Here is a 56,927-nt window from a genome sequence, read left to right on the forward strand (position 1 = left end):
GTATGCTCGCACTTGGTGCAGACTGTACGCTTCTTGGCCGTTCATTTGTGTACGCATTGGCAGCACAAGGCGGAGCAGGCGTTGAAAATCTACTGGATCTGTACGATAAAGAAATGCGTGTAGCAATGACGCTGACTGGCGCTAAGTCTATCGCGGATCTTTCACACGATTCGCTAGTGAAAATCCCATAATCTTTGCAATCGAGCAAAACAGAAACGAAAAAACGAGCCAACAGTGGCTCGTTTTTTATTGCTCTTCAACCCGATAATTTGACGAGCAAGCTAGCTAACTTGGTGAACGTACTCGATCACGACTTGGTTTCCGTCGATAAACACGTTACTGATATCACCATCCACCGTCACACGATTTTGTAAATAAACGGTACCAGATGCAGATAGATCACGCTCCGTCAAAGACGGAATCACCTGACCAGGACGTACATGTAGCTGCTCGCATAGCTGTTTTACAAAACCTAGCGTCAGTGGAGAATTACCACGTAACAAGCCAGAAAACTCGTGTAGACTCAAACCAAGGCGCTTCGCCATTTCCATTTGAGTGATGTGCATTTTGGCTTTTTGTGACATCCAGATGTCGTAGAGCGCGTTTCGATCCAGCTCTGTAAATTCCATATCTGCCTCCGCTAATTCAAGAGCCAATACACTCTCACACTTACTTAAGATAAATGTTAGCGATAAGTCAGAGAAGTTATAATTGATCGTCCAAATATCAACCCTCAATCATTGTTAGCATACCTCTGAACATGCATGAAGCGGTCGCTCAACAGAACATTGAGGTAACTCTCTTGTCATCGGAAGGAAAAGTCCATCTCGGACGGTTTAGACATAAGTAAATGATTTAAAGGAAATCACTGGGGTGAAGGAGTAATATCTGCTACCTTTCCTTCCATGGTTCACTAGAAATAAGTTACATATGCCACAGTGGTTTACCGAATTACAAAGCTACATTGAAACGTCTCATCAAAATTGGAGTGGAAGCGTCCTTTTCATTACGCTCGCTAGCTTTATAGCTTGGATAGCTTGGCGGCTGATCCGCTCTCGCCTCGCTGCGCTCGTAGAGAAAACGCCCTTCCACTGGGATGACATGTTGCTTGATGCGCTAAAAGCGCCAGTCAGTACACTCATTTGGTGTTGGCCAGCAACCGTCTCTATCGGCATCATATTAGAGAGCGAGCTCAACGATAAAATAAACTGGTTAAGTACGCTGAAACTGATTTTAATCATCAGCATCTTCGTATGGACCGTTATGCGGCTCATTACCAATGTTGAAGAGCATGTTCTCGAACAAAAGAACCGAGATGAAACAACAGTACAAGCGATAGCTAAGGTCGCGCGCCTGTTCTTTATTACCGTCGGAATTCTAACCGTAATGCAGGCATTTGGTCTGTCACTATCGGGCCTACTTACCTTCGGTGGTGTTGGTGGTTTGATCGTCGGTTTAGCGGCGAAGGATTTGCTGTCTAACTTTTTTGGAGGTCTTATGATCTACTTCGATCGTCCATTTAAAGTTGGCGATTGGATCCGTTCTCCAGACCGACAAATAGAGGGGACGGTAGAACGCATTGGCTGGCGTATGACCATTATCCGAACTTTCGATAAGCGTCCACTGTATGTGCCAAACTCAGTGTTTAGCAGCATTGTCGTAGAAAACCCATCTCGCATGCTGAACCGACGCATCTACGAAAAAATTGGACTTCGTTACGACGATGCAGAAAAAATGCCGCAAATTATCACCGCGGTAAAAGAAATGCTGAAAAATCACAAAGACATTGATGCACGCCAAACACTTATCGTCAACTTCGATACATTCGGTCCATCATCGTTGCACTTCTTTATCTATACCTTTACTAAAACCGTGAATTGGGTGAGATACCATGAGGTTAAGCAGGACATACTGCTTAAGGTAATCAACATCATTAAAGAACACGATGCAGATATCGCGTTCCCTACTCAGACGCTTAAGCTTGATCCTATACAAATGGTAAAAGCGGAAGAGCAAGAAGATCACGGCTTCTAGTTCTCACCAATACCCAAATAATCAAGCCCGCTGTGTTTAAGCGGGCTTTTTATTTTTCTTCGCATGAAGTGGTTATTGTTGCGTTAACACCATACGTGCATTCAGCGGTTGGATTGGGCGATTGTTTTTCCCCATGACTTCCGAAAAAGATTTTATCTGCTCAGGAGAAATAGTTTGTGCTTCTTTCATCACCAACCAACGCACACCTTCAGAGCATGGTGGTGTCGTTAGTGAGCCGTTAAAGCGGTAGTAGTCTTTATCACTTGGGATAAGGGCATCCGCATCAAATGGAACCTTGATGGTAACATCTTGATCTTTAGTTGGAATGTTAGCTAGCATCTTAGCTAGATCTGGGTTCGCGCCACCCAGTTTAAAGAACACCGCGACAACAGCTAGATGACCTACTTTGTCGGCATGCACAAAGTGTACTTCTAGTGGGTATTCTTTACCATCCACATGGTTTTCAGATGGCGTATGGAAGTGGAACTGTTTCAACATAAACTCTTTACCATCAATGGTGAGTGTGTTTTTGCCTTCTAAACCAATCTGTAAAGTGTGACCGTTGTTCAGCAGTGAAATTGCCTTACCTTCGTAGTCGAAATTCAATTTTTCTAGCTTCGCTTCGGTCGCCGATTCAATGTTGATTGGGCTCTGGTTTTGACCTTTCGCGCACTCAGATGCAAACTCACCCCAATGAGCTGGCCCATGGTTTCCCTCGTAGCCCCAGCTTGCTGCATAAGCTGTTCCTGTAAATACCAGTGCCAAACCTAATGTTGTTAGTGACTTCTTCATCATTTTCCTTATTTCTGAAAGTTAAATTCCGTGAGAATAAAGCCATACTAATCTCACAAAATTAAGCAGTGACAGAGTGAAAACTATGATTACAAAAGATTTTTGGAATAGAAGCCTCTAATGATGTAATTGACATGATGCTCAAAATTGAACGTCAACGATTATTGAGTCGGTGTAAGTACCAGCAGGAGGGGTCGTTTGGCTGGTTAGTATCTGCGCGCGATAATTATAATTCTGTGGAGTGATACCATCAGGAATAGAGCCGCCAGTATCGACGTCACTGTGTTCACGACGTTCAGAACTGGTGCCTCCCCAGCGCTCCATCGTTGATGACTTATAGATTTCATACTCCAAATAGTGACCACTAGATATCATTCGCCGCTGACCGCCGGACGCATTTAGGCCGTCATTCAAGCCAATGGAGAAGGAACTATTTTTGGTACAAGTTAACGATATAACCTGACTGACTGGCTCAAAACCGGCCACTAATGGGGACGAACCAAAATCAATATCTGGCGCCGCGATCATACAATCAGGGGTCACTTCCAACTCAACCGTAATCACGCTTTGAGCGCTGCCATTGGCGCGGCCAATGCATACCCCTAGAACCCCGATACCCTTACAGTAATCCCAAATCCAGGATACGGTGATTTGGTCTTTATAAGTCCCAGCGGAAAGATTACTACCCACTCCCGTCCGAGCATAAAGCGGAAACTCAGCTTGAGTGCCAAACAACCCGAGTAAATCGAGTAACCCGATTTCAAAAAAATTGTAAGTTTGGCCGAATACATACTCTTGTGAAAGACCTGGATCGCCAAAAATCTGATAGCTGAGCTCCGAACTCGGATCATCCTCATTTAATAGCAAACCATTATTTATGCTGTTAAACGTTGCTGATACGTAGTCGCCACTTAACAAAGACACAAGTGTAGAAAAGTCACACGTAATCCCCGCATGAGGCTGAGCTGAGCTTTGCTGCTGAGAGCTTGAAACAGTAAACGAAGAAACATTGCCAAACAAGATTAAAGGTGTTGCCGCCGTGAGCTGACAAGCCATTGTCGAGAACGAGAAAAAGAGAAGTAGGCTAGCAAGCCAGCGGCGCAAAATCATAGTGCGCCCTCTTCTTCGGCTTTGATACAAACCTGCTCAGGCAATGTTTGTATTTTTTGACTCTCACGCTGATACAACCCCTCAATAAACACTTTACATGGCGGCTGTCCTTGAGGATAAAACTGAATGTAGCGGCCTGGGTCAACGCCTTCAAAGTAGGTAAAACCATCCCAACCAATTTGGCTTGTTAAGCCCGTTTCTGAGCGGCCATATGTACCAATCGGAAGGAACAAATGATTTTCGTCTACCACCGTCATGCTCAGTGCAATTTGTAGCTCTATTGGGAACTCTAACAGGTAGCCGTAGCCCGAATGTATCGAGGCAAACTGCTCTGTTGCAGAAAACGCAGCATTGGCTGGTAAATTAAGTGGATCGATTTCATATTTGGCGGTGTAATACGCCGTAGCCCAAGGAACAAGTAGGTAACCTTCATCGTCTGTCACTCCGACAATTTGATTCTCATATTTAACCGGAATACCTTCAAAACCACTGGTGCTCACTACCGCAAAGCTGTCATACACTTCATTCGCTGGGAATATTTCTCCATCCAACGTAGAGACTGAACCTGCCATTTCCGCAAAATAATCATAGTCGCCACTGGTGCCATTTAACCCCGCTCTGAACTGCGCCCATGACGCAAGGTAGGTCAAATCGGCCTGTTTACGGTTTTCTGGGTGTTCGTTAATATCATGCGCTAAATTGACGCCCCACCCACCTCGTATTGGCGCAAGGCGGCTGTAACCCACTCGCCCTCGCACATCGCCATCGTCCTCTCTTTTCAGCGTTAGCCCCGAACTTCCCCCCAAAGAACTGAAAGGTAGAGAGAATTGCGCCAGCGTAACACTCTGACCACCAATACTATGGTTGTAAGAAAGGGACATATTGATATTAAAAGGCAGAGCGTAGCTATAAGTAAGATTTAGGGTACGTGAATCTGAGTCGGATTGTTGAATATCAAAGTACCCACCAGAAAGTGAGCCCCAATCTCCCAAACGGACTCCCATATTGATTTGTGATAGATGGCGCGACGCGAGTGAAGCGTCCTTGCCTTCATCGAGCATTTCGTGATTTGGTAAATGAGATAAGGTATAAAAGTCGGCTTGTTCTACTTGAGTTCGAGCAGCGAAGCTAAACAGCCGAGACTGATAACTATAACCTAGCGCATATGAGGTAGATTGATCCTGAAAATTACTCACACGAAACGAGGCATCCACCGTACCCAAGTTGAAAGCATTGGTGACAAAGCCCAGCCCCGCAACGATCAGGTCATCTTTTGCTTCAGCTTGAGCTTCTAGTGTTAACCAATCAGTCATGCCATGACGCAGAGCGGTAACCACGCCACCGTCTCCATAGTCGTTAGATGCATTACCGAAATTTTCTCTGATCGCACCAATACTCGCACTGTAAGATGTAAATCCGGTCTTGAGTAGATCGGAAGAGAGAAAAAATGGGCTGGTCATGACCGTTTGCTTACCTTGAGCATCCGTTGCAATTACCGTTGCTTCCCCAGCACCAGAGAGCATTGGAATATCGTTAATAATGAAAGGACCGGGCCCAACATTCATTGAGTCAGTTTTAAAGCCATTGATAAACAAATCTAACGTAGTGGGCGCTGTGACCTCACCGTAAAATGCAGGTAACGGCGTCGTCACGACATCCGGACGCATAGAGAAATCATGCGACAACTGAATACCCGCCAGTCTTACTGGTTGGCTCCAAGATAAAGGGCGAACAATATAGTCCCCTACCTCTATACGAATTCGCTTCTCTTGATTGACGTACTCGTAACTCGTATCAAAACGAGTGTACTGGCTGCTTTGCTGGGACTGAACATCGCGATGAAAGTTAGATTTAAATATCCCGGTAGTAGAAAAAACGCCAAACTCAGAAAAGGCTCTGACTTCATGATTGATAGAAACCTCCTTTTGTCGGCTTTCGTTCTCGTACACACCAAATACGTTGTAGTTAAGCAGGCCACCACGCCCAAACTGAGCCGGGGAAAATCGCCCCATATCCTGCGCTGATAAGTTCTGCATCGGTAACCAATTAGGCGGTACGTCAATTGCAAGTTGCAATGACGATTGCAAGTAACGCACGTTAACACCTGGGATAGACGTAACCTCAAGTCTCTCTTCGGTTCCAGGCAACGACTTGGCGGTAACCCCAACTGAAATGAGGTCCTCCCGGAGCAAAAAGAACTGATCGCCAACTCGCTCAACTTTCGCAACAAGCCCTGTTGCTCTTTGATTGATCACCAACTCCAGATTGAGGCTGATATTCTCAAACTTTTCTAAAGAGAAATTTTCAGGACTCGGTAGCTCAGAGAAGTGGTTTGCTGAATTTGCACAAAGACCAATACTGCTCCACGTTACGCTAAGTAATACCAACCAAAAGAAAGCATTCATTGTATTAAATCTATTCATTATTGCTTCAATGGTATTTGGTAACGTTTACCTCCAATATTCGCGCTCAAACTCATAGGTCTGACATTACTATGGGGAATAGACCAAACCTTATACTGTTCAGGAAGAATATAGCCAGCTAGTCCATCGGAAATAACGACAGGATCTTTATTTGGTAGGTTCAATTGTAAATTCACTAAGCGAACATGGTGTTTTCCTGAATTTTTAATGTGAACAAAACGCTGATTATTTTTCTTAATAAACTGTGCCTGTAAATCATCCCATAATTCACTGTCACGGTTTGGTTTTTGAGTATCAGTCAGCCCTTTCCCGTAAATAAACAAAGGTATCGAGTAACGCATTCGGACTTTTACAGCGAGTTCATTTTCCGTCAATTCTGTTTGAGGGTTTTGAGTTGGCGGTAATTCATCTATGATCACTCGGTATGCATACTCCTTACCCGCAGAGGCTTCATCTTGGTTGATGATGCGGATTAACTGCTTTTCACCTGGTTCAATTTTGACAAACGGAGGGGTTGCAATTAACTGGCTTTGACTTGAATAGCTATCTTCTCCTTCGTTTTGTTCCCACTTAAAAATTCTCACCTGTAAATAAGAATCAACACTGCCTTTATTTACCATCCAAAGTGATGTTGCATTGCTCTCCTCTGATATTTTGGGGTAAATCGGCCAAATTAATAATGAGTTAGCGTTGGCATTTGAGAAAAAAACAAAAAGGAAGGCTATTAATAATAGTTTTTTGAGTATGAATTCCATTTCACCCCTCCAAAGTTCACTTACCACTCTAATGTCAGCGTAAGCGTATCCATATAAATTCCAGCCATTTCATTCCCATTTATTGTCGCCTTTGCCCAGATAGGAAACTGAATATTATCTGGGTCTTGGTCAGTATCGACGGAATATTGCGTGTCAATATCAAGCACCTGCGTGTAATTTAGATCCTGGAACAAAAAGTAATCTACCGTTGTCGCTTCTTCACTGTGCTTTAGCTTACGTACACCATCCGATGCATTCATCCCGCCATTTACGGAAACATTCATCGTAATACCCGGAGTACAGCTTAATGTGAGTGATGAACTGTAAGTGATGCTGCCTTGTACTTCCGTCGCGTAAACTGAAGAATGCTCACCAAAATCTAACGTGCCTATTTGCCCGGCTTGGGTTGCGCTTTCTTCTTGTACTACGCCGTTAATCAAACAACCTGTATCTACGGTGGCAGACACCTGAAAAGTTTGTGTCGCATCAGCCAGCACAGTTAAAGAGCACAAACTCATCGCGACAAGTGAAAAGCCCCTAAAAACCAGCGTCACGTTTTACCAGCTTAGCGTCACACTGATGGTATCGGAGTATGTACCGGCAATGCTGCTCGTACCGTAAGCTTTCGCAAAAAGCTCAATAGTTTGCGATGTTGCACTAGTAAATTCAGACAGAGCTACCGTCCCGCCTTGTATAATTTGTGTGCTTCGGTCTGAGTCGGTAAACAACGTATAATCAATAAATTGCGCGCCATTTGACATCGCATAGGTACCAACGGTCGCACTTGCATCATACAATCCGGTGCCCAATGTAAACGTCGGTGTCACACCGTTACTACAAAGCACTTCAATACCCGTCGCACTACCACCATTTACCACACCATCTTGTTCACTGAAGATTGCAGGCACGTCTCCAAAGGCGAGTGAGCCAAAGCCAACGCCAGAAGCTGCATCTACCGCATTATTTCCATTAATCACACAACCTTGTACAAGGTTAATTGAAACATCAATCGTACCGCTAACTGACGCTCCACTCGCTTGCCAACTAAATGAGGTTAAGAGCAGAGGCATCATCAGATAAAATCTTTTCATATAAAGCTCCATTTTTACATTCCACTGTATATCGATAACCTTTTTATTAGTTATAGCTCAATTATGACAAACCAAATGCATATAAAATGTAAAACAATAAAAAGAAGCAGGATAAGGATAAAGACGAACAGCAAATAAAAATATTAAACTTAAAAGTGACGATTTTTAAGCATGTAATGCTAAATAATAACCACCAAAAACAAATGGTTATTATCTTGTTCCAAATATAGAATCGACAATGAGTTAGAAGGTAGGGTGAAGTTGAGTGGAAAAAATCTAAAAAAGTAGCAGAACGATACGAGAAGTTTAGAAAAGATTGGCGACCATTTCTTCCCGAAACAAAAATCTTCATGAAACAAAAATGCGCCCCAAAAGGAGCGCATTTCTTACTTGAATAAGTTATTCCCAATCAAGAATAACTTTGCCTGACATACCGCTGCGCATTACATCGAAGCCTTCTTGGAAGTCATCAATCTTGTAGTGGTGCGTGATGATTGGCGATAGATCCAGACCAGATTGGATCAGTGAAGCCATCTTGTACCACGTTTCGAACATTTCGCGACCGTAGATACCTTTGATCACCAAGCCTTTGAAGATAACTTGGTTCCAGTCGATACCCATGTCTGACGGTGGAATACCGAGTAGTGCAATGCGACCACCGTGGTTCATTGTGGTTAGCATTGAGTTGAATGCTGCTGGGTTACCAGACATTTCTAGACCAACGTCGAAGCCTTCTGTCATGCCTAGCTCAGCCATTACGTCTTCTAGCTTCTCTTCAGCCACGTTTACTGCGCGTGTTACACCCATCTTACGAGCAAGTTCTAGACGGTATTCGTTCACGTCTGTGATCACTACGTGGCGAGCACCAACGTGCTTTGCTACTGCCGCTGCCATGATACCGATTGGGCCAGCACCTGTGATAAGCACGTCTTCGCCTACTAGGTCGAAAGAAAGTGCTGTGTGTACTGCGTTACCAAACGGGTCAAAGATAGACGCTAGGTCGTCAGAGATCTCGTCTGGGATCTTGAACGCGTTGAACGCTGGGATAACCAGGTATTCTGCAAATGCGCCTTCGCGGTTAACGCCCACACCAATCGTGTTACGACATAGGTGAGTACGGCCGCCACGACAGTTACGACAATGACCACACGTGATGTGACCTTCGCCAGATACGCGGTCACCGATTTCAAAGCCACGAACTTCCTGACCAATCGCAACCACTTCACCCACGTATTCGTGACCGACAACCATAGGCACTGGAATTGTCTTTTGTGACCATTCGTCCCAATTGTAGATGTGTACGTCTGTACCACAGATAGCGGTTTTCTTAATTTTGATCAGAATGTCGTTATGGCCAACTTCAGGTTTATCAACCTCAGTCATCCAGATGCCTTCTTCAGGCTTTAGCTTTGATAATGCTTTAATTTTCATAATGTAACCTTAATTAAAGGCCCTATTGTCTAAGGCCTAGAATCTTAAATAAGACCCATGTCCTTACCAACTTGGATGAACGCGTCGATTGCACGGTCTAGTTGCTCGCGAGAGTGCGCCGCAGACATTTGAGTACGGATACGTGCTTGACCTTTTGGTACTACAGGGAATGAGAAGCCGATTACGTAGATGCCTTTCTCCAGCGCACGCTCTGCAAATTCTGCTGCTACTTTTGCGTCGCCAAGCATGATTGGGATGATTGCGTGGTCAGCACCACCCATTGTGAAACCAGCGTCTTCCATACGAGTACGGAAGTGTGCTGCGTTTTCCCATAGACGATCACGTAGGTCACCGCTCTCTTCTAGTAGATCTAGAACGCGGATAGAAGCGCTTACGATTGCTGGTGCAACAGAGTTAGAGAATAGGTATGGACGAGAACGCTGACGTAGCCAGTCAATCACTTCCGCTTTACCAGATGTGTAACCGCCTGAAGCGCCGCCCATTGCTTTGCCTAGCGTACCAGTGATGATGTCGATACGGTCAACCACGTTGTGGTGCTCGTGCGTACCTGCACCTGTTTTGCCCATGAAGCCAACAGCGTGAGAGTCATCAACCATAGTCAACGCGCCGTACTTCTCTGCTAGGTCACAGATAGCCGGAAGGTTTGCTACTACGCCGTCCATTGAGAACACACCGTCCGTTACGATAAGAATGTGGCGAGCACCTGCTTCTTTCGCAGCGATCAGTTGTTGCTCTAACTCTTCCATGTTGTTGTTTGAGTAGCGGAAACGCATCGCTTTACATAGACGAACACCATCGATGATTGACGCGTGGTTTAAAGCGTCAGAGATGATTGCGTCTTCTTTGCCTAGAATAGTTTCAAATAGGCCCGCGTTTGCGTCGAAACATGATGTGTAAAGAATCGTATCTTCTTTACCTAGGAACTTAGAAAGCTTCTGCTCAAGCTCTTTGTGGATGTCTTGCGTACCACAGATAAAACGTACTGAAGCCATACCAAAGCCGTGCTCGTCCATGCCTGCTTTACCCGCTTCGATAAGTGCCGGGTGGTTAGCAAGACCAAGGTAGTTGTTCGCACAGAAGTTTAGTACTTCTTCACCTGTAGAGATTTTAACAGCCGCTTGCTGTTGAGACGTAATGACACGCTCTGATTTGTAAAGGCCTTCCGCCTTTACTTCTTCGATTTGCTGCTGAATCTGTTGGTAGAATGCAGAAGACATTTGAAATTCCTTCCTAGTTATTTTGGCGAGTATTTACTCGTTTAGAATTAGGTTGAGCCTTTATGTGACGGGCGTCACGGGCTATCACTCATCAATTAATTGTAGTGTAATTCAAGGAAGGAGGAAGGATTATACCTTAAGGTGGAAAAGCATTAATGAATCCTAGGCACAAATTCAATTAATGCTTTTCTATAAGGTTGTTATAAAAGGAATTATAGCCAGGTAGGCTTAGCCAAAAGTGCTTCAAAGTCCTTAGCAGGTAATGGTCGACTATAGTGGAAACCTTGTCCGAACTCACAGTTTAGGTTTTTCAGGTAATCCACATGACGCTGTTCTTCGATGCCTTCTGCGACGATCTTAAGATCCAGCGCTTTTGCCATTGCTATGATTACGTTCACAAGCTCGCGGTCTGAGTCGTTCTCGAACATATTTTGCATAAAGCTACGATCAATTTTTAAGCGGTCGAACGGAAACTTCTGCAAGTAACTCAGCGCAGAATAACCAGTACCAAAATCATCAATAGTAAGTTTGGTGCCTAACGCTCGTAAGTTATTAAGCATGTCTAATAGCTCAGAATCGTGATTGAAGAGGAGACTTTCTGTCACTTCAATATCGAACTTATCTGACGGAAGACCAGACTCCTCAAGGCTGTGTTTAATAAACGTAAGTAAGCGCTCGCAGTACCTAAATTGAACACTAGAAAAGTTTACAGAAACAAACAACGGAGTCAGACTCTGCCATTGTGCCGCTTGTCGACACGCTTGTTGAATAGCAAACTCACCAATTTGATGAATTAAACCATTTTTCTCTGCAATAGAGATAAACTCTTCAGGGTTTACGAATCCGTACTTGTCATCATTCCAACGCATTAGCGCTTCTGCCCCTACGATTTTACCACTACTCAGCTCAATAATTGGCTGATAACACAGCTCTAACAACTGATTGGAGATCGCACTTCTCAGACGATTTTCCAGATCTAAGTAGCGTTGCAAGTCTTGGTTCATATTATGGTTATAAAAACAAAAGCCATCACGCCCATCTTGTTTCGCCCGATACATTGCCATATCAGCACATGCAAGGAGCTGCTCAGCGTTGTCTCCGTCATCCGGGAACACAGACATTCCAACGCTGCTACTCAAGAAGAATTCATGGTTGTTCCAAACAAACGGATCGTTAAACGCCGAAAGCACACTTGAAGCAACTCGCTTTGCAGTATCATTATCAGGCAAGTCTGGGATGACGAGTAAAAACTCATCCCCACCAATTCTCGCCAATAAGTCTGTTTTTCTTGCGACTTGATACAGTCGCTGAGCACTGAGTTTAAGGATTTCATCCCCAACAAAGTGTCCCATTGAATCGTTAATCTGCTTAAAGTGGTCTAAGTCGATGAACATCACCAAAACTTTAGACCCACTACGCGATGCCCTAATTAACTCCAAAGCCAATCGCTCGGAACCATAACTACGATTAGGTAAATTGGTTAATGTGTCATATTTAGCTTGGAAGGCGAGTTCTTTTTCAGACGCTTTTCGACGTTCAATTTCGTTCGTTAATTTTTTATTCTGTTGAGAAAGAATATCTTTACGCTTTTTTTCTTCCTCAAGCTTAATTTTCAATTCAATCCTATTATTGTTCGTGATGAATGCATAACATAAAGCAATGACGATCATAACGGCCAGAATACTCAAACCAATAATAAAGAGCCGTGATGTAAATATATCTCGTTCACTCAAAGGCTCGAACCACGCCATCAATTTGAAGTGATGTTTATCCACAGGAACTTCAAAGTAAATTTTTCCGTCTACAGCCTCAGAAACGAAATAATTCTCATCCTTATTGTGAGAAGGTGTTTTATTTATGGTATCCCATACAACCATTTCCACGTCTTTTATTTTTAGCACCATTCGGCTATAACTATCTTCGTGTTCTTGGTTAGTAAGTTGGTCAATAACAATATTCTTATTAAGATCGGCAATTAAAAAGGCAACAGGCTTTCCGGAGAACTTAACTTGCTTAATGACTTGAATGCGAACGTCATCATTGTATCGCGTCGCACAAACCTCTTCGGGATGCCCGTGTTGAGTCATTAAGGTCTGTATGTCCATTTTGTGCTCGGCAAGGTTTTCAGATCCAGTGGTGACAATGGTGACTCCATCACTGCCTACTAGCGTGAGCTTCTTATAGATTTGGCTGCTATTAATTAGCTTACTGTCTATCTTCTCATCGAAGCGACGCTTTAAATTAATTAGACTGGCACCTAATCCATACTCCATTGACATGCCAGAAGCTAAATTACCAAAGAATGTTTGTATTGTTTTATCTGTAGCTAGATTATCAACATCTTCACTCGCTATGGTAAATAAATTATCGAGTGTGCTTGCATAACTTTTTACTTTTAAATCTAGTTCTCTGTATTGAGATTCTTTTAATTTATTTTGACCTACGCTAGTCACAGTAATAAGCATAGCTAAGTAAATTGAAACTAATATTGCGCTTATTGTAATAAATCTTTTACTGGAAAATTTTTTAACGGCCTTATTCATCGGACTTTCTTTTTATCTTCTATAAAGTAATCGTTATAAAAGTAGTAAATAGATGGATAGTATTTTTTTACTAGTTTTTCGTATGAACCGTCTTTTTTTATCGAGTCTAAATAACGATCAAATGCTTTGCGTAATTCAGGGGAATTTTTACGGAATGCAACAGCCATTTTTTGATTTTCAGATATAGGGCCAATGACTTTTATTTCGCCCGGCCATTTTTCGAGGGCAATTAGCGTATCCGCAACATCTAATAATGTGCTTTCCGCATCATTTTTCATTATCGCTGGAACCATCTCATTAAGGAGACGCGCCCCATCAGGTAATATAACTTTTGCACCTGTGTCATATAAGTCATAAAGGTTAGGATCCAAGCAAGAATGTTCTAAAGCTAACACTTCGCGACCATCGATCAGCTGCTTGACGTTTTTAACATCTTCATCGACCGACCCACTTGGTTTAATCGGGCTCAGACTAGAGTCGGATCTGGAAACCAACCATACACCTGAAGGAAAATAATCTTGTGAAAAATCGACAACCTCAGAGCGCCAATCAAGAATAGTAACGCCATTTGCGATCAAATCGCCTTCAATTGGAACACTTTCTCCGACAACAGCCTGCTTGTTGTGATATTGCACATTTTGCCCTGTCAACTTACCAACCACGTCGCTCCACTGTGCTGGAACATACTGGTACTGAACACCTAACGACTTGGCAAAACCTTTTATTATCTCTACATCCAAGCCAGTCAAAGTTTCCACTTCACCTTGTTCAATATAGGAGACAAAGTTAGCGTACGGGACACCAATGTGACGCAGTACACCGCGTTCACGGATTTGTTGTAAATCGTCTGACCAAGCGGCGGACGACGCAACAGAGGTAACCATGAGCGCCACCGTCGCTAAAGTTCTTTTGAATGTTATGACTGACATAATAATATCCTTACCTTTCACAAAGCGCCCAATAATGGGCGCTTGAGTGATAAACAACGATGTTAGAACGACGAGTAATACAAATTCGTCATCGCCACTACGAGCCCTTCCACATCTTGTTCGTCATGGAACAAATGCGTAGAGATACGCAGCGCGTAAGTATCAAAGTCATCATCCTTATGCAGCTTAAAGCTAGTCGTACGGATGATGTAACCATACTCTTCACGTAAACGATCTCGGAATTCCGTCAGTATCTCTTCATTAGTTACATCGGAGAACGGGTTAACCGTCGTTAAGCCACTGGTTAAGCCTTCCACGTTTGGTGAATACATTTTGGCTTGTGGTAAGTACTCTTGAAGCAAGGTTTTACATAAACTACCAAGGCTTACAACTCGCTCTTCGATACGGTCTCGACCAATCTCATCCCACATTTTGCAACTATCAACTAGTGCTTGTTTCGCAGGATAGTTATCGTTACCAATGTATTGCATTTGCAGCTGTTTACCCAGGTAATCAGCATGAGAAAGTGAGGAGTTGATCAACCATAACGGGTTCTCTCGGTCACTCCAATACTCATTCAAACGGTTACCGTTATCACGAACATACAGAATACCTGTCGCGCCCGGACCACACTGCCACTTATGACCAGATCCTGCATAGAAATCACAATCCATATCGTGGAAATCAAGGTCAAACATACCGACCGTATGCGCGCCATCAACAAGAGTAGGTACACCATACTCTTTTGCTAAAGCACAAATGGCTTTTGCTGGTAGCGCGGTTCCTGTTTTGTATGTGATATGAGAGAAAACAATTAGGCGAACGTTTTGATTCGCATCAAGCGCGTCTCGGAACGCTTGAATGTAATCTTGCTCAGAAACGTTTTCAGTACCAGTAAATACTGGTAGTTGAATTTCTACCACATCCACACCAAAACGATGTTTCGCTACGTTCATAGGTGATGTTGCAGCAATATGTTCATGGTGTGTCGTTAGAATCACATCACCTGGTTCAAAGTGTAAGCCATTAATGATCGAACATAAGCCATCAGTAGTGTTGCGGCTGAGAATGATCTCTTCTGGGTTAGCACCAAAACCTGGTGCGACGTCTTTAACCATCTCTGAAACATAAGGCCAAGAGCCAAATTTGCCTTTCATATCCCAAGGGTATTTAGCCACCAGCTTGTTGTTATGCTCGTAATCTTCAAGAACATGTTTTGGCATTGAACCTGTTGTACCAATGTTCATGTAAGTGGTTCGTTTATCCAAAACGAACTGTCTTCGCACTTTACGCCAGAAGCGCTTATCGTGTTTTCTACCTAGCCCGCGGCTGCTCCAATCAATTTTCTGTTCTCGTGCTTGAGCTACGCCTGAGAAAGCGGAAGCACTCACACCAGCAACAACAGCTCCTGTTGCGCCTTTCAGAAAATTACGGCGGCTGCTATTAGTCTGAATAGATTCCTTGTCTTTCATCTTTTTCAATCCTTGTCGGAAATTAGCCATATTATTAATTTTAAGTGCGTAACTATCTGTTACTAAAACATTATTACCCATTACAATCAGAGTTTAATTTTTTCCTCTGCCATTAAGTGACTTTAGTTCCAATTTTTTATCTTATTTGATGATATAAGCAACAGTTTGACCACAAATCTATAAACAACAATGTTCACATTAATATATTCGTTAATTTGACTATTCTTTATTGCGGACAATTCCACCAAATTCTTTATAAAACAATTATGAGCTTTGTTATAAAGTCATTAAAAATTTAACTTTGCGTTAATTTAAAAATATTCAGGCTATTTTAAGATTGGCGTCTATTCTTTTTATATCTTAACGATCTCAACATGTTAAGACTAAATAAAAGAAAGCTGATTTCGGGTCGAGATATCAGTTTAAGACCATAAAGTGATACACATCACTCTATGACATAAACTCACCGCTCAACAGGCATAAGTAAAACAGGTTTTCACTAATATGTGCTTGAGCGTACACCATAAAAGAAGGAGGTCCCATGTTAAAAGGATTGCTATGCATTTCAGTTGCATCCGCTCTTGTCGCCGCCCCTAACGCGCTAGCAAAAACGGTAGAAATGACTGCTCTCAACACCAATGAGAGCGCTGGTACCATTGAGATTTCACAAAGTGATTATGGCGTTGTTTTTACGCCTCAATTATCAGGTTTGTCAGCAGGTGTGCACGGTTTCCATGTTCACACTAATCCATCTTGCGATAGCATAGAAAAAGATGACAAAACCGTATTAGGCGGCGCAGCAGGTGGCCATTATGATCCTAACAACACAGGGAAGCATGGCTATCCTTGGACCGATGACAATCATTTAGGCGACTTGCCTCCACTCTATGTGGACATGGACGGCAATGCCAATCAGCCCGTTGTCGCGCCTCGCCTAAAATTATCGGATTTAAAAGGTCGAGCGTTAATGATCCATGCAGGTGGTGACAATCACTCCGATCACCCAAGTAAGCTAGGTGGTGGCGGCGCTCGCGTCGTATGTGGTGTTATTGAATAAACATTAACTTATGTCTCACACTTCTCTTTAGATTGCGAGAAGTGTGAACTTCTGTTGATACTGAGAGGAGGTTGCATTGGTCTCAAGGTAGCTGTGGTGAAGCATTAAGATCGATTGGACAATCTTCGTCCCGATCCCCAAAGAACCGCCCTCCGCTTCTTTCTCGATGTGATTGACGAAGGTAAAATGGATACGCGACTTATCCTCACTCAAATGCGCTTGGCAATGCACTTCTGAACCGATTGGGCTGTGGCGCAATGCATTTTCAAGCAGGTTCAATACCAATCGCTCCAATAGCCCCTTGTCACCCACGGTTTGGATTTCGCTATCGATATCCACTTTCAATACCACTTCTTTACGAGAAAACTGGCTCTGCATCGTTTCAGCACATTCTGCCATCAAAGCGCCCAGATCTACGGGGCGGTACTCGTAATTTGGCATTGGAGCTTCTTTGCGTGCGGCGTCTAATAAAGAATGCAGTTGAGTTGAGAGCTTCTCACAATTTCGGAAAGCAACGTCAATCAAAGGATCGGATTCCGGATGTTGCAAACGCCACGTTTCCAAATAGCCCAGCACGCTCGATAACGGCGTTTTTAAATCATGACTAAGCTGCAACAAGCTTTGACGACGATGAGACGATTGATACTCCAACTGTAAAAACTGTTGCTGAATGTGCTTCGCCATCATCTGATAAGAGTGCGCAATCGGCACGAGCTCCGGCACTTGGTGAGTAAAATCAGGTTGCAGGCGGAAATCATGTTCGGCTTGCTGTTGAAGTTGCTTGGTCACACGCTCAATCGGGTTCAATAGGCTACGTTTCACCAGCACATAAGCCCCAAGAGCAAAGCCTAAAATGGAGACTAAGACCAATCCTGCCAGCGCGATATAAGGAGTATCGACTTGAGCATTGGCAATGGCGTCATGTCGGGTACTGCCAATCACCACGTAGAGATAACCGACCGTAGAGCCTAATTCCTCTATCGCGGCGACAGAAAAGACTTTGTGTTCACCACGATTACGTGGGTCTTCACCCAAAATAGGAAAAGGCTGGTCATTTAAGAATTGCTTAATGGGATTGAGATCCACCTTCCCCATGATCTCCGCCCCTTCCGGTGCTGCATGAGTGGTGATATTGCCTTGGCTATCGAGGAAGTAGATTTCAAAATCAGGGCCGATCAGCATGAGCGTGTGAAAAATCGACTTGAGCGCTTTAGGGTTGTAATCCGTTCCGATCATCAGCGGATTATCATCACGCATGTGGCTGGCTAGCTCTTTATGCAGGCTTTGCTTGGTGCGTAACTCAATGGTTTCTTTTTGCCAATTGTAAGTCAGTGCAATCACCACCGCCGCGAGACAGAACCACAAGCTAGTAAATACCACTAAGCGAGATTTGAAGCTCATCCTATCGCCTCCTTAAACAGCGGTGTTTTTGCAACACCCGTGATGATTGAAAAATGATGGTGAAAACAACTGCCGACTTACTGTCTTGGCTTGATGTTTTGACTTACTTTCTTGCATTAGTGTCTTGGTTGAAACTTATATCCAACACCCCACACGGTTTGGATGAAGTGATGATCAGAATCAGACAACGACAACTTGCTGCGTAAACGATTTATGGTGCTACACACCGTGTGGTGATAACCAGAATGACTGGTGTTCCAAACGTGATCGAGCAATTCATCTTTACTGTAGACTCTGCCCGGACGAGTCGCGAGAAACTGCAGCAAAGTAAACTCTGTCGCGGTGAGCGTGACATCCTTGTCGTTTAAGGATACTTGGTGCAACTCCGGAATGATTCTCAGCGGGCCAAAATCCATCGCATCATCGAGGACTTCATCTGCCACCTTTGCTTCAGCGGTTTGGCTGACTCTGCGCAGCACGTTTCGCACTCGTGCTTGAAATTCTAATACGCTAAATGGCTTAGTGATGTAGTCATCAACGCCTGCTTCTAAACCGTCAACCTTATCCATTTCACCGTCTCTGGCTGTCAGCATAAGCACTGGGCTCCAATCTTGTTGCTGACGCAAATAATGGCAGATGTCTAGACCATCACCATCTGGCAAACCTCGGTCAAGGATCAATAAATCAAAGGGTTGTTGCTGGTATTGCGTTTTAGCATCGGCGACATTTGTGGCTCGCGACACTTGGTGTCCCTGAAACTTAAGATGCATCTGAACCAGTTCTGCCAAATCATCGTCATCTTCCACCAACAAGATGTTCGCGACTAAATTGATTGCCTGTTGTTCCATGGTCCTTTCCTTGCCTTCGAGTATCCTCACTTTGCACATGACCGGAACAAATTAGAAATTCTTTCAAAAAAGGTTCCGATGACGCCATGAGGGATAAAGCGCTCGGCTACAAGCGCTTTGGAAAGGAGACGTCATCGGAGCCTGTGTTACTCGACTCGAGTGATGGTGACTTTCGCACCTGGGTTCAAGAAACGATGGTTCGCAGAAAGTGCTGAGTTTGCTAATCCGTCATCTTGGCTAACAACACCCGCATGGAATGCAACAACGTCAATACTGTCATTACGAGCGGCATTGAAACCCTCACCGCCACCTGCTGGGCCCGGAATGGTTGCAGCAAGTTCATCGTTCAGCTCTGTGCCGGAATCCCAAACGTTCATGCTCATTTCGTAGCTTTCACCCACTGCGAGCGATTTGAGCGATAGCCCCGTTTCGCCAACAAAGGCATCATTGGTATTCACGAACATAGACGCCACAGACAAGTAACCGTAACGACTAGGGTCAACCGTAATGGTGACTTCGTCCGATGCACCCGGCAACACCAATCCATTACCCGAAATACCTTGGTAAACACTGTCATTGCTGTTCATCAATTCAATCAGCTCGGCGTTACTACCGCCTTCAGCAAGATGCTCAAGTTCAACAGATGCGGCTTGTCCAATTTCAAACAATTGGTAGTCAGCATTGTGAGTGAGTACCGCGAGCGGAGACATAGGTTGATTCGCAGTCAAGTTCGCCACGTTGACGGTGTAGCGGTACGATTTCACTACGTCGTTATCATCATCGCTTGGACAACCGGCGAGCAAGCCGACTGAAGCTGCTACTAGTAAGATTCTGTATTTCATACATCCCCCTTACTTCACAACGATTGTGATGGTTGCAACTGGGTTTAACCAACGATGGCTGCTGCTGTCTAAGTCACTGATACCACCGGTTGGATCGCTATCACCAAGGTTACCCGGATGCACGTGGACTTTGTCGTTAGTTACCGTTGCTTCAACGCCTGTGCCGCCAGCACCAAAGGTAATGAAAGGTGGGTTTGGCATGCTAGACGCAAGTTCATCGTTCGCTTCTGTACCGGCATCGTAACTTCTTAGCGTTGCTCGGTATGTACCCGCTTCCGTTGGAATCTTCCAGCTATCTAGACCGACGAAGCCATCATTGGTTGGCAGCAACATCGCGCTCAGAGAAAGATAACCGTGGTCGCCACTGTCCAAGGTGAAGGTGGTTGCAACACCCGGATTCAAAATGCCACCAGCAGGGTTCTCAACCACCGCACCACCAGCGTTACCAATCACACTAGCAAGACCAGAGATATCACCGCCTTCTGCCATTGCTTCTAGTTCTGGCGTTGCTGCTTGACCCGTTCTGAACATTTGAAGGTCAGAGCCATGTGCAGCAACAATAAGTGGCGTAAAGTAGATGCCTTTGGTTGCGTTTGTCACGGTGATTTCCAATTCCGCCGCATTCACTGATGCAGAGCCTAATGCCATTGCGACTGAAGTCATGACGAGTCCGAGTTGGGTACGTTTTTTCATTGTGATTCCATCCTTTAATGAGGGTTGAACTACCCAAGCCCATGTGTACGGCTTTACTTCATTGTTCGTGACTTGAGTAGGTTAAGCATTACGTTTCGAACGTTTTGCGTTCTTGCCTCTAAGAATGACGAGCAAATCTATCAGCAACTTCATCGAATTCTCATAAAATTCTCACAAGTTCTGTTCGAATTCTGTCAGCAGCACTTTTTTACTCTTAATCAGCTATTTACACTTCGCGCTTTCCCCTCCTACAATGCGGTATTCCCTGTTTAAATCACGATTCTCACCATGATTCATAACGTTCTGTCTGCCTACTATGGCGAAATCTACGGCATCGCTTTTTTCAACCACTACTTGAGCCATTACGCCCAAAGTGAACAACAAACACTGTGGCAAACCTTGATTGAAGTGGAAGAACTCACCGCAGAAAAGCTCAAACCTGTACTGCAGACAAATGGCATGGATATCGAAAGTCGATACCAAGAGATGTTAGATAAAGGCTTGGCAGATGCAACCAAGTGGATTGGTTTACCATGGCAAGAGTTGGTGGCGACTCTTCTGAAGTGGGTAGAACCTTATGAGGCCAAATATCGAGAGTGGCATGAAGAAGTGAACGCTTCACAGCAGCATTCAATCGCTGAGCGAGAAGCTATCGAGTTGATTGCAGACCACGAAACGGCCATTTATCACTGTTGGCAGCAATACCATACTAGTGAATCTGGCTTGCCTGCACTCAATGCATTTTTGGCAAAATATCGTTAAAGCGAGACGGTGACACTTGAACCTCGTGAAACCGTACCAGACAATGTCGTTATTCCGCTGCGCAGAACTGAACAATTATGGTTAATCCAAAACTCATTGCCCTACTTCCTGATCTTGCTTCGTTTATCTTAGTGGTAAACGAAGGCAGTTTTACCGCTGCAGCCAAACAACTCGGCGTGACGCCATCGGCTTTAAGTAAGTTGATCACACGATTAGAGCAAGCCCTCTCGGTCAAACTGTTTGAGCGCACGACTCGTAAGTTGATCATCACTCAAGCAGGGCAAAAGGTTTACGACCAAAGCATCGCAATGGTGAATGCCGCACAGCAAGCCGTTGAGCTATCTGCGGAAGATCATGCCGAGCCAACAGGCGCACTCACAGTAGCAGCCCCTGAAGCATTTCTTAATTCGGTGCTTCAACCGTTTGTGTTGCCATTCCTAGAACGTTATCCAAATATACAGCTTAAGCTGCGTGCAGCAGATGGTGAGATCGATCTGTTCCGCCAAGGAATTGATGTCGCATTTAAGCTCACCGACAAACCCGATGAGAATCTGGTCCTCAAAGAGATCAGCAAGACCAACCTTGTTTTGTGTGCCTCTCCAGATTACCTAGCCAAACACGGTATGCCTGAGCACCCAACCGAGCTTGAGCAGCACGACTGTATTTACCTTGCCGAGAACGACAAAGACAACATCTGGTCGTTCTTTAAAGAGGAAGCGTTCCACTCGATTGCAGTAAGTGGACGCTACGCCGTCAACCATTCTCAAATGCGCTTGAACGGGGTTAAGTCTGGCTTGGGAATTGGGATCTTCCATGACTTCGTGATCAAAGACGCTTTAGAGCAAGGAGAAGTGGTGGAGGTTCTGCCGGATTGGATGATCAAGAGTAACTATCATGGCGCTATCGCGATGCAGTATGCGCAAACCAAATACATGCCCGCTCGTCTGCGTGTGTTTATCGACTTCGTTAAGGAGCATTTAGTCTCCGAGGATACTAACCATGCTTGAAGAGGCTAACCATGTTTAATGCCATTCATCACGTCGCGATCATTTGCAGCGATTACCCAAAGTCAAAACGCTTTTACACTGAAGTGTTAGGACTGAAAGTCATTGCCGAGAACTATCGTGAAGCCAGAGACTCCTACAAGCTTGACCTCGCTTTACCTGACGGCAGTCAAGTTGAACTGTTTAGCTTTCCGGGCGTCCCTGAGAGACCGAGCTTTCCCGAAGCGCAAGGCCTGCGACATCTCGCTTTTTTGGTTGATGATGTTGAGCAAGTGAAAGTCTACCTAGAATCGAATGACGTTGAAGTTGAGCCAATTCGTATTGACGAATTTACAGGCAAAGCCTTTACCTTCTTCCAAGACCCAGATGGCTTGCCACTGGAGATTTACCAGAAATAAAAAGAGCCAGCACTTCGACTTCGCAGGCTCTTTTATTATTCCATTCTTTGTCTGTTACTAATTCAACGCCGTTTTCAGTTTCTCAACGCGGTTGAACAACAGCCAATCCAGTGCGAGAACCGTAACAATTGCCAAACCGCCCATCGGGAACGCGAGACACAATATCACTAACGTTACTAAGCCAAGCTTCCAAATACTGTCTTGTTGAAACTTAGGTGGCGCGCCCAATGCGGCACTGCGACTTGGTCTACGAATCCACCACATCACCACACCTGTGATTGAGATTAAGATGAACGCCAAACAGAACACTACGTTGAGTACTTTGTTCAATATACTCACATCACCTTGATGCAATGACACACCTGCCGCCATGAACTTGGCAAATAGGCTGTAATCTTGCCACGTTACATCCACCAACAAGCGACCGGAATACTGGTCAAAGTGGCTGGTGCGATCTTGTCTTGGGTCGGAGATATCGCCACCCATGGAGTTAGCTGCAACGGTGTAAACGCCCGTCTCAGAGCGTGGCAAAAACAGCTTATAGCCAGTGAAGCCCATCATTTCAGCTTTGAGGACAATATCATCAATAGAGAGCGCATCATGGTTGCCTGCGTATGCCATATCTTCTTTCATATTGGCATGATCATGAGCGGGTTTGTCTTTCGATTCAGGCACAGCAGCAAGCTCTAAGTTCCATGGCATCTCTTCTGATGCACCATGATTCAGGTCTTTGTGTGTCAGTGTGGATTCCGGTTTCTCACCCCATGTGTAATAGGTTGGGAAGGTATTCCAAGCTTGTACCATTTTCGCACCCCAGATCCCTGCCCAAGATAAACCTGAAATCAAAAAGAACAACAGAACAATCGACAGCACACCACCTAAATTCGCATGCAGGTCACGCATCAAAATCCGAGGGCCATTGTTAAAGCGAATTTTCAAAAAGCCGGCGCGGCTGGCGTTGTCTCTCGGTAACCAAAGGTACAAACCAGACACCAACAGCAAAATCCCCAGACTTGCGGCGATTTCAATTAAACGGTCGCCTAGGTCGCCGATGAGCAAGGTGCCGTGAATGCTGTTCATCAGTTCATAGATGCTATCACCACGATTAATGGTGCCCTGTATGTCTCCTGTATAAGGATTTACTGCAACAATCAGCGAGCTGCCTTCTTGGTTTTGAATCGAGAATCGGTTGGCAATATCGGCCGTTTTAGCAGGTACAAATTGAGTGACATTAAAATCGGGATACGTCTGCTTTACGGTTTCTAATTGTGCAGAGACAGGAATCATGTGCTCTTGTGGTGAAACTTGTAATGTCGCTTCGTATCGAGCCAGTTCGATTTCGTCATCAAACAACATCACCAATCCCGTGAGGGAAAGCATCAGCATAAATGGAATGACGAACAAACCTGCGTAGAAGTGCCATCGCCACGTCATAAAGTAGATGGATTTTGCGCGTGAGGCTTCCTTGAGTTGAGGCTTTGCCGAGTTTCTCAACATGTGTATTTTCCTTTTTTCATTGTTGAACACCCAAATTCAGTCAAACGCATCCTACACATACGCATTCGTATGCGGCGTTATTTGACTTAGATTTGGGAGTACCACTGCTCGAAGTGGCAGTGTTGCTGACTATATACCCAAGTGACTTCAAGATGCTGGATTCAGAGCGTTGTCATTGATTCGAGTGCAAAGAAAACAACGCTGTGTAATAGACAACTCTTTCCAAGTTGTTTGAAGCAGCAATCGGAGCAATGACACGCTCCCGAAGGGCGAGTTGCCTTGGCTTGTATACTTTGTTGTCGATATCTTGATTTAGACCCACTAGACCTTTAAATCGCCGCCGCGTCTACAAACCGAGTCATTCTCGCTGAACCAAGCATCTCGAGGTTACTTGGGTATCGTGTAATTGTTTTTGTTATGAGAAAAGGGAAACTGGCGGCGCTCTAGGAACTGGTGTTTCAAATCGCACACTTAGAGCCAAATAAGCGTAGCTGTCAGAAGTCACCAAGCTCTGTCTTGAAAGTATCGGTGTCGTTGGAAGTGTATCGTGATGAAAAGTCGAGAAGTGGCTAAACGGACAAGGCTTGCCTTTGTGGCTGACCGAATTGTCGCCCTCTTCTATTTGGACCAACTCAAATCCGTTAAGCGTACATAGCGTCGCCCACACGCCCATGCTGTTACCATGAGCATTGATAACAGGCATCAGCGTCACTAGCACCCAACTGAGAGCACTAGCAAATAACATCGAGCGGTAAAAAGGAATTAATCTACGCATAACGGTGACTTAACAAATTTCACACAGCGTAACCAATTTTGAGTGATAGCTCAAAAAACAGTATCAATAAGTGGTTGCTACCTCACAGGTTTTCTTGAATGCATCGATTGACAGGCGCAAAAAAGCCCGCCGAAATGGCAGGCTGATAATGTGTTCATTCATTACTTAGAGATAACACGTAATCCACTGCCACGAGCAAATGCTCCGCTCGGTAGATAATTAGCCGAACAACTTGCTCCAAATGCTTGGATTGCGCTTGTCGTGGTACTCTTCACGAAGACTATCGATTTCACGCAGTTGGTCTTTCGCTTCTTGTAGCTTGCCCGCATCAAGATCCGCTTCAATCTTATCTAGCGTTACCGTCAGCTTGTTAAAGCCTTCTAAGTAAGTATCAAACTTCTCTGGTGGGTAATTACCACGCTTAGATTGTTCAACAATAGCTTGCAAGCTATCAATCGCAGATTTCATGGTTTCGACATCAGATGCTTCTGCCGCCTGTTTGAATTCCATCTTCATCTGTTTCATGTTTTGTTTTAAATCAACCGCTTCTGCCATTGCGTATGTTGAGCCAAACGCAATCGCACACCCTAGGACTAAAGGACGTAACATTTTTCACTTCTCCATTTATAGTGCCGAATTCTGTGTCGGCTTTATTCACCCAAATAACCTACGCCATAAGAGGCGAAAAACTAGCTTAGTTGAGTATTTCCGGGTCGCAGTGTAAAGCAATCTGGCGTCGGGTGCATACCTTAAATGTAATCAAGTTTATGCGTTGAGAATGCTGTCATATTCTGCAATTGGTTTACGGCCTCTCAAAGCTAAGAAAGACAAAAACTGCTGAGCGGTGTGAGTAATCACTTTCTTGCTATCAATACCCACTTTGTCCATTAACTCTCCAACCAAATCCAGATTACCAACATCGTGACAGAAATGCGCGTCACTGCCCGTGGTGAAGAAAACACCGAGATCTTTCCCGATTTGTGCAATCTCGTGGCAACGGTCTACGCTGCCTACTCGGCTATTGCCCTTCAGAGTGGTGTTGTTAATTTCAATCGCGACATTGTGCTCTTTCGCGCACGCTAAAACGGTCTGAAAATCAAAGTCGAAATTTGGATTACCAAGATGACCGAGCGCATCAATACGGCCACTCTGAATGACATTAACAAGTGCTTCCGTGTGAGTTTGCTTGTTTGCAGGACGAAAAACGGGTTCATGAAAACTCGCGATCACCCAATCTAAGTTGCGGTCCACACTCAGTGGAATATCAATGTCGCCTTCGGTATTCATAATGTTAGATTCAACGCCGCGAATAATCGCAACGCCTTCAAGAAAGCGAGGCAGAATTTTCTGGTTAGAGAAGAACCAGTAATGAGGCGCACCCGGCATTGATTCTGCGTGATCGGTCGTGCAGAACATATCCAGCCCGTTCTCTTTTGCCAACTTTGCATTTTCAATCAAGGTACTGTACGCGTGACCACTTGCGTACGTATGTGTATGGGTATCAACTTTAAATTCCATCATCCACTCTCTAAGGTGCGCTATCTTGCGTGCTATTGTATACCTTCAGGCAACGCATCGTCAGCCCAAGATAGGCAAGAACCCTAAGCTTGCTCTTCACTAATGGCTTTTATCAAGGGTAAGGCTTTTTCCCATCCGTGATTAAACATGGAAACAAAGTCATTGTGAGTATGAATGGTAACATTGAGTAGTAAACGATCGTTGTTGGTATCGATCTGGTAGATCTCTCGCGATCCGATCCACCTAGATGCTAGGTCAGCATCGAGTTGTTGACGATTATCCGGATTAAAAATGGCAACATGATGAAATTCAAGTTTTTGAAGCGGTAGCACCGTATCTATGATCGCCCTTGTCCCGCCCATATCTGGATCAAAAAAAGTGATGCCACCTCCTTCTTCCCAAGCTCCTTCAAATTGAGACTGCGGTGAAAAGGCTTGCGCCCAACGTTTATACAACTCAACATCGGTTAGCACTTCCCACACTCGTTGCGGTGTCGCCGAAATTTCGACGTAATAATTTAGCGTAAGCATGATTTCTCTCCCTGAACCTTTCTTGACGCTAGCCCATACTCAGGAAAAATCAAACCACACGACCAATTTATCTACCTGCCCCCTTCATTTTCCGACAGACTAAGAAGTTCTCGCTTGTAAACCGCCACTGCGATGCGCCTTAAAGCGAACCCAACATGTGTTCAGTATGATTGCGAGCACTATTAAACTCATCCCAACAATTTGACTTTGACTCATTCGGTCTTCAAAAAACAGGCTCTGCCAAACCGCAGTGAACAATAAGTTAGTAAAAATGAGTGGTGCAAGTTGAGAGCCACTGCTTGCCAGTTTATATGCTTTGGAGCGAAAAACTTGGGTGTTAATGATCATCAGAGACATCATACCGATCCACAGCGTATTTGAAGAAATCTCAGGCGCCATAACACTCATATTAAGTAACACGTCGAAGTCGTTAAACAAAGTTAGCGGCAACAGAAATACGGCAGCAAAACCAAACGCCCAAAAGTTGATTTCTAGCGGCGACATATTTGTTTTACTCACTTTATATAACGTAAGCTGAGAACCAGAATTGAAGAGTCCACCAGCCAAGCCGAGCAATAAATCCGCTCGCCATGTGATCTCACTTCCGCCGCCCGCCAACATAACCACACCAGTGAACGCCATTGCTAAAGCCGCCAATGTTGAAACACGAATGCGCCCCCTCATGAACAGCTTTTCAACCAAGGGAATAAATAATGGGCCAGTAGCAAACAAAACGACCCCCTCAACGAGCGTTAACGTTTGTAATGACGCGATAAAGCAAAGTTGTGACAAACCGATACAAAGAGCACGCAATAAAATAGGCTTTAGCGTGCCCGCTTTAGGAAAGGTAAGGTTTTTCACACGAAGTAAGATAAGCAAGATAAGCGCAGGCACCAAAAAACGTAAGAAGCTAAATAGTGTGACGGAAAGTTCGCCTGACAACTGCTTTGCTAACAGTCCAGTAACAGATAAGCTTAACGTAGACATTAACATGAAAAGGATAGATTTGTTTACAGCATTCATTCAATACTCCTTAATATATGGAGCATTTTAAAAGACATCACTTATAGTAAATAGCGAGTAATATTAACCATTGATGTAAGAAAAACTTACAGTTTAACTTATCTATCACCAGCTACGGTTTTTAAATTATGCGGAAACTAGTCCCCTTAAAGTCCATCTACGCATTTGTTGCAGTAGCTGAGTCTGGCAGCATGACAGAAGCAGCACAGATATTAAGTGTGAGCCACTCAGCCGTAAGTCAGGCAATTAAATCGCTGGAGAGTCAAGTCAACAAGCCTCTATTTGATCGCATAGGCAGACAAGTTCAACTCAACGCGGACGGTAAAAAGTATTACAGGAAGGTGGCACCCGCTTTAGAGCAAATTGTCGATGCAACGGAAGCACTCATCCAAGATCAGAACTTGCAGCGTGTTACGCTCAATATGGTGAATTCATTGGCTCTTCACTGGTGGATTCCTCGAATGTCAGATTTACAAGGGTTTGCTCCTCAATTAGACGTTCGTTTATCAAACCTGTCTGGCAGATTCAATTTAGAACAAGAAGGTATCGACGCGGCCTTGGTGCATGGAAATCCCGAAGAATGGCAGGATTACTACTGCGAAAAGCTCAGTGAAGATGAACTGGTTTTGGTGTGCAGTCCTGAATTGATAGCGAAGACCAAGGACTCAAACATCACTCAACTCTTAAAGCAGTATCCCATCATTGAAGTTACTAACGAACGACGGAAAAATGACTGGAACGTGTGGCTGGACGCGACGGGTATCCAGCGACCTAAAAATAAAAAACCAATCACTTTTAACATGTCGATACAAGCCGTCCAGGCCACAACTCGTCGTTTGGGGTTATTGGTCACTCATCGCTTGTTTGTGAAGGATGACATCAAATATGGTCAGCTAATCGAGCTGGGTGAACCCGTCATTAATCCTCATCAACAGCTTTACTTTGTATGCCCGCCACACAAGCTAAAGCTTGAATCATTTCATCTGTTGCGATCTTGGCTACAACAATCATTCAACTATTAGAAACTTTTGTTAAGCACATTCACTGAAAAACTAGTATAAAGTTAGAAGAGCACTTTTCATCCAAGGATGGTTTATGAAGCAGTATCAAATATGGCTAAGCGCACTCTGTTTTGCAGTATCTTTGAGTACGACCGCTGAAGTAGAAAATGATAACCGCCTTTCAGAACAAGGGATCTCCACGGCAATTATTGGGGGTCAGCAGGCTACCCAAAACCAACTTCCTTTTTTTGCACGTCTTATTCTACATAAAACTGGCGCTAATCAGTTTGCCAATATTTGTGGGGGAACCATTGTAAACGACCGCTTCATTTTAACTGCGGCTCACTGCGTAGAACCAAGCGTTTTTACTGACGGCTGGACAATCAACGACCTACGAGTGTTAGTCAAAAACCCTACGATGAATGACGTGTTTGTTGAAGAATTCAAAGATGTTCGCTCTATCACGATTCATCCTGATTATGTGCCTAGCGATTTATGGATTAATGACATCGCTGTCCTTGAATTGACTAGACCTATCACCGATAACGTCCAATCCATCACTTTACCGCAAGACTTTGGAGACTACAGCAGCAAGTCAGTTTATCAGATATTCGGTTTAGGTCAGACCTCAACCAATGATGAAAGCCCCCCTAACTATTTACGCTGGGCAGAAGTAAAACCCCTTACCGACACCCAATGCGCTTCGTTGGTAACAGGGTTTAACGCTCAGGAAAGTTTATGTGCGAATGGATTTCCTGAACGAAGCTACACTGGTATCTGTCGTGGTGACTCAGGCGGTCCTCTCACCTATCAAGACAATAATGGCATGTATCAGCAAATTGGCATTGTGAGCTACGGTTCTTCAGTTTGCGAATCCGCTGCGATTCCAAGTGTGTTTACCGAGATTTTGAACTATGCAACATGGATTGAGACCCAAACCAGCTCAGGTGTAAAAACCAGTTATAACGCCCTCTTAGCAAGTTCGGAAGATTATCATAGCGAAGGGGACTCTGGCTTTGAGCCTGTCGATACCAACACATCTGGCTTTGGTAACAACGGCAGCAGTGGCGGCGGTGCTCTCGGATCAGGGTTGATCATGCTTGGAGGCTGGTTTGGTTGGCTAAGACACCGCAGAAATTATTCGCGCTCCTAGTAGCGTCAACAAGACATCATAATATCTTACGCTTAACGCGAGAGTTAATGATGTCTTCAATCATCTTTTGCTCTTTTTTCGCTTTTTCATAGTTCTGCTTAGTACGCCAACGATCAAGCACTTTTTCTAACCCTTGAACGCGTGCGTGCTTGTGTTCTAGCGTTTTCTGTACAGATGCACATTCCGCTTGCATAACGGCTTGCTCTTGCTCGTGGTGACGAAGCATTCTTTGTAGCATTTGGTCAACACGATTAAAGTTCATCAAAGCCGCGCTCGTCAGCGTCGGGCCGGTTCGGGTTGATTGTCCAGCGTGGCCTTTCAACGCCGACAACTGTTCCAATTGCATTGAAAGATGGGAGTGACGCTGACGCATGGCATCAAGTTGTTGACCCACACGGTCACGCTGTTTTTCTTCCATTTGCTGTAACTTGCCTACGGCTTTTAACTTGGATTTCATTTCAGCCTTGTCACTCCCATTTGATTAAGCACTTTGAAAAAGCTGCGCGAGCTCGGTCAAACTGGTTGGGTAATCTACAGACTCGTTGGCAGCTTGTTGTAGATATGCACGCAAATTTGGATACATAGCAACAGATTGATCTAACTCAGGATCTTGTCCTGGTTGATAACCCCCTAATGGCAGTAACTCTTTAACCTGAAGGTAGTTGGAGTACATTTGACGGAAGTTATTCGCAATCGTGCTGTGTGCGTCCTGCGTACAAGTATTCATACAACGGCTAATAGACGCGTTGATATCTATCGCGGGATAATGCCCTTGCTCAGCCAGTTGACGCGATAAAACGACATGCCCATCTAAGATGGCGCGCGCGGAATCCACGACAGGATCTTGTTGGTCGTCCCCTTCTGCCAATACGGTGTAAATTGCCGTTAAGCTACCATGTTGATTTTCACTGTTACCCGCTCGCTCTAAGAGTTGAGGTAACACGCTGAAGACTGAGGGCGGATAACCACGAGAAGCTGGAGGCTCACCGAGCGAAAGAGCGATTTCGCGCTGTGCCATGGCGTATCGGGTTAGAGAGTCCATCAGAAGTAGAACGTCTTTGCCTTGGTCTCGGAAATACTCTGAAACGCGATGACAAAGTAATGTCGCTCTTAACCTCATTAGCGGGGATTCATCAGCAGGAGCCGCGATAATGATCGCTTTCTTGCGCGCTTCTGGGGTTAAGTTTCTCTCGATGAACTCACGTACTTCTCTGCCTCGCTCACCGATAAGCCCGACCACAATTACATCGGCCTCCGTGTTTTTGGTGATCATCCCCATTAACACACTTTTACCGACGCCACTGCCAGCCATCAAACCAATACGTTGGCCTTTGCCTACCGTCAATAGTCCATTAATCGCACGCACGCCTACGTTGAGTGGTGTATCAACTGGGCGTCGCTTCAGTGGGTTAATCGGTTTTGGTTCAAGTGAAACTCGCTCTCCCCCCTTAAGCGGTGCCCCGTCATCTAACGGCTCACCTAAACCATTCAGTACGCGTCCTAACCACTGAGAGCTTAGCTGCACGGTACTGTCACCATCAAGAGGGATGACTTTTGCACCTGCAAACAGACCGCCTAAACGGCGGATAGGCATGAGGTAAGCAATAGTGTGTTCAAAGCCCACAACTTGCGCTTCGATCATATCGCCTTCCGCGGTTTCTACGAGACAACGCTGCTCAAGCTTAAACCGACACCCTACGGCTTGTAACATTAAGCCGTTTACTTTTATCAATCGCCCTGTTACGCGAGCAACAGGGATTGAATCGAGCGAAGCCAAGGCTTCGCTCAAACGCTCACTTAATAGTTCATGGCTTAGGGTATTACTCATGCTCAGACTCTACCTGTGGAATACTGACTTCATCCAAAAGGTGTTGCTTTACATTGTCCATACAGGCTTCCAAACGAGAGTCGCAGCTCGCATCCGCTTCTGCGTCATCAGTCACTAACTGACAGCCACCAATAGGAAGCTCCGTATTAGGGACCAGTTTCCAAGATTGCGGCAAATCAGCATTGATGTGAGTAATGCGCTCTAAATCTTGCGGATTTAAATGCACAGTTACTGTTTCCGCTTTACCAGGCATGGCAGACAATGTCTCGTCCACCAAAGCTAGGATCTGCTGAGGCATTAAAGTGAGCTCGGCACGAATCACTTGCTGAGCTACCTTTTGTACCAGTTCACAAATCATATGACGTTGTTGCTGCTCTTTTTCATCCTGCCAACGAGAAAGGGCGTGAAAAAGTTCATTGACAGGCTTCGCCGCCTCCAAAAAGCCTTGCTTTCCAGACTGCTCACCGGAAACAAAGCCTTTTTGGAAACCTTCTTTTTGGCCTTCCAACAGACCTTGTTGCTTGCCCTGTTCGATACCTTGGCGTAAGCCTTCCTCATGTCCTTGTTGCAAACCTTGTTGAAAACCTTCTTCAAGTTGCTGTTGGATATCAATTTGAGGTTCTTGCCAGCCTTGGTTATCTAGCCCGAATTCGTCTTCGATAGTCTTAGGTTGCGCTAAAGGAGGAAAACGGTGTAAACGATACCCGCTCGGAGGCAATCGCATAGTACTTGATTTTATCTCTAGCATGACCTTACTCCACCGTTGGCTCTTCATAGAGAAGCAGCTGAACTTCACCAGATTCATCCAGCTCACGTACCATTTGCATGATGTCTTGACGTGCTTTTTGAACTCGACTTAACGCAACAGCGCCGCGTGCGTCCATGTCATCTTCTAGCGCTTTCACCATACGTTGCGGCATTGAACGCTTAATAGCTTGTTGTAAGGTAATATCGGAACCTTTTAGCGCAACTGCCCACAACTCTAGCGGGATTTGCTGCACCAACATGTCCATAGTTTCTTCGCGTTGTCGGCCAAGAACCATAAAGTCGAACATGTTTTCTTCAATTGCATTAACAACATCTTCATCATGCAACTTCAGCATTTCCATCAATGAACCACGGTCACCTTCAAAGCGGTTAATGATATCTGCTGCTTGCTTAACACCTGATAACGGCGTGCTTTGACTTGCGGATACTTTTTCGATGCAACGCTCAACGAGTTCATGCAAATCAACGGCAACTTGATGATCGATATCTTGCAATTGAGCAATACGGAACAAGATTTCGTCATGGTAATCTTGTGGCAAGTGCTTCAATACCGCTGAAGAGCTGTCTGCTGGCAAATACGCTAGAAAAATTGCTTGCATTTGTGGGTGCTCGTTCACAATGAAACGAGCGAGAGTTTCTGCTTCCACCCACTGTAAGCGCTGCATATTGTTGCGAATTTCATCGCCATATAAGGTATTTAATAACCCTTTTGCCAAATCGTTACCCAATGCTTTACGCAATGTATTAGATAGGTATTCCTTAGAGGCTCCTCGAATACCGCTGTGCTCACGGAAATCTTCAAAGAAAGTTTGAATAACACCACGAGCAGAATCGCTCTTAATGCCATTTAACTTCGCCATTGCACGAGTCACACGCTGGGTTTCATCACGGCTAAAGTGTTGCAAAACCTTCGCTGCGGCATCCTCGCCCATGCCTAATAGCACGAGCGCGGTTTGTTCAACATAACTAAGCGTCTGCTTTGATAGAACTGTGTTCATTGATGTTTACCCATTGTTTCAGTATTTCGGCTACGCGCTCTGGCTCTTCATTAGCAATAAGCTGTAGGTGTTTCAATTGAATTTCTAATGGCGAGCCTGCTGGCGGTAGCATGTCGCTGTTTACATCTAAACCTGAAGAGGCTGAGATGCCTTTTTCAGATAGGCGGCGATCAAGTACTTCTTCATGCTCGCGTTCTTCACGCGTTTGCAAGTTTTCGTAGTCAGGTTCTTCCTGAGGCTCAGCAAAATTTAGCTCAGGCACAGGTTTATCAACGCCAGTTAGGTGCATGATTAATGGACGCAGTACGAAGAAGATCATCGCCAAGCCTAACAAGCCACCAATAACGTAGCGTATTGGCTGCTGTACTGTAGGGTCTTGCCACCACGGCAGTGCAGGAGGAGCATCAATTTCAATTGGGGTGAAGTTGAAACTCATTAAACTTAAGCTGTCACCTCGTGTGGCAGAGATACCAACAGCATCCATGATCATGTTTGAGATTTGCTCTTTATCGGCTTCACTCCACGCGACACCATCTGGCGAAGCTTTGGAGTTCAACAGAACCGAGACACTAAGCTTTTCTATTTGGCCTTGTTGGTATTGAGTACGACGAACACTACTACCTACAGCATATTGACGATTCACTTCAGATCGCGCATTCGTGTTTTGGCTATCGTTCGTTTCCACTTCACCAGATCCTGTCACTGGCGGTTGGTTACTTAGAGAACCAGGAACACCCAACGCAATTTGATCAACCGAGTTGTTATGAATGGTGTGCTCATTACGCACAACCGGTGCGTTATCCAAAATTTCTTGTGTTTCTTCAACTTGGCTAAAGTCCAGATCGGCAGCGACTTGTACTCGGAAGTTACTCGGCCCCACAATCGGCGTAAGCATATCTGCTGCGCGTTGGATGATCTGTTTTTCAACACTCTTCTGGTATTCAAGATATTTCGCATTTACTTTACCAGCTTCCGCAGAAGCGACATCCGCACTAAGAAGACGGCCATACTGGTCAATGACAGAAACAAATTCTGGCTTCATTGCCGTGACACTGCCGACCACTAGGTTAATGATCGCTTCAACTTGTTCAGGCTTTAAGTCTTCACCAGGTTTGAGCTCAAGCATGACAGATGCTGATGGATTCTCACTGTTTTGGCGGACGAATAGAGTTTGACGAGGTATTGCTAAATGAACACGCGCGTTCGCTACTGAGTTCAAAGACATGATAGTACGTACTAACTCACCTTCTAAACCATGACGATAACGCGCTGTTTCCATAAATTGGCTCGTACCAAGAGAGCTATCTTCCTTGAGCGAATCCAAACCTGTCGGCAGCTTAGCTTTAACACCTTTTGATGCAAGCAACATGCGCACCTTCGCAACCTCACCTTCTGGTACAAGAACTTGTCCATTTTGCTCTTGCATGCGGTAGCTTACGCCTTCGCTTTCTAATACCGACACAATTTCGCCGATATCAAAACGCTCTTGTTGGCTATAGAGCGGACGAAAGCTCTGCGAGGAACTCCATAGTGCAACCACAATAATCGCTGCAACAATCGCAGCTAACACCGCAGATAGCACTAAGTTTCTCTGACTGCTAGACCAGATTTGCTTCAGCTTCGTTGTCACATCGTCCATGCCGTTGGCAGTAGAAAATGTCTGTGCTGTGCCGGTAGCCATAGCTGTGTTTCCGGCGACTTGGGGGGTTAGTTCTGACATGAATTACACCGGCATCTTCATAATATCTTCAAATGAGGTCACGACTTTGTTGCGCACTTGCATCAAAGCATTAAAGGACAAGCTGGCTTTTTGGCTCGCGACCATTGCACCAACTAGGTCATCACTTTTTCCTGTTTCTACGGCCGTCATTTTTTGACTAGCCACTGATTGATGTTGATTCACTGTATCCAACACATTTGTCATCGCTTGTGAGAACGATAAAGGTGCGTTTAGTGATTGTTGATCTAAAGGATTTGCACTCACGATAAACTCTGGCGGCTGCACTTGTGCCTGCATCGCCTGCATTTTTGACAACATAAGTTGCTCTGCCGAGACCGCATGAGTAGGTTGACTTGCCATCTATTTTTTCTCCTATTAGGCAGCCGAGCCTAGTGCCGACTGTAAATCAATACCATGTTCTCGCATTGCTGCGAGCTTGTAGCGTAGCGCTCGAGTAGAGACTCCAAGCGCGTTTGCGGTTTTCGTTCGGTTTCCACCAAACTGACGTAACTTTTCCAAAATAAACTGATATTCAGCTTGCTTCTTCGCTTCTACATGACCAAAACTTGCAGTTGGCTCTGCTGTAGGAACTGACGCGACAAGCTCAATAGGCAGCATCAGGTCATGGGCTGTAATGTAATCACCATGACGCATGACCAAAGCGCGTTGAATGACATTTTCCAACTCACGAATATTGCCCGGCCAGTGATACTGACTCAGCGCACTAATCGCATCTTGGGATAGGTGACAGCGGCTGCTATCTTGATACTTTTCAATAAAGAATTGGCTAATTGGTAGAATGTCCTCTTTTCTTTCACGCAAAGGCGGCCAGTGCAGAGGCAGCACATCTAATCGATAATAAAGATCTTCACGGAACGTGCCTTTTTGAACTTCCTCACGTAAGTCTTTGTTGGTTGCCGCAATAACACGAATATCGAGCTGAACGGCTTTATGGCTACCAACACGTTCTACTTCACGCTCTTGAAGGACGCGTAACAATTTCGCTTGAACCGCAGGTGACATTTCACCAATCTCGTCAAGCAGAATCGTCCCGCCATTTGCTTCTTCAAACTTACCGCTTTGAGAATTTGTCGCTCCGGTGAACGCGCCTTTTACATGACCGAATAGCACAGCCTCTAACATTGACTCTGGAATGGCGGCGCAGTTAACCGCCACAAATGGACCATTGATACGCGGAGAGTGCTCATGCACATATCGCGCCAGCACTTCTTTACCCGTTCCCGATTCACCTGTAATAAGCACACTCGCGTTAGTACATGCTGCACGATGCGCCAATTGCAGAACTTGTTTGCTTCTCCAAGACTCCGCAACAATGTTGGCCATTGGCTTACCTAACGCTTCAACACGTTTAAGCAGATTAACCAACTGATTAGATTCAAACGGGCGTAATAGATAATCAGTAGCGCCCGCTTTCATCGTCTCAGCAGCCAAGATGCCTTGTTCTTGGTCGACAATCGCAATAACAACACCCGAATTTCGCTGCTTTTGGTGACACGCGACAAACTCACGAACACACATATCCGGCAGCGTAGAGCTCACTAAAGTGATTTCTGCTCGCTCTTCAAGCAAAGCGCCTCGACCAGTACGAGTGTGTTTCGCGGTGTAACCTGCATTTTGCAACACATCCAATACTGGTTGAGCAAGAGCTTCATTTGGCTCAACCAACAAAATTTTCGTTTTCGTCATCATTGAACCTTAACTTTCGTTTGTTGATTTTGTGATTGTAGATCTGGGTGGTGTTTCGTAGCCGTATACTCGTTGTCCCTCACTAAACGCAGGGTGACACGTCGGTTTTTTGCTTGGCCATTAACCGAGTTATTGCTGGCAATTGGGTAACGTGAACCATGAGCTCGTGTTTCGATCATCGACTCGTCGACCCCAAGCTCAATCAAAGCATTGGTGACTTGCTCTGCTCGAGTACGTGACACAGAAAGGTTCGTTAAACTTGAACCAACGTTATCGGTGTGACCGTCGATGAGGATTTTGGTCACTCGATCATCCACAGATACATAGCTATACAGCGCTTCTAGTGTTGCTTTCTGTCCACGACTTAACGTCTTCTGACCAAACTCAAATGAGAGCGCCATATCCCTTGCCTCTGAAAAAGACAATTTAGGCAATCGCGCGCGACACGCATTAAATGATTTCAATGCGTTTTGAATTTGAAGAGTAGGAATCACAATCTCTGAAACAGAGGAAGCATTACTTCCTTTAAGTGACAGCGTCACCCAACTACCCGAAGCAATTGAATCCATGAATTCTTCAGCGCCTTTATTAAAGATGAAACGCTGAGACGGCTTAGTAAATTCAAGGGAACCAAATTCTTTTCTATAAAGCTCATCACCCCAAGGAGCATTTTGAGTTGTTAAAGCAATCGTTTTCCATTTATTGTTTTCATATTCTATATCGGAAATAAAATAGAATTTATTATTAGGTTCCGCTAGGAAATAAAACTTCCCATAGTCTTTATTTGATTGCAACAAGTTGCATTTGAATTTATTTCCCTCATATGTCCATTTAGAGAGGTCCATAGGGATTATTAAGACTTCTTCTGAATATGACACTTTTGAAAAAATAAAACTGATAACAATAATTGTGTTACAAATTATCAAACGGACATGATTCATGTATATCTTACATTCCCATGACTTAAACCGTTTAATTAAATATGCCACCAAGCCGAGAGAACTGGCATAGCTAATCATTTTAATTACCTATTCTGAATATTAAAATTGGTTACAAAACGCTCAAGAGAGCACGCTTAGCCTCCAACGGAAGCTTTAAGCATAAAAAACAGTATCTTATAATTTATTTATTTGAAGTTGTTGTTACGCCATAAAGGCAATTTAAAAAAGCTATAACAACTAAAACGCTCAACATTGTTATTTTATTTATTAAGCGATTTATAAAGAAAACTAACTCTTTTTAAATTTCATTAAAAGATTATGACTATATGAACAAAGCAACATGTGAACTAAAGTCACAATCTTAGAGTTTGGAGCTAAAAGATCATTAAAATTTCTGTGTAGACTACACGCCATTAAGTTAAAACACTTTCGATTGTTAACGCACGGTAAAATATAAATGGAAAATAGAGTTAGCGAGCCTATTTCTGATAGTCAACTACTTGATGTAGAATTATTAGGCAAACCTATTCATATCATTCGTGAGAAGCTCGATAATTTAATTTCAGAATCTTGCTCAAACCTTACGACTGAATTACAAAATTGGCTCAGCACAGGAAAAGTGGAAGCTAGCTTAACCTCAGTAGACTTGCACCGCTTTACATCGGTTGAGATGGACAAAGAGCAAACGTCGACCTATCAACATCAGGAAGGCGGCATGGTATTCATCCATGGTAACCCTCACACGCTAATAAAGTTGGCTGATAGATTTTATGGTGCAAGTGCAGAGCGTTCAGCCGCTACTCTGACGGCCAGTGACTTACGTTTACAAGAGCGCATCAGTCGAATCATCATCGGTTGGCTTGCTCCTGGTGAAATGTGGGACACGGGTGAGTATGAGACCCCTAGAGGAATTGGCATTAACGTTCAATTAAACATTGCGTTTGACGATCATCAAGGCTCAATTCATCTCAAGCTAGATGGTCATCTTATTCAAACGCTGATCGAGCAGCTTGAACTGCAGCCTGATACCGATTTGTTTCAACCTTTCTGTCGTTCTTTAGAGACGACCCCCGTTCGACTGAACGTTGTTCTAAGTAAAAAGAAGATGCCTTTAAGTGATGTGGTTGGCTTACAACCCAACGATATTTTACCTATTGAGCTTCTTAACACGGTTCCAGTAAGCATTGGCAACCAATCTCTATTTACAGGTCGTATTGCCGAGCAAGACGGCCAACTTGTTTTGATCTTTAACCCTGATAAGGAACCGCAGCGATGAGCGAAGCGCTAGAAACTAATGCATTCGACGCAGAAGAACTGAACTTTGATGATTTTCAATTAGAAGACTTTGAAGCCGAAGATACGCTCCAACAAGAACCAGCCACTGCGGAACGTGACCTTAGCTTTTTCAAAAGCATTCCTGTCACAGTCACGCTGGAAGTTGCGAGTAAGGAGATCCCACTTGGGGACTTAATGAAAGCGGGTGAAGGCACGGTTATCGAGTTGGAAAAGCTCAATGGCGAGCCTTTAGACGTGAAAGTAAACGGTTCTCTTATGGGCCACGCTGAAGTTGTCGTTGTCAATGATAAGTATGGACTTCGTCTGATCGATGTACATGACTCTGCATTGAGTGGCGTTGGTCAATAATCTTAGGTAGGCATCACAATGAAAAATCTGAGCGCTTGGCACCGTTGGTTACCTCTTTTGGTATTGGTGTCACTTTTGTTTGCTTTCCCAACAATGGCGGCTGACAACGGCTTAACTATCTTGTCCGTTTCTGATGGCGACACACAACAAGAATACAGCGTTAAACTGCAAATTCTGTTGTTGATGACGGCGCTCAGTTTTCTTCCAGCATTTATTTTGATGGCGACGAGCTTTACTCGAATTGTCGTTGTCCTTGCGATTTTGCGCCAAGCTCTTGGTCTTCAACAAAGCCCACCTAACAGAGTGTTGGTCGGGATCGCTCTCGCATTGACGTTACTGATTATGCGCCCTGTCTGGAGCGATATTTATGAAAATGCGTTTCAGCCATACGACAACGGCGAAATCACGCTAATACAGGCTTTTTCTGTTGCAGAGAAACCAGTGAGAGAGTTCATGTTGGCACAGACGCACCAAAGCTCTCTTGAACAAATGTTACGTATTGCCAATGAGCCTCTCGACCAAAACGTTGAGGATATTTCATTTGCCGTTGTCTTGCCTGCATTTGTCATTAGTGAACTGAAAACCGCCTTCCAAATTGGTTTTATGCTTTTCATCCCGTTTTTGGTCATCGACTTGGTTGTCGCCAGTGTCCTGATGGCAATGGGTATGATGATGCTATCACCTTTAATTGTCTCACTTCCCTTTAAGTTGGTGGTATTTGTACTCGTGGATGGTTGGGCAATGACAGTTGGCACCTTATCTGCCAGCTTCGGTTAACTAGGAGCAGTTATGACCCCAGAACTAACCGTAACGTTATTTTCCGATGCAGTATGGCTGATCATTTTGATGGTTGCCGTATTGGTTGTTCCAGGCTTAATTGTCGGTTTGTGTATCGCCGTATTTCAGGCTGCCACACAAATCAACGAGCAAACACTCAGCTTTTTGCCACGTTTGCTCGTTACCTTATTAATGGTGATTTTTGCAGGTCACTGGATGCTACGTAAGATCATGGAACTGTTTGATTTCTTGTTCCACAACATACCAGGGATGATTGGCTAATGGCCATCACATTTGCAGAGCTCTCGGCGATACTCGGTCAACTCTGGTGGCCGTTTTTTCGTGTGGGAGCCGTATTTATTTCAATGCCTTTCTTTGGTGATGCAATTATTCCTGTTTGGGTTCGTACTTTACTGGCCCTCTCGATCGTTGTCATTACTGGACCGTTAATGCCACCCATGCCACAAGTCGAATTATTCTCTATGACTTCCCTGTTCCTTGCTTTTGAGCAAGCTATTTGGGGGGTAATGTTTGGGTTAATTTTGCACATGCTCTTTAACGTTTTCACCATGCTTGGTCAGGTGATTTCTCTGCAAATGGGCTTAGGTATGGCGATGATGAATGATCCTATTAACGGGCTTTCTGTCGCCATTTTGGGACGCATATTTCTGATTTTCTCAACCTTGTTGTTTCTTGCGCTAGAAGGACACTTACTCGTCATAGATATCGTGATTCAAAGCTTTGTTGTTTGGCCAGTCGGATCTGGTATCACATCGCTTTCTCTGCAAGGTGTTGTCAATATTTTCGGTTGGATGTTTGCCTCTTCACTAGCTTTGGCTTTACCCGCTATTGTTTCCATGCTTCTAGCCAACATCAGTTTTGGTGTAATGAACCGAGCCGCACCATCACTTAATGTCTATGCGTTAGGTTTTCCTATGACGATGCTGCTGGGTCTATTCAGCGTATTAATCTCAGTTTCTGGTGTTCCTGGTCGCTACACGGCGCTCGTTCACGACACCATTAGACACTTGAGTAACTTTATGTTGGGGGGAGCATGAGCGATCAATCTTCTCAAGACAAAACTGAAAAAGCCTCACCGCAGAAGGTAAAGAAAGCCCGTCAGGAAGGACAAATTCCTCGCGCGAAAGAGTTTACTACTGCGGTTATATTTCTAGCGGTGGCGCTCTACTTTTACTCTCAGCTTAATAGTATTTGGGAAAGCATGTCGGGGATCTTTCGCTACAACATGATGCTGACGCGAGCCGACCTAGAAAATCCTAAACAACTTGTCGAGCAATTGGGACAAAGTTTAGCAGTCATCATCGACATGCTATTACCATTGTTTACCGTCATTATTATCGTGACCTGTGGTAGTAGCCTTGTGCTAGGCGGCTGGATGTTCCGTCCCGCGAACGTGATGCCAAAGCTCAGCAAAATTAATCCTTTGAGCGGGATAAAGCGCATTTTTTCGACCCGCTCAGTGGTTGAGCTCTTAAAGTCGACGTTCAAAGTAGCCGTGATCTTCGGCATCTTATATGGCTATTTAGACAACCACTTACAGCCATTACTTGGCATGCAAAACCTCCCACTCAGCCAAGGTTTTTCTCTAGTAATGTCAATTCTGTTTGAAGGCTTACTCTTAATGGGCTTCGCCTTGTTGTTATTTGGGGTTATCGACATTCCTTATCAGCGTTGGGAACACCTAAAAGAACTCCGCATGACGAAACAAGAATTGAAAGAGGAATTTAAAAATAATGAAGGTCGTCCGGAAGTAAAACAACGTATTCGTCAAATACAGCAACAGTTTGCGCGCCGTAAGATCGATAAAATGGTGCCGACGGCTGACGTGATCATCACAAACCCAACGCACTACGCAGTCGCACTGAAATACGAGCCTTCGCTTTCTGACGCGCCCTTTGTCGTCGCAAAAGGCGTAGACGAAACTGCTATGCACATTCAACGTATCGCCCGAGAAAACAAAGTGGAAATCATTAACTCCCCGCCACTTACCCGTTCGATTTATCACACGACGGCGATTGAACAAGCAATCCCAAGCCAACTGTACATCGCAGTGGCACATATTCTTACTTACGTTTTGCAATTGAAAGCCTTTCGTAAAGGTGAGGGAAAAGAGCCAATTCCTTTACCTCATTTTTCGATTCCAAAACATTTGCAGCACTGATTAACCCGCGTTTATCCAAGGACACGAAAGTATGCTTAACCGGTTAAAACAACTTCAAACATCAACCAAAGGCTACGTTGGCATTCCAATCGTCTTGCTAATGATATTAGCAATGGTGATTCTTCCTTTGCCTCCTCTGCTACTGGATGCGCTGTTTACCTTTAATATCGTCTTAGCAATCCTAGTATTGCTGGTCAGCACAACCGCAAAGCGACCATTAGATTTCTCTGTTTTTCCAACTATTTTGCTGGTCGCAACATTATTACGTCTCACATTGAACGTGGCTTCTACGCGAATTGTACTCCTAGAAGGACATAATGGTGGTGACGCAGCGGGTAAGGTCATTCAAGCATTCGGTGAAGTCGTCATTGGCGGTAACTACGTCGTTGGTATGGTGGTGTTCGTCATCTTGATGATCATCAACTTCGTCGTAATCACCAAAGGTGGTGAACGTATTTCTGAGGTTTCAGCCCGCTTTACGTTGGATGCTTTACCAGGCAAACAAATGGCAATTGATGCCGACTTAAACGCTGGCCTTATCGATCAGGAAACGGCTCGCTTACGCCGTAAAGAAGTCGCCAACGAAGCCGATTTTCATGGTTCGATGGATGGTGCATCAAAGTTTGTGCGTGGCGATGCCATCGCAGGTTTGTTGATTCTGTTTATCAATATCATTGGTGGTATCAGTATTGGTGTCTTCGAGCATGGACTCGCTGCGTCTGACGCCTTTAAAACTTATGCCCTACTCACAATCGGTGATGGTCTAGTTGCTCAAATTCCTTCACTACTATTGGCAACGGCTGCCGCGATTATCGTTACGCGAATTAATGATAGCGATAATGGCATGTCGGAAACCATGCAAAAGCAATTACTGGCAACTCCTGCAACGCTATTTACTGTCGCAGGTATTATGGCGGTAATCGGTATGGTACCGGGTATGCCACACCTAGCCTTTTTTGCGTTTGCTGGCGCATTAGCGTTCGCAGGGTGGCGTCAAACCAAGAAGCCAGTGCAAGACTCCCAGATTGAAGAGGTCGAAGCACTTTCACAAGCAATGCAAGACGATGATACACCGCTGACATGGGATGATATTCCTCACGTCCAAACATTATCACTTGCGCTTGGTTATCGACTCGTCCATCTAGTCAACAAAGAACAAGGGGCTCCTTTATCACAACGTATCCGCGGTGTGCGTCGAAACCTTTCTGAACAAGTTGGCTTTTTATTACCTGAAGTTCGTATTCGTGACAACCTGAGCCTCAAGCCAAACCAATACACAATTTCTCTAAATGGCGAAGTCATTGAGCAAGGTTTTATTGAACCAGAGCGTTTAATGGCGATAGCGGTTGGCGAAACTTACGGTGAGGTAGATGGCATTTTGGGTAGCGATCCTGCTTATCAGTTGCCAGCTGTGTGGATTGAGCATCAAGATAAAGCAAAAGCACTTAATATGGGTTACCAAGTTGTCGACGATGGCACTGTTATAGCCACTCATATTAGTAAAATCATGAAGACAAACCTTGCAGAATTGTTTACGCACGACGATGTGGAAGCAATAACCCAGCGTTTGACACAACAAGCCCCGAAACTAGCAGAAGCATTAGCAGCAGCACTTAATCCAGCACAGCAGCTGAAAGTATATCGTCAGCTTTTATTGGACCAAGTGCCACTAAAAGATATTCGCACGATTGCCAACACAATGTTGGAATCCGCGGAAAATACAAAGGACCCGATCCTACTTGCATCTGATGTACGCTGTGCACTAAAGCGTACGCTTGTTAACTTAATTGCAGGACAAAAGAACGAATTAAATGTCTACGCACTGTCTGATGAGTTAGAACAAATGCTACTAACTTCACTGCAACAAGCACAATCTTCTGGTACGGTAACACTAGATAGCTTCCCAATTGAGCCAAACATTCTTGGTCAGTTCCAACAAAACTTGCCATTGATCAGACAACAGCTTAAACAACAGGGGCTACCTCCGATCCTTCTCGTTATGCCACAGCTGCGCCCTCTTCTAGCGCGTTACGCTCGTACATTTACACAAGGGCTGGCAGTATTGTCTTACAACGAAATCCCAGAAAACAAACAAATCAATGTGGTAGGAAACCTTGGTTAATCTTATTTCAACACATGCGATGTACGAACATTTGGTTGGTCTCGCAGTACAATATATCGTCACGGATGACGATCAATTAGTCTTTGATGCTTTAAAACACAATGATGTCCAACACGCATGCCAAGCAATTAGGGAAGCTCAATCAGGAGAAGTAGAATTCCAACACCTGACGTTGAGATTTGGTATGCGTGGAGAACAAAGTGTCTATCAATTCAAACTCTCTGAACAAATGCAGTACTGCCTGGATTTGTTCAGTCTTTACCTTGCACTAAGACAAACACAATTTCAGTTAGAAGCCTTTCATCACGACTTGATTAGTAATGTTGTCGTGCCGATTCGCGTGGATGCATTACTGTGGGAGCCTGGGGTTTATTTCCTCGAACAGACGATTCAATTCCACTCTTCTGCTTTTCAACATGTGATTCCTTCTCTTCAAGCTGATGAAACGTTATGTGATCGTGATAAAGTCGCCACACTCACCAAAAAGTTAAAAGAGAATGCATATTCACTTTGGTTTGAAGTCGCGACATCGCAAGTGAACTTCGAGCGCGTCGCAGACTTTAGTCCCGATATGATCAAATTGTCAGTCACACTAGAGGATAAAGAAGAAAGACACGCTTTCCTACCTATTGCTAAGTTCTTAAGAAAGCATAAATATACTTGGGTTGCCGGACGTGTAGCGAGTCAAACGGAACTTAACCGTTATCGCTTATTGGGTGCCAGTTATTATTTTGGTTATTTCAGCGATATCCCAACCTCTCTCTCCTTTCAGTCTTTTGATGAGGAATAGTTGAAACTCAACCATTTATATTTAAAAACAGCACGATTTATTCGTGCTGTTTTTTTATTTATAACGGATAACCACAAGATCATCGGGCAATAGTTTCTTTAACTTAACTAAAAAATTTAGGCTTATATGATGATTTTCCCGGTTTTCATGGAATACAAATCACTAAAAATCATCAATTTTTATCTTTTTTAGAAATTTTTTAATTTTCAAATTAATCATTAAAGCCGACCGACCGCCTCTAGTTAGTGACAAGGGAATATCCCGAGGCCTGAAAGATATAGTGACTAACTAAGGAGACTAAGATGGCTTTATCAATGCACACTAACTACGCTTCGCTTGTAACTCAAAACACAATGAACACAACAAGCGGACTTCTAAACACAGCAATGGAACGTCTAAGCACAGGCTACCGTGTGAACTCAGCTGCTGATGACGCTGCTGGTCTTCAAATTGCTAACCGTCTAGAAGCGCAAACACGCGGCATGTCAGTAGCAATGCGTAACGCACAAGACGGCATCTCTATGATGCAAACTGCTGAAGGTGCGATGGATGAAATGACAAACATCGTTTACCGCATGAACGACCTTGCTACACAATCGTTGAACGGTTCAAACAGTGCAACAGACCGTGCGTCTCTTAACAAAGAGTTCACACAGCTTACTGCAGAACTAAACAACATCGTAGACAACACTAAGTTCGGTGGTCAAAACCTTCTTAAAGGCGGCGGCTTCGGTGCAGGTGACGTAACATTCCAAATCGGTGCATCTTCTGCTGAAACATTGACTGTAAGCGCAAGCGCAGGTATCGGTGAAATCACTACTATTCTTGCTGATGCAGCAATTACAGATGGTATCGATGACGCGACTAAAGCAAAAGCAGCACTAGACAAAATCAGCGGCGCTGACGGTCTAGTAGAAAAAATTGGTAGCTCTCGTGCAGACTTCGGTGCGAACATCAACCGTCTTGAGCACACTATGGCTAACCTTGGTAACATGGTAGAAAACGTTACAGCATCTAAAGGTCGTATCATGGATACAGACTTTGCAGTAGAGTCTTCAAACATGACTAAGAACCAAATGTTGATGCAAGCAGGTACAACTGTTCTGTCTCAAACTAACCAGCTTCCAAGCATGGCAATGTCACTACTACGCTAATTACTTAGTTAATAGTGCGCTTAATTTAAATCGTCTTAATTATAAAGCCTTCCTATGGAAGGCTTTATTTTTATCTACGAATATAAATAGAGCTCGTATTATCTTTGTGAGATTCAGGCACTCTGAATCCGAACTTCAACATAATATTGAATAAAACCTTATTAAACAGTTCTAATTCTATCGTCTCTAATTTACTTCCTATTTTACTATCTCTAAGTTCAGGAAAATTGAACTTAGCTTCCTTTAAGATACTAGCTATCTCATCAGAATTGATGCTCTGTTTACTTAATAGTTTTTTGTTAATGAACTCTTCATATGCACGAGCACATTTCATCAATCGTAACGCAAATTCATTCATAACTGACATTCTTTGAAACGTAAAAAATTTAATTTTTAGTGAGAACACTTGCACATCGCACTATCAAAAATAATATCAGAACGCAATTAATGCACTCTGTAAGAATTATCTGAATCAAGCTGAAGTAAAGGCTGAATATAACGTCTAATTAAAACATATCTCCTAATTAGAACCGTCAATACAATTAAATATTTTCTTTGTTTAGGTCGCCTTTTCTTATAAGGAAATTACTTTTTCCATGGAGGAAGGCGGAACAAACAAGGTGGAAACACCACTTCCTCCCAAGAAAACAAAATAGCTTTAAACCTTTGTTTTAATTGAATTTAATATACGGCACGCATCTTGCCACTGATAATTAAACTAAGGCGTAGCATTCAAAGTATTCAAGCCAATAAGAGATGAGAGGAGCACACCTCATGAGTTCTTTAGACCCAGTAAAAATGGCAACCCAATTCGCACAATTGGACACAAACCCATTCAAAAACCGTTACCAAGCGCAAGCTAATGTGTACCAGTCACAACTGTCAGCTTTTAATAAAGTTGAAAGCGCACTACGTGATTTTCGTACTGCAATGAAAGAGATGAATAACAGCACAAACAGCATCATCAAAAACAGTGCGACACTCTCTCAAGAAGGTAACTTTACTGCAAACGCGGATGCTAAAGCGCTAACGGGTAACTATCAGATTTTTGTAGAAAAAGTGGCAACGGCGCATCAAGTATCTACAGGAATGCCTGCAGACCTTGAGGCGACGACAGAAGTACCAACTACTGGATCTTTAGAATTCACCATCAACGGTGAAACAATGACTCTAGACTTGTCCTCCGTTGATGTTAATGGTGACGGCACTGCAACGATCAGCGATTTAGCCAGTGCGATTAACAATCACACGGACAACCCTGGCGTTAACGCCACTCTAGTTCGCTCGAATGGTCAAACACACTTTATGCTATCGAGCACTGAGACTGGTGTCGAAAATAAGATCAACGTATCTGCATCGGGTACTGGCCAAGCGTGGTTTGAAGACGCCTTCACCAACCTCAAGCAAATCAACGCTCCGCAAGATGCGGTTATGTGGCTAGGTGCAAAAGACTCAGGCCTGAAACTAACCAACGCAAGTAATACTTTTGAAGGTGTCATCGACGGTGTTGACATTACCGTATCTAAACCGCAAGCCGCGGGAGATTCTCCAATCGGTTTAAAAATTGGAGCTGATAGCGAAGGCACTAAAGAACAACTAGATAAGTTTGTGGAAACCTACAATGCCCTTGTTTCGACTATCGATCAGTACACCCAAATTGGCGGTGAAGATCAGAAACGCGGCGTGCTCGCTAGCGACTCGACATTGCGTTCTATTGAGAGTCAGTTAACGGGGTTAATCCGAGGTGAACACAATGGTATGCGCCTAAGCGAAATCGGCGTGAGCCTAGACCGCAACGGTAAAATGAAAGTTGATCAAGAAAAGTTCAAAGAAGCTCAACAAACAAACAGCGCAGGCTTAGAGGCGTTGTTTAATGGGGATGACGCTTTGCTAGATTCTCTTGACGCGATGGTAGAGCCTTTCTTGAAATTCTCATCAGGTACCTTCAGCACGCGTAAAGACGCAATACAGTCAAGCTTAGACCGAATCAAAGATAAACAAACCAATTTAGAGCGTAAGTACGAAATGTCGTACAACCGCTATCTCAAACAATTCACTCAAATGAATTCAATTATGACCCAAATGAACCAAACCATGTCCATGTTTAATGCTCAAAAATAAGACATTTGGTTCCAAATTTAGGAGAAATATTCATGCTTATGGATTCTGGTTACGATTCGTACCAACAAGTCGATCTCGACGCTCAAGCGGCAGCAGCAAATCCACACCAATTAGTCATCATGTTAATCGATGGCCTACTCGATGAAGTTGAACGTATTCGCGGCCACCTAGCCGCAAATCGTTTGGCCGAGAAAGGGAATGGAATCAACAAATGCATGAACATCTTGATTGGACTAACAAGTGCTCTAGATGATGAAAACGGCGGTGAAATTGCGGAAAACCTACGCCAGCTTTATGACTTCTGCCAAGTCGAACTTTATTACGCTAGCGTGCAAAACGATGCAAATCGCTTGGTTAACGTTGAGCGTGTAATGGGTAACATTCGTGAAGGTTGGATGAATTTTGGACAACAAGCATAAAGTATCGCCAGAGCGATTCCGTCATTTATCTCAGCTCATCCAGTTCGCCGCAAAAACGGCCGATTGGCATGCGCTCAAGCGGTACGACTTGCAGTTGCGAGAGCTTTTGATCAGTCACAAGCCTTTTTTGAAAGATCCTAAGCTTGCACCTGAAATCCAGCGAGCGAAAACAGTGCACGCTAATGCCTTCGCAGTATTAGAGAAGTCGACCAACGAGTTGAAAAAAGAGATGAACATGGTCAATGACCATCAAGAACGCGCTATGGCCTATCAATTAGCAATGACCATGGAGCTAACTCAATGATCATACCTTCTTCAACTCAGCACTCGGGTAATTCGCCAGCTAACAATGAGGGTCACATCAAGCAAGCGAACTCGGTACACGGCTTTTCTCATGGTTTTAAATCAGGGAACAAGCAGAATGGTGAGCAAGACTTTAACTCTGCGTCAGCGGTACCGAGTTTTCACCTTACGGCCTCTACTTTGAACAACGCAAACAAAGTACAAAGTCATGGTTTTGATACTGATGACCGCTCAGCTTCAGATCCGGATGCCAACTTGACCAGTACACCAGGGTTAACAGAATCGACTGATCTTGCAGCGCAAGCTCAAGCTTTAACCCAGGGTATGATTACCATGGCAGAGAAGCAGGCTGAGAAACTAGGAAAAGCGTCATCTTTAATGACTGCGAGCGAAGTTAAGTCTGTTACTCAAGATTCGTCTAACGCTATGTTAAACACATCATCAAAACAAGATGTGAAGCAAAGTCTGCCGACTTCATCGAGTTCGCGTTTGCCTATCTCCGGTGCTGAGTTTCAAACTCTTTTGAATCAACCTGTTCAAGGGCAACCAACCGCATCTCTACTTCAAGCACAAGCCCCTACAACACAATCTGCACATTCACCGGTTGCGACGAGTCATGTTCAAGCTCAAGGCTCTGAGTGGGCAGCGGTGCGTGTTGATACCACTGCCGGAAAGTGGGGGGAGCAAATGATGCAAGTATTACATGATCGCGTGACGCTCCAAGCTCAACAAAATGTACAAGAAGCAAAAATCCGCCTAGACCCACCAGACTTAGGGAAATTGGATTTACTTGTACGTGTTGAAGGTGACCGATTGAGTGTCCACATCAACGCCAATGCCGCAGCAACACGAGAAGCTTTAATGCAAGTTTCGGAACGATTGCGTACTGAGTTACAAGAGCAAAACTTCGTTCATGTCGATGTCAATGTTGGCTCTGATCAAAACCAAGGTCGAAATGACCCACATGCAAACGAAGAAGACGCCAATATTTTCGCCGCACGAGAATCTGGTGCATTCCAAACCACGACAACAACTAACTATTCAGAACACTGGCTAAGCACTCAAGCTTAGTAAATCTTCGAGGAAAAAGGTTATGACCAAACAACAAATGATCGCCCTGTTTATCGCCATGATCATCACCAGTGCCCTCGTTTCGGCCGTCACAATTATGGGCGGAATCTGGTACTTAAACAAACACGCTCAAGAGTCACCTGACTCTGGTTCACTGATCGAAGACTCTCCACTGTCTTTTTTGGTCACAGAACAACCGACAAGTAAAGGTCCTAGCTTCCATCCTTTGGACAAAGTCGTTTTGACCGTTAAAGGCAAGAAACAGACTCACTTTGTGATGCTAGAACTGGCAATTGAGACACGCCGTCCAGAGCGTATCAAAGAGATCGATGAATACATGCCTATGGTACAAAACTCTCTATTAAAACTGTTTAGCGACAAAACGTTTGATCAGTTACAGCAAGCGGGTGCCATCGATATTCTGCAAGACGAAGTGAAGCAAACGCTTCTACTCGCTTTTGCCAAAACAGACATCGTCCGAGAAATCGACGATGTTTTGTTGACTAAATATGTTGTGCAATAACGGAGCACAACCATGTTAGACATGAATGTACAAGACACTTACACCACAGAAGAGGAAGTGACAACACCGTCACGACCAATTGATGAAAACGCATTGCTACAACGTCATCAGGTCATGGTAAAACGCGTAGTTAACCAGCTGCGCGTTCATGCCACTTCTCACTGTAGTATTGAAGATATGCAGCAGATAGGCCTTATCGCTCTAGTCGAGGCTGGACGCCGATATGGCGATGTTGACGATCCTCACTTTCCTGCTTTCGCCGTTTGTCGAGTTCGGGGAGCTATTTTAGACGAATTACGCCGACTAGATTGGCGTTCACGTAAGACTCGTCAACAAGCCCACGAGCTCAACGACGTGACTCGAGATCTCACTCGAACGTTAGGTCGAATGCCAACGGATGCCGAAATCATCCAGGCTTTAGGGACGAATGAGCAAGATTATTACAACCGCCAAAATGCCGCTCTCGCAGGCGAGATGCAAAGCCTTGACCAACTGATGGAGAGCAGCGGTGATAGCTACATTGGCGGACAATACGATGGCATGGAACATGAACATATTCGTCGTAGTTTAGACAGTGCTTTGGGTAAGTTACCTAAGCGCGATCAACTGCTCCTGACTCTGTTCTATCAACATGAACTCAACTTACACGAAATAGCTCTGGTATTGGATCTGACACCACCTCGTATATGTCAGCTTCACAAACAAGCGCTGAAACAACTCAACCAATTAATGTCCTCTTAGGAGTCACAAGATGCAAAAGTTTTTTGGAGTGCTCACTATCCTGGTGTGCGTCTTCGGTGGATATATGTGGGCCGGTGGTAGCTTAGGTGCTATCTGGCAGCCAGCCGAATTCCTTATCATTATTGGCGCCGCTGCTGGTTCTTTGATCATCGGTAATCCGCCTCATGTACTAAAAGAAATGCGTCGACAAGTGCCAGCGACCATTAAAGGTCCAACGGAAGAGCATGAGTACTACATGGAATTAATGGCACTACTCAACAACTTGCTAGAGACAGCGAGAAACCGCGGATACAAGTTTCTGGATTCTCATATTGAGGCTCCGGAGCAAAGCTCTATGTTCCTCGCTTACCCGACGATCGCAGAAGATCATCGCCTAATTTCTTTCATTACTGACAATTTACGTTTAATGGCAATGGGACAGATGTCGCCTCATGAATTAGAGGGACTGCTAGAGCAAGAAATCGAAGCAATACAGAACGAAATGCTTTTACCTTCACGCTCACTACAGCGTACAGCAGAAGCACTACCTGGCTTCGGTATTCTTGCAGCAGTTGGTGGCATTATTATCACCATGCAAGCTATTGATGGCTCAATCGCTATGATTGGGTATCACGTTGCGGCAGCTCTCGTTGGTACATTCATTGGTATTTTCGGTTGTTACTGTGGCTTAGATCCACTAAGTAACGCCATGGCTCAGCGAGTAAAACGTAATATGACTGCTTTTGAGTGCGTTCGTGCAACCTTGGTTGCCTACGTAGCGAAAAAGCCGACATTGCTCGCCATTGACGCTGGTCGTAAACATATTCAGCTAGACATCAAACCAACATTCAACCAAATGGAGAAGTGGTTAGCTGAACAGGAGGGATAATGCAAAAACAAGAGCATGTAGTGTTCAAACGTGCCAAAGTATACAGCCATGATGAGTCGTCTCATGGCGGCGCGTGGAAAGTCGCGTTTGCTGACTTCATGATCGCCCTAATGGCGCTGTTTCTTGTACTTTGGGTTATGCAGGTGGTAGACAAAGAAGAGCGTAAAGCGATTGTTGCCCACTTGCATAGTTCAAGCGTATTCGACAAGAGTTACGGCAACCCATTTGATACGTCACAAAGTATTTCTCCTATCGACTTGGCACAGGACTCTTCTGTGCCAAGTAAACACAACTCCAACCATGTGGTAAGCTCTTACTTCAAAGGTGATGGGGATGGACCAGAAATTGATTCTTTGATTCCTGGTAACTTCGATACTCAAGAGCAACTTGCCGCACTAGCGAAAGTAATTGAGCAAATGACTGCCCAAATTAATGCGCAGGGAAATGTAAACGTCACGGTGACACCACAAGGTTTGCGTATCGTCCTTCAAGATGATTACAAACAGCATATGTTCAGCCGTGGTGGTGCAGAACTTACTCCTTTTTTTGAAGATTTACTGCTCGCACTAGCACCTGTATTTCATCGTGTTAACAACCCTCTGATCATCAGCGGACACACAGATGCAATTCCATTTAAAAAGCGTTTTGGTCGTCAATCTAACTGGGCGTTATCAGCCTCTCGAGCAGACGTAGCAAGAAATACGTTAGTTGAAGGCGGTATGCCGGATGATAGAGTAATGCAGGTAACGGGTATGTCAGATAGAGCGCTGCTTAATCCTGATGAGCCAGATTCTAGCGAAAACCGTCGTATTGAGCTGTTTGTTTTAACGACTCCTGCCGCTAAAGTGCTTGAGACCCTTTTTGGCAACCACCAAGAAAGCGAACTGCAAAAAGCGAAAGATAAGGCTGAATTCAACCAACCAGTCATTCGTCAAGAAGTCATCAATTACTCCGGCGATACCGCCACCAGCGAAGTAAAAATTCAAGAATTATAATCTTAAAAGGTCACCACTCTGATGGTGACCTCTCTAACCAAAGCCTCTGTTACTGTGACTTTTTAGTTGAGTTCTATATGCACATAACATCATCCGAAAAAAGAAAAAGCGACTTACTGAAGAAAGCCTTTTTATGGCTCATTGTCTTCGATTACCTTTTATTGGCGTTTTTCTTAACTCAGCTATCAAGTATGACATTAAACAGCGGAACCATGATCAGCTTGTTACTTGTAGTTTATAACGTCTTACTTGTTTCGCTATGTTTTCAACGAACCAACAAGCAGGACTCTTACATTATCTACCCTGTTTTGTCCGCAACGTTATTAGCATTTGTCTGCTTTCTTTACTTCTTTTTTTTAATTTAGCTCCCCGACTCGACCATTGATTTTACTTTTACTGCTTTTTCGAAGTGGTCGAGCTGATGAGTCTGAATCCACCACGTAGCCGCTTCCATCAACAGCTCTGGGTCGTCATTTTTATTAGCGAAAAACGCATAAAATGAGAGACCAACCAATTCACCTTTACTCGCGAGCTTTTTGTCACAGACCTCTATAATTTTGTCTCTCAGCGAAGCTCTCATTTCTAATCCCTTAACCTAGTACATACTCACTAACCATACGGTTGAAAGAAATCAAATCAAACGAGCCTTTAATTTCAAAACGCACTCTTCCCACCTCACTCATGAAGAACTCGATTTCACAATCCAAATCAAAAGTACCAGAGGTCTCGATAGAAAATGCATTGATCTTACTGTAAGGCAAAGAAGTGTAATCCACTTTTGAGCCGGTAATCCCTTGCACATTTGCCGCTATCACTCGCTTGTTCGTAAACACCACTTGGTCACGAACTGTTTTAAAAGCAGCGAAAATAGTCTCACCATCAATCAAGAACTTAAGGAAGTCTTCTCTGGCATTAGAAACGTCAATCGGCTTAAGCTTAAATACAGAGGAATTGTCGAAATCAATCATAATTAATCCTTTGAGTGGGCGTTAGAACGAATTATCAACGTATCAGATAGCACCACTTTTGCCTACTCGCAACGCACGTTTCTGCTTGATTCGCCCAACAACGAAGCGTCACTCACTTCCACCCTTGCATCCATTGCTCAGAGTCTTTTAGGTCTTGCCAGTTCATCTCTCGGTCGCGTTTACTCATGACTGCCTCGATGACACATCTCACAACGTTACCATCTTCATCTAGTTCCATTTCTGTCACGACAAAATGCTTCTCTTTGTTTTTAGGTGAAATTGCCGTCCATTTACTGTGCAATAGTTTCTTAGGGTGGATTCTGTTCATCGCATTGTACCAATTTAACTACCATGTTGATGTATACGACTGAATACCAAGAGAGAATCAGATTTTGTTTTTGCAAACCGACAAAAGATAAAACCGCAAAAGAGATCACTCCCTTTCGCGGCTCTAACTACAATCCGACTAGGTCTTCTGACCATTCAGTCGAGGGTTTAAGTACTGACTTTGTAGCAACTGTAACCCTTTACCGACCAGAACAATCACTACCGCGCCAATCAGGACAGGCGTGAAGAGAAAACTCCATCCCTGCCCAGACGCCATGATCAAAATTGGATTTGCCCCCGCAGGTGGATGAGTGGTCTTCGTAATCAGCATCGCAGACACACCTAGCCCCGTCGCAATCGCGAGCGTGACCGGCGTGACGTCAACATACTGGCTAAACGCAATACCGATAGATGCCGTAATGAAGTGACCAATGATCACGTTTTTTGGTTGAGCGAGAGGGCTGCTAGGCACCCCAAACACCAGTACTGCGGTAGCACCAAATGGTGCCATCAGGAGTACAACCTCAGTCAGTGATACCTCAGCGTAGGACAATACGCCAATAGCCAACGTAGCGCCAAGCCCGGCAACCAACGATAAAATTAAATTATTCATAAACACCTCAAAGTAGACCGAATTGTCTACAAAATAAAATAGACAAATCTGTCTACCTTTGTCAATATGTGTTTATGGAACTTTTTGAGGACGTAGTTATGAACAAAAAGAAACAGTTATTGATCGACACAGCTTTGTCACTGTTTTATAAACAAGGCATCAACTCTATTGGCATCAATGAAGTCCTCAATGTTTCCGGCGTGGCTAAACGCACGCTATATAACCATTTTGAGAGCAAAGAAGCGCTTATCATCGCCGCATTAGAACAACGCCACCAAGTATTTATGGAATGGTTGGAGGAAAAGCTTTCTTCAGCACAAACGTGCGCGGAGGTGATCGATCAGTTATTTACAGCACTCAACGGCTGGTTTCATGGCTCTGAAGAAAAGTTGGGCGAGTTTCGCGGTTGCTTTTTCATCAATACGTCCGCGGAATTCAGTGACGACAGTGGCGAGATCGCAACGTATTGCCGCTACCATAAGCAGCAAGTCAGAGAGCTAATTCAACGCTATCTCAAATCAGACAACGCTGCATTACTCGATGCCATTTGCATCATGAAAGAGGGCGCGATCACTACCGCTTACATGACGAAAGAGTACGACAACGTCACGAAAAAATGCGTGACCATTTTGCACAAGCTGTAATGCGGTCAGGTATAGTCATTTGCGGATTAAGTATTCAAACCAAAGGCACCAATCGGTGCCTTTTGTTTTACTTAGTGAGTCTACTTACAGCTCGTGCTCGGTGCGTGCGATGATGTCGTCTTGCGCGTCTGGTGATAGCGCGGTGAAAAACGCTGAGTAGCCTGCAACTCGCACAACAAGATCACGATATTGTTCAGGGTTCTTCTTCGCAGCTAGCAAGGTCTCACGAGAGACGATGTTGTACTGCACGTGCCAACCTTTGTGGTGGTTGAAGAAGGTACGAATCAACATAGAAAGCTTGAGCTTATCCCCTTCAGACTCAACCGCTGCAGGGCTTAACTTCTGGTTAAGCAGCACGCCACCAAGGATCTTATTCGCTTGAA

At 44.4% G+C, this 56,927-nt stretch carries 63 protein-coding genes (2 of these 63 cut by a window edge); 27 read left to right on the forward strand and 36 right to left on the reverse strand.

The window, feature by feature from the left end; all coding sequences use genetic code 11:
- A protein-coding gene (gene lldD / locus R7040_RS06335) for an FMN-dependent L-lactate dehydrogenase LldD (RefSeq protein WP_033906713.1) crosses the window boundary here: on the forward strand, positions 1-191 show its 3' portion. 949 nt of this gene lie to the left of the window's left edge; the window shows 191 of its 1,140 coding nt (coding positions 950-1,140); its start codon lies beyond the left edge, outside the window; the stop codon is at positions 189-191.
- Between the two features lie 90 nt (positions 192-281).
- On the opposite strand, the gene R7040_RS06340 is transcribed toward lldD, so the two are convergent.
- Positions 282-629, reverse strand: a complete 348-nt coding sequence (locus R7040_RS06340) for a helix-turn-helix domain-containing protein (RefSeq protein WP_005375109.1) — start codon at positions 627-629, stop codon at positions 282-284.
- A 301-nt stretch (positions 630-930) separates the two neighbouring features.
- On the opposite strand from R7040_RS06340, the gene R7040_RS06345 reads away from it, so the two are divergent.
- The gene (locus tag R7040_RS06345) at positions 931-2,034 is read left to right on the forward strand and encodes a mechanosensitive ion channel family protein (protein ID WP_005375107.1); all 1,104 of its coding nucleotides are present in this window, start codon (positions 931-933) and stop codon (positions 2,032-2,034) included.
- Between the two features lie 72 nt (positions 2,035-2,106).
- On the opposite strand, the gene R7040_RS06350 is transcribed toward R7040_RS06345, so the two are convergent.
- The 11 genes from R7040_RS06350 to R7040_RS06400 all read right to left on the reverse strand — a co-directional run bounded on the left by R7040_RS06350 (position 2,107) and on the right by R7040_RS06400 (position 15,818).
- Positions 2,107-2,826, reverse strand: coding sequence for a carbonic anhydrase (locus R7040_RS06350; protein WP_318081143.1), 720 nt, complete (start codon positions 2,824-2,826; stop codon positions 2,107-2,109).
- A 141-nt stretch (positions 2,827-2,967) separates the two neighbouring features.
- Positions 2,968-3,936, reverse strand: a complete 969-nt coding sequence (locus tag R7040_RS06355; protein WP_318081144.1) for a spore coat protein U domain-containing protein — start codon at positions 3,934-3,936, stop codon at positions 2,968-2,970.
- Positions 3,933-6,359 carry a fimbria/pilus outer membrane usher protein gene (locus R7040_RS06360; protein ID WP_411978181.1) on the reverse strand — a complete coding sequence of 809 codons (2,427 nt, stop codon included), beginning with the start codon at positions 6,357-6,359 and terminating at the stop codon, positions 3,933-3,935. Before R7040_RS06360 ends, R7040_RS06355 begins: the two co-directional genes overlap by 4 nt.
- Positions 6,359-7,114 (reverse strand): molecular chaperone, encoded by a 756-nt coding sequence (locus tag R7040_RS06365; protein WP_169628864.1) that lies wholly within the window; start codon positions 7,112-7,114, stop codon positions 6,359-6,361. The genes R7040_RS06360 and R7040_RS06365 overlap by 1 nt, the downstream gene beginning before the upstream one ends.
- Before the next feature lie 20 nt (positions 7,115-7,134).
- Positions 7,135-7,632 carry a spore coat U domain-containing protein gene (locus R7040_RS06370; protein WP_033906710.1) on the reverse strand — a complete coding sequence of 166 codons (498 nt, stop codon included), beginning with the start codon at positions 7,630-7,632 and terminating at the stop codon, positions 7,135-7,137.
- 39 nt (positions 7,633-7,671) lie between these two features.
- Positions 7,672-8,217, reverse strand: a complete 546-nt coding sequence (locus R7040_RS06375; RefSeq protein WP_005375099.1) for a spore coat U domain-containing protein — start codon at positions 8,215-8,217, stop codon at positions 7,672-7,674.
- A gap of 387 nt (positions 8,218-8,604) precedes the next feature.
- Positions 8,605-9,636, reverse strand: a complete 1,032-nt coding sequence (gene tdh, locus R7040_RS06380) for an L-threonine 3-dehydrogenase (protein WP_005394871.1) — start codon at positions 9,634-9,636, stop codon at positions 8,605-8,607.
- A 44-nt stretch (positions 9,637-9,680) separates the two neighbouring features.
- On the reverse strand, positions 9,681-10,874 hold the full coding sequence (locus R7040_RS06385; protein ID WP_005375095.1) for a glycine C-acetyltransferase: 1,194 nt from the start codon (positions 10,872-10,874) through the stop codon (positions 9,681-9,683).
- A gap of 212 nt (positions 10,875-11,086) precedes the next feature.
- Positions 11,087-13,417 (reverse strand): putative bifunctional diguanylate cyclase/phosphodiesterase, encoded by a 2,331-nt coding sequence (locus R7040_RS06390; RefSeq protein ID WP_318095511.1) that lies wholly within the window; start codon positions 13,415-13,417, stop codon positions 11,087-11,089.
- Positions 13,414-14,346: a transporter substrate-binding domain-containing protein gene (locus R7040_RS06395; RefSeq protein ID WP_005375093.1), complete on the reverse strand. Its 933-nt coding sequence runs from the start codon at positions 14,344-14,346 to the stop codon at positions 13,414-13,416. The genes R7040_RS06390 and R7040_RS06395 overlap by 4 nt, the downstream gene beginning before the upstream one ends.
- A gap of 62 nt (positions 14,347-14,408) precedes the next feature.
- Positions 14,409-15,818 carry an aminotransferase class V-fold PLP-dependent enzyme gene (locus R7040_RS06400; RefSeq protein ID WP_005375092.1) on the reverse strand — a complete coding sequence of 470 codons (1,410 nt, stop codon included), beginning with the start codon at positions 15,816-15,818 and terminating at the stop codon, positions 14,409-14,411.
- A 541-nt stretch (positions 15,819-16,359) separates the two neighbouring features.
- Between R7040_RS06400 and R7040_RS06405 the strand changes: the two genes are divergently transcribed.
- A complete protein-coding gene (locus R7040_RS06405) occupies positions 16,360-16,875 on the forward strand; it encodes a superoxide dismutase family protein (RefSeq protein ID WP_005375091.1) in 516 nt (171 codons plus the stop codon).
- 27 nt (positions 16,876-16,902) lie between these two features.
- On the opposite strand, the gene R7040_RS06410 is transcribed toward R7040_RS06405, so the two are convergent.
- From R7040_RS06410 to R7040_RS06425, 4 genes are all read right to left on the reverse strand, one after another.
- Positions 16,903-18,276 carry a sensor histidine kinase gene (locus R7040_RS06410; RefSeq protein WP_017820524.1) on the reverse strand — a complete coding sequence of 458 codons (1,374 nt, stop codon included), beginning with the start codon at positions 18,274-18,276 and terminating at the stop codon, positions 16,903-16,905.
- A 116-nt stretch (positions 18,277-18,392) separates the two neighbouring features.
- A complete protein-coding gene (locus tag R7040_RS06415) occupies positions 18,393-19,124 on the reverse strand; it encodes a response regulator transcription factor (protein WP_017820525.1) in 732 nt (243 codons plus the stop codon).
- Between the two features lie 146 nt (positions 19,125-19,270).
- Entirely contained in the window at positions 19,271-19,966 is a 696-nt protein-coding gene (locus R7040_RS06420; RefSeq protein ID WP_318081145.1) for a spondin domain-containing protein, read from the reverse strand.
- A 9-nt stretch (positions 19,967-19,975) separates the two neighbouring features.
- Positions 19,976-20,659, reverse strand: coding sequence for a spondin domain-containing protein (locus R7040_RS06425; protein WP_318081146.1), 684 nt, complete (start codon positions 20,657-20,659; stop codon positions 19,976-19,978).
- 288 nt (positions 20,660-20,947) lie between these two features.
- Here R7040_RS06425 and R7040_RS06430 point away from each other — a divergent pair, with 288 nt between their 5' ends.
- The 3 genes from R7040_RS06430 (at position 20,948) to R7040_RS06440 (ending at position 22,823) form a co-directional block, all read left to right on the forward strand.
- Positions 20,948-21,421 (forward strand): hypothetical protein, encoded by a 474-nt coding sequence (locus R7040_RS06430; protein WP_318081147.1) that lies wholly within the window; start codon positions 20,948-20,950, stop codon positions 21,419-21,421.
- 77 nt (positions 21,422-21,498) lie between these two features.
- On the forward strand, positions 21,499-22,428 hold the full coding sequence (locus tag R7040_RS06435) for a LysR family transcriptional regulator (RefSeq protein ID WP_033906703.1): 930 nt from the start codon (positions 21,499-21,501) through the stop codon (positions 22,426-22,428).
- An 11-nt stretch (positions 22,429-22,439) separates the two neighbouring features.
- On the forward strand, positions 22,440-22,823 hold the full coding sequence (locus tag R7040_RS06440; RefSeq protein WP_258469575.1) for a VOC family protein: 384 nt from the start codon (positions 22,440-22,442) through the stop codon (positions 22,821-22,823).
- A gap of 57 nt (positions 22,824-22,880) precedes the next feature.
- On the opposite strand, the gene R7040_RS06445 is transcribed toward R7040_RS06440, so the two are convergent.
- From R7040_RS06445 to R7040_RS06470, 6 genes are all read right to left on the reverse strand, one after another.
- Positions 22,881-24,320: a PepSY-associated TM helix domain-containing protein gene (locus R7040_RS06445; RefSeq protein WP_065275487.1), complete on the reverse strand. Its 1,440-nt coding sequence runs from the start codon at positions 24,318-24,320 to the stop codon at positions 22,881-22,883.
- Positions 24,321-24,735: 415 nt separating this feature from the next.
- Positions 24,736-25,095, reverse strand: a complete 360-nt coding sequence (locus R7040_RS06450) for a hypothetical protein (RefSeq protein WP_080276971.1) — start codon at positions 25,093-25,095, stop codon at positions 24,736-24,738.
- Between the two features lie 219 nt (positions 25,096-25,314).
- Positions 25,315-25,704, reverse strand: coding sequence for a cytochrome b562 (locus tag R7040_RS06455; RefSeq protein ID WP_005375067.1), 390 nt, complete (start codon positions 25,702-25,704; stop codon positions 25,315-25,317).
- Between the two features lie 156 nt (positions 25,705-25,860).
- A complete protein-coding gene (locus R7040_RS06460; protein WP_005375066.1) occupies positions 25,861-26,613 on the reverse strand; it encodes a phosphatase in 753 nt (250 codons plus the stop codon).
- 83 nt (positions 26,614-26,696) lie between these two features.
- Positions 26,697-27,143, reverse strand: coding sequence for an SRPBCC family protein (locus R7040_RS06465; protein ID WP_005375065.1), 447 nt, complete (start codon positions 27,141-27,143; stop codon positions 26,697-26,699).
- Positions 27,144-27,242: 99 nt separating this feature from the next.
- Positions 27,243-28,166, reverse strand: coding sequence for a DMT family transporter (locus tag R7040_RS06470; RefSeq protein ID WP_033906700.1), 924 nt, complete (start codon positions 28,164-28,166; stop codon positions 27,243-27,245).
- A 128-nt stretch (positions 28,167-28,294) separates the two neighbouring features.
- On the opposite strand from R7040_RS06470, the gene R7040_RS06475 reads away from it, so the two are divergent.
- Both R7040_RS06475 and R7040_RS06480 read left to right on the forward strand, forming a co-directional pair.
- Positions 28,295-29,188, forward strand: coding sequence for a LysR substrate-binding domain-containing protein (locus R7040_RS06475; RefSeq protein WP_033906699.1), 894 nt, complete (start codon positions 28,295-28,297; stop codon positions 29,186-29,188).
- Between the two features lie 73 nt (positions 29,189-29,261).
- Positions 29,262-30,320, forward strand: coding sequence for a S1 family peptidase (locus tag R7040_RS06480; RefSeq protein ID WP_025768593.1), 1,059 nt, complete (start codon positions 29,262-29,264; stop codon positions 30,318-30,320).
- Between the two features lie 16 nt (positions 30,321-30,336).
- Here the strand turns inward: R7040_RS06480 and fliJ are convergent, their stop codons facing one another.
- Genes fliJ through R7040_RS06520 form a run of 8 tightly spaced genes read right to left on the reverse strand, consistent with a single transcriptional unit; the run spans position 30,337 to position 38,360 of the window.
- Positions 30,337-30,777, reverse strand: a complete 441-nt coding sequence (gene fliJ / locus R7040_RS06485; RefSeq protein WP_017820533.1) for a flagellar export protein FliJ — start codon at positions 30,775-30,777, stop codon at positions 30,337-30,339.
- Positions 30,778-30,801: 24 nt separating this feature from the next.
- Positions 30,802-32,148 carry a flagellar protein export ATPase FliI gene (gene fliI / locus R7040_RS06490; RefSeq protein ID WP_053350026.1) on the reverse strand — a complete coding sequence of 449 codons (1,347 nt, stop codon included), beginning with the start codon at positions 32,146-32,148 and terminating at the stop codon, positions 30,802-30,804.
- Complete coding sequence (fliH, locus tag R7040_RS06495) at positions 32,141-32,896, reverse strand: flagellar assembly protein FliH (RefSeq protein ID WP_064354936.1); 756 nt, start codon at positions 32,894-32,896, stop codon at positions 32,141-32,143. Before fliH ends, fliI begins: the two co-directional genes overlap by 8 nt.
- Before the next feature lie 4 nt (positions 32,897-32,900).
- On the reverse strand, positions 32,901-33,914 hold the full coding sequence (locus R7040_RS06500) for a flagellar motor switch protein FliG (protein ID WP_005375048.1): 1,014 nt from the start codon (positions 33,912-33,914) through the stop codon (positions 32,901-32,903).
- A complete protein-coding gene (gene fliF, locus R7040_RS06505) occupies positions 33,883-35,634 on the reverse strand; it encodes a flagellar basal-body MS-ring/collar protein FliF (protein WP_005384024.1) in 1,752 nt (583 codons plus the stop codon). Before fliF ends, R7040_RS06500 begins: the two co-directional genes overlap by 32 nt.
- A 3-nt stretch (positions 35,635-35,637) precedes the next feature.
- Positions 35,638-35,994 carry a flagellar hook-basal body complex protein FliE gene (gene fliE, locus R7040_RS06510; RefSeq protein ID WP_005375045.1) on the reverse strand — a complete coding sequence of 119 codons (357 nt, stop codon included), beginning with the start codon at positions 35,992-35,994 and terminating at the stop codon, positions 35,638-35,640.
- A gap of 15 nt (positions 35,995-36,009) precedes the next feature.
- Positions 36,010-37,341, reverse strand: a complete 1,332-nt coding sequence (locus R7040_RS06515) for a sigma-54 interaction domain-containing protein (protein WP_017820535.1) — start codon at positions 37,339-37,341, stop codon at positions 36,010-36,012.
- On the reverse strand, positions 37,341-38,360 hold the full coding sequence (locus R7040_RS06520; protein WP_213967597.1) for an OmpA family protein: 1,020 nt from the start codon (positions 38,358-38,360) through the stop codon (positions 37,341-37,343). Before R7040_RS06520 ends, R7040_RS06515 begins: the two co-directional genes overlap by 1 nt.
- Positions 38,361-38,739: 379 nt before the next feature.
- Between R7040_RS06520 and R7040_RS06525 the strand changes: the two genes are divergently transcribed.
- The 9 genes from R7040_RS06525 (at position 38,740) to lafA (ending at position 46,951) form a co-directional block, all read left to right on the forward strand.
- Positions 38,740-39,558, forward strand: coding sequence for a FliM/FliN family flagellar motor switch protein (locus R7040_RS06525; RefSeq protein ID WP_005375039.1), 819 nt, complete (start codon positions 38,740-38,742; stop codon positions 39,556-39,558).
- Complete coding sequence (gene fliN, locus R7040_RS06530) at positions 39,555-39,926, forward strand: flagellar motor switch protein FliN (protein ID WP_005375038.1); 372 nt, start codon at positions 39,555-39,557, stop codon at positions 39,924-39,926. Before R7040_RS06525 ends, fliN begins: the two co-directional genes overlap by 4 nt.
- 18 nt (positions 39,927-39,944) lie before the next feature.
- The gene (gene fliP, locus R7040_RS06535; RefSeq protein ID WP_005375037.1) at positions 39,945-40,703 is read left to right on the forward strand and encodes a flagellar type III secretion system pore protein FliP; all 759 of its coding nucleotides are present in this window, start codon (positions 39,945-39,947) and stop codon (positions 40,701-40,703) included.
- Positions 40,704-40,715: 12 nt separating this feature from the next.
- Positions 40,716-40,985, forward strand: a complete 270-nt coding sequence (gene fliQ, locus R7040_RS06540; RefSeq protein WP_005375036.1) for a flagellar biosynthesis protein FliQ — start codon at positions 40,716-40,718, stop codon at positions 40,983-40,985.
- Entirely contained in the window at positions 40,985-41,761 is a 777-nt protein-coding gene (gene fliR / locus R7040_RS06545) for a flagellar biosynthetic protein FliR (RefSeq protein ID WP_005375027.1), read from the forward strand. Before fliQ ends, fliR begins: the two co-directional genes overlap by 1 nt.
- Positions 41,758-42,885, forward strand: a complete 1,128-nt coding sequence (gene flhB, locus R7040_RS06550; protein ID WP_005375025.1) for a flagellar biosynthesis protein FlhB — start codon at positions 41,758-41,760, stop codon at positions 42,883-42,885. The genes fliR and flhB overlap by 4 nt, the downstream gene beginning before the upstream one ends.
- Before the next feature lie 31 nt (positions 42,886-42,916).
- Positions 42,917-45,007 (forward strand): flagellar biosynthesis protein FlhA, encoded by a 2,091-nt coding sequence (flhA, locus tag R7040_RS06555; RefSeq protein ID WP_005375024.1) that lies wholly within the window; start codon positions 42,917-42,919, stop codon positions 45,005-45,007.
- A 19-nt stretch (positions 45,008-45,026) separates the two neighbouring features.
- A complete protein-coding gene (locus R7040_RS06560) occupies positions 45,027-45,797 on the forward strand; it encodes an EAL domain-containing protein (protein WP_318095548.1) in 771 nt (256 codons plus the stop codon).
- Positions 45,798-46,099: 302 nt separating this feature from the next.
- Complete coding sequence (gene lafA / locus R7040_RS06565; protein ID WP_005375019.1) at positions 46,100-46,951, forward strand: lateral flagellin LafA; 852 nt, start codon at positions 46,100-46,102, stop codon at positions 46,949-46,951.
- A gap of 70 nt (positions 46,952-47,021) precedes the next feature.
- On the opposite strand, the gene R7040_RS06570 is transcribed toward lafA, so the two are convergent.
- Positions 47,022-47,309, reverse strand: coding sequence for a hypothetical protein (locus tag R7040_RS06570; protein ID WP_005375016.1), 288 nt, complete (start codon positions 47,307-47,309; stop codon positions 47,022-47,024).
- A 416-nt stretch (positions 47,310-47,725) separates the two neighbouring features.
- Here R7040_RS06570 and fliD point away from each other — a divergent pair, with 416 nt between their 5' ends.
- The 9 genes from fliD (at position 47,726) to R7040_RS06615 (ending at position 54,357) form a co-directional block, all read left to right on the forward strand.
- Complete coding sequence (gene fliD, locus R7040_RS06575; protein ID WP_005375015.1) at positions 47,726-49,072, forward strand: flagellar filament capping protein FliD; 1,347 nt, start codon at positions 47,726-47,728, stop codon at positions 49,070-49,072.
- 32 nt (positions 49,073-49,104) lie between these two features.
- Entirely contained in the window at positions 49,105-49,491 is a 387-nt protein-coding gene (gene fliS, locus R7040_RS06580) for a flagellar export chaperone FliS (RefSeq protein WP_005375014.1), read from the forward strand.
- The gene (locus tag R7040_RS06585; RefSeq protein WP_005375013.1) at positions 49,475-49,795 is read left to right on the forward strand and encodes a hypothetical protein; all 321 of its coding nucleotides are present in this window, start codon (positions 49,475-49,477) and stop codon (positions 49,793-49,795) included. The genes fliS and R7040_RS06585 overlap by 17 nt, the downstream gene beginning before the upstream one ends.
- Positions 49,792-50,865, forward strand: a complete 1,074-nt coding sequence (locus R7040_RS06590) for a flagellar hook-length control protein FliK (protein WP_017634432.1) — start codon at positions 49,792-49,794, stop codon at positions 50,863-50,865. The genes R7040_RS06585 and R7040_RS06590 overlap by 4 nt, the downstream gene beginning before the upstream one ends.
- 22 nt (positions 50,866-50,887) lie before the next feature.
- Complete coding sequence (fliL, locus tag R7040_RS06595) at positions 50,888-51,388, forward strand: flagellar basal body-associated protein FliL (protein ID WP_005375011.1); 501 nt, start codon at positions 50,888-50,890, stop codon at positions 51,386-51,388.
- Between the two features lie 12 nt (positions 51,389-51,400).
- Positions 51,401-52,129, forward strand: coding sequence for a FliA/WhiG family RNA polymerase sigma factor (locus tag R7040_RS06600; protein WP_005375008.1), 729 nt, complete (start codon positions 51,401-51,403; stop codon positions 52,127-52,129).
- 10 nt (positions 52,130-52,139) lie between these two features.
- Positions 52,140-52,997, forward strand: coding sequence for a flagellar motor stator protein MotA (motA, locus tag R7040_RS06605; protein WP_005375006.1), 858 nt, complete (start codon positions 52,140-52,142; stop codon positions 52,995-52,997).
- On the forward strand, positions 52,997-53,992 hold the full coding sequence (locus R7040_RS06610; RefSeq protein WP_005375003.1) for a flagellar motor protein MotB: 996 nt from the start codon (positions 52,997-52,999) through the stop codon (positions 53,990-53,992). The genes motA and R7040_RS06610 overlap by 1 nt, the downstream gene beginning before the upstream one ends.
- A 77-nt stretch (positions 53,993-54,069) precedes the next feature.
- On the forward strand, positions 54,070-54,357 hold the full coding sequence (locus R7040_RS06615) for a hypothetical protein (RefSeq protein ID WP_005375002.1): 288 nt from the start codon (positions 54,070-54,072) through the stop codon (positions 54,355-54,357).
- Here R7040_RS06615 and R7040_RS06620 read toward each other — a convergent pair.
- The 4 genes from R7040_RS06620 to R7040_RS06635 form a co-directional block, all read right to left on the reverse strand.
- Positions 54,354-54,572, reverse strand: a complete 219-nt coding sequence (locus R7040_RS06620) for a DUF6500 family protein (RefSeq protein WP_154204019.1) — start codon at positions 54,570-54,572, stop codon at positions 54,354-54,356. The genes R7040_RS06615 and R7040_RS06620 overlap by 4 nt on opposite strands.
- Positions 54,573-54,582: 10 nt before the next feature.
- Entirely contained in the window at positions 54,583-54,960 is a 378-nt protein-coding gene (locus R7040_RS06625) for a PH domain-containing protein (protein WP_005386881.1), read from the reverse strand.
- Between the two features lie 112 nt (positions 54,961-55,072).
- Entirely contained in the window at positions 55,073-55,288 is a 216-nt protein-coding gene (locus R7040_RS06630) for a TIGR02450 family Trp-rich protein (RefSeq protein ID WP_005374999.1), read from the reverse strand.
- Between the two features lie 138 nt (positions 55,289-55,426).
- Entirely contained in the window at positions 55,427-55,900 is a 474-nt protein-coding gene (locus R7040_RS06635; protein ID WP_005374998.1) for an HPP family protein, read from the reverse strand.
- A 98-nt stretch (positions 55,901-55,998) separates the two neighbouring features.
- On the opposite strand from R7040_RS06635, the gene R7040_RS06640 reads away from it, so the two are divergent.
- Positions 55,999-56,544, forward strand: a complete 546-nt coding sequence (locus R7040_RS06640) for a TetR/AcrR family transcriptional regulator (RefSeq protein ID WP_053303877.1) — start codon at positions 55,999-56,001, stop codon at positions 56,542-56,544.
- Positions 56,545-56,628: 84 nt separating this feature from the next.
- Here R7040_RS06640 and R7040_RS06645 read toward each other — a convergent pair whose 3' ends face one another.
- Positions 56,629-56,927: the 3' end of a formate C-acetyltransferase/glycerol dehydratase family glycyl radical enzyme gene (locus tag R7040_RS06645; protein ID WP_151515298.1), read on the reverse strand. 2,143 nt of this gene lie beyond the right edge of the window; only the last 299 of its 2,442 coding nucleotides appear in the window; its start codon lies beyond the right edge, outside the window — the gene reads right to left on this strand; its stop codon occupies positions 56,629-56,631.

The organism is Vibrio sp. 1069 (assembly GCF_033340555.1).

Bases quoted from the DNA above. Each gene is read 5' to 3' on its own strand.
- R7040_RS06500 (WP_005375048.1), bottom strand. From the start codon at position 33,914: ATGAACACAGTTCTATCAAAGCAGACGCTTAGTTATGTTGAACAAACC.
- fliR (WP_005375027.1), top strand. From the start codon at position 40,985: ATGGCCATCACATTTGCAGAGCTCTCGGCGATACTCGGTCAACTCTGG.
- R7040_RS06340 (WP_005375109.1), bottom strand. From the start codon at position 629: ATGGAATTTACAGAGCTGGATCGAAACGCGCTCTACGACATCTGGATG.
- lafA (WP_005375019.1), top strand. From the start codon at position 46,100: ATGGCTTTATCAATGCACACTAACTACGCTTCGCTTGTAACTCAAAAC.
- R7040_RS06600 (WP_005375008.1), top strand. From the start codon at position 51,401: ATGTTAGACATGAATGTACAAGACACTTACACCACAGAAGAGGAAGTG.
- fliP (WP_005375037.1), top strand. From the start codon at position 39,945: ATGAAAAATCTGAGCGCTTGGCACCGTTGGTTACCTCTTTTGGTATTG.
- fliI (WP_053350026.1), bottom strand. From the start codon at position 32,148: ATGAGTAATACCCTAAGCCATGAACTATTAAGTGAGCGTTTGAGCGAA.
- R7040_RS06440 (WP_258469575.1), top strand. From the start codon at position 22,440: ATGTTTAATGCCATTCATCACGTCGCGATCATTTGCAGCGATTACCCA.
- R7040_RS06620 (WP_154204019.1), bottom strand. From the start codon at position 54,572: ATGAGAGCTTCGCTGAGAGACAAAATTATAGAGGTCTGTGACAAAAAG.
- R7040_RS06360 (WP_411978181.1), bottom strand. From the start codon at position 6,359: ATGAATAGATTTAATACAATGAATGCTTTCTTTTGGTTGGTATTACTT.
- R7040_RS06385 (WP_005375095.1), bottom strand. From the start codon at position 10,874: ATGTCTTCTGCATTCTACCAACAGATTCAGCAGCAAATCGAAGAAGTA.
- R7040_RS06350 (WP_318081143.1), bottom strand. From the start codon at position 2,826: ATGAAGAAGTCACTAACAACATTAGGTTTGGCACTGGTATTTACAGGA.
- R7040_RS06515 (WP_017820535.1), bottom strand. From the start codon at position 37,341: ATGACGAAAACGAAAATTTTGTTGGTTGAGCCAAATGAAGCTCTTGCT.
- fliE (WP_005375045.1), bottom strand. From the start codon at position 35,994: ATGGCAAGTCAACCTACTCATGCGGTCTCGGCAGAGCAACTTATGTTG.
- R7040_RS06480 (WP_025768593.1), top strand. From the start codon at position 29,262: ATGAAGCAGTATCAAATATGGCTAAGCGCACTCTGTTTTGCAGTATCT.
- R7040_RS06640 (WP_053303877.1), top strand. From the start codon at position 55,999: ATGAACAAAAAGAAACAGTTATTGATCGACACAGCTTTGTCACTGTTT.
- R7040_RS06525 (WP_005375039.1), top strand. From the start codon at position 38,740: ATGGAAAATAGAGTTAGCGAGCCTATTTCTGATAGTCAACTACTTGAT.
- R7040_RS06450 (WP_080276971.1), bottom strand. From the start codon at position 25,095: ATGCGTAGATTAATTCCTTTTTACCGCTCGATGTTATTTGCTAGTGCT.
- fliH (WP_064354936.1), bottom strand. From the start codon at position 32,896: ATGCTAGAGATAAAATCAAGTACTATGCGATTGCCTCCGAGCGGGTAT.
- R7040_RS06365 (WP_169628864.1), bottom strand. From the start codon at position 7,114: ATGGAATTCATACTCAAAAAACTATTATTAATAGCCTTCCTTTTTGTT.
- R7040_RS06625 (WP_005386881.1), bottom strand. From the start codon at position 54,960: ATGATTGATTTCGACAATTCCTCTGTATTTAAGCTTAAGCCGATTGAC.
- R7040_RS06590 (WP_017634432.1), top strand. From the start codon at position 49,792: ATGATCATACCTTCTTCAACTCAGCACTCGGGTAATTCGCCAGCTAAC.
- tdh (WP_005394871.1), bottom strand. From the start codon at position 9,636: ATGAAAATTAAAGCATTATCAAAGCTAAAGCCTGAAGAAGGCATCTGG.
- R7040_RS06420 (WP_318081145.1), bottom strand. From the start codon at position 19,966: ATGAAATACAGAATCTTACTAGTAGCAGCTTCAGTCGGCTTGCTCGCC.
- R7040_RS06570 (WP_005375016.1), bottom strand. From the start codon at position 47,309: ATGAATGAATTTGCGTTACGATTGATGAAATGTGCTCGTGCATATGAA.
- R7040_RS06435 (WP_033906703.1), top strand. From the start codon at position 21,499: ATGGTTAATCCAAAACTCATTGCCCTACTTCCTGATCTTGCTTCGTTT.
- R7040_RS06355 (WP_318081144.1), bottom strand. From the start codon at position 3,936: ATGATTTTGCGCCGCTGGCTTGCTAGCCTACTTCTCTTTTTCTCGTTC.
- R7040_RS06395 (WP_005375093.1), bottom strand. From the start codon at position 14,346: ATGTCAGTCATAACATTCAAAAGAACTTTAGCGACGGTGGCGCTCATG.
- R7040_RS06630 (WP_005374999.1), bottom strand. From the start codon at position 55,288: ATGAACAGAATCCACCCTAAGAAACTATTGCACAGTAAATGGACGGCA.
- R7040_RS06460 (WP_005375066.1), bottom strand. From the start codon at position 26,613: ATGGAATTTAAAGTTGATACCCATACACATACGTACGCAAGTGGTCAC.
- R7040_RS06475 (WP_033906699.1), top strand. From the start codon at position 28,295: ATGCGGAAACTAGTCCCCTTAAAGTCCATCTACGCATTTGTTGCAGTA.
- R7040_RS06520 (WP_213967597.1), bottom strand. From the start codon at position 38,360: ATGATTAGCTATGCCAGTTCTCTCGGCTTGGTGGCATATTTAATTAAA.
- motA (WP_005375006.1), top strand. From the start codon at position 52,140: ATGCAAAAGTTTTTTGGAGTGCTCACTATCCTGGTGTGCGTCTTCGGT.
- flhA (WP_005375024.1), top strand. From the start codon at position 42,917: ATGCTTAACCGGTTAAAACAACTTCAAACATCAACCAAAGGCTACGTT.
- fliQ (WP_005375036.1), top strand. From the start codon at position 40,716: ATGACCCCAGAACTAACCGTAACGTTATTTTCCGATGCAGTATGGCTG.
- R7040_RS06610 (WP_005375003.1), top strand. From the start codon at position 52,997: ATGCAAAAACAAGAGCATGTAGTGTTCAAACGTGCCAAAGTATACAGC.
- R7040_RS06430 (WP_318081147.1), top strand. From the start codon at position 20,948: ATGATTCATAACGTTCTGTCTGCCTACTATGGCGAAATCTACGGCATC.
- R7040_RS06390 (WP_318095511.1), bottom strand. From the start codon at position 13,417: ATGAATAAGGCCGTTAAAAAATTTTCCAGTAAAAGATTTATTACAATA.
- fliF (WP_005384024.1), bottom strand. From the start codon at position 35,634: ATGTCAGAACTAACCCCCCAAGTCGCCGGAAACACAGCTATGGCTACC.
- fliN (WP_005375038.1), top strand. From the start codon at position 39,555: ATGAGCGAAGCGCTAGAAACTAATGCATTCGACGCAGAAGAACTGAAC.
- R7040_RS06465 (WP_005375065.1), bottom strand. From the start codon at position 27,143: ATGCTTACGCTAAATTATTACGTCGAAATTTCGGCGACACCGCAACGA.
- R7040_RS06345 (WP_005375107.1), top strand. From the start codon at position 931: ATGCCACAGTGGTTTACCGAATTACAAAGCTACATTGAAACGTCTCAT.
- R7040_RS06405 (WP_005375091.1), top strand. From the start codon at position 16,360: ATGTTAAAAGGATTGCTATGCATTTCAGTTGCATCCGCTCTTGTCGCC.
- R7040_RS06470 (WP_033906700.1), bottom strand. From the start codon at position 28,166: ATGAATGCTGTAAACAAATCTATCCTTTTCATGTTAATGTCTACGTTA.
- fliD (WP_005375015.1), top strand. From the start codon at position 47,726: ATGAGTTCTTTAGACCCAGTAAAAATGGCAACCCAATTCGCACAATTG.
- fliS (WP_005375014.1), top strand. From the start codon at position 49,105: ATGCTTATGGATTCTGGTTACGATTCGTACCAACAAGTCGATCTCGAC.
- fliL (WP_005375011.1), top strand. From the start codon at position 50,888: ATGACCAAACAACAAATGATCGCCCTGTTTATCGCCATGATCATCACC.
- flhB (WP_005375025.1), top strand. From the start codon at position 41,758: ATGAGCGATCAATCTTCTCAAGACAAAACTGAAAAAGCCTCACCGCAG.
- R7040_RS06410 (WP_017820524.1), bottom strand. From the start codon at position 18,276: ATGAGCTTCAAATCTCGCTTAGTGGTATTTACTAGCTTGTGGTTCTGT.
- fliJ (WP_017820533.1), bottom strand. From the start codon at position 30,777: ATGAAATCCAAGTTAAAAGCCGTAGGCAAGTTACAGCAAATGGAAGAA.
- R7040_RS06560 (WP_318095548.1), top strand. From the start codon at position 45,027: ATGTACGAACATTTGGTTGGTCTCGCAGTACAATATATCGTCACGGAT.
- R7040_RS06425 (WP_318081146.1), bottom strand. From the start codon at position 20,659: ATGAAAAAACGTACCCAACTCGGACTCGTCATGACTTCAGTCGCAATG.
- R7040_RS06455 (WP_005375067.1), bottom strand. From the start codon at position 25,704: ATGTTACGTCCTTTAGTCCTAGGGTGTGCGATTGCGTTTGGCTCAACA.
- R7040_RS06635 (WP_005374998.1), bottom strand. From the start codon at position 55,900: ATGAATAATTTAATTTTATCGTTGGTTGCCGGGCTTGGCGCTACGTTG.
- R7040_RS06370 (WP_033906710.1), bottom strand. From the start codon at position 7,632: ATGAGTTTGTGCTCTTTAACTGTGCTGGCTGATGCGACACAAACTTTT.
- R7040_RS06375 (WP_005375099.1), bottom strand. From the start codon at position 8,217: ATGGAGCTTTATATGAAAAGATTTTATCTGATGATGCCTCTGCTCTTA.
- R7040_RS06400 (WP_005375092.1), bottom strand. From the start codon at position 15,818: ATGAAAGACAAGGAATCTATTCAGACTAATAGCAGCCGCCGTAATTTT.
- R7040_RS06615 (WP_005375002.1), top strand. From the start codon at position 54,070: ATGCACATAACATCATCCGAAAAAAGAAAAAGCGACTTACTGAAGAAA.
- R7040_RS06445 (WP_065275487.1), bottom strand. From the start codon at position 24,320: ATGTTGAGAAACTCGGCAAAGCCTCAACTCAAGGAAGCCTCACGCGCA.
- R7040_RS06415 (WP_017820525.1), bottom strand. From the start codon at position 19,124: ATGGAACAACAGGCAATCAATTTAGTCGCGAACATCTTGTTGGTGGAA.